Source organism: Amycolatopsis minnesotensis (assembly GCF_039529815.1).
Classification (GTDB): domain Bacteria; phylum Actinomycetota; class Actinomycetes; order Mycobacteriales; family Pseudonocardiaceae; genus Amycolatopsis; species Amycolatopsis minnesotensis.
The window spans coordinates 112,718-170,388 of sequence record NZ_BAAANN010000011.1; the positions used below are offsets into that span (position 1 = coordinate 112,718).

The following is a 57,671-nucleotide window of genomic DNA, read 5'->3' on the forward strand; positions in this document are numbered from 1 at the left end:
GCGGACGTGCTGCCGTCGGCGATCGGGCGCGACCTGCTCGCGTTGCGCGAAGCCGTGCTCGATCCGGCGAGCACCTCGCGGGCGCCGCAGTACCACCTGGCGCTGTGCCGCATGTGGCAGGACCTGACCACCGCACTGGGATACGCGACGCTGCTCGAAGACCCGGCGCACCGCCCGGTGCCCGTCCCGGGACCGGGCGATGTGTGAGACCGGGGCCGTCGCGTGCTCAGCGCCGCGCGACGAGCAGGCACTGCGACATCGGTGCCAGCGGGTGGTCGTCGTCCGGCACGACGTGCGTCCGCCCGAACCCGGCGCCCGCCAGCGCGTGCAGCCATTGCGCGCGGGACAGGAAGGTGGTGCCCGAGCGCAGCCGGTCGTCCTCGGCCGCGGTCATCATGAACGCCTGGGAGATCAGGATCTCCAGGTACTCGCGGGTCGGCTCGATCAGCAGCAGCCAGCCGCCGGGTGCGAGCAGTTCGCGGACGCGGCGGAGGGTCGCGTCGGTGTCGCGGGCATTGTTCAGCGCGCCCGCGGCGATCACCACGTCCACGCTGCCAGGGGTGAAGCCCTGCTCCCGGTTGCCACCGTCGGCGTCGAAGACCCCGTAACGGACGAAACCGTGGCGGGGGAAGCGTTCCTGCGCGGTGGTGAGGAAGAACGAGGACACGTCGGTGAAGTGGTAGTCGACGTCACGGGCGCCGGATTCGGCGAGCCGGTCGAAGACCACCTCGCTGGTCGCTCCGGTTCCCGCGCCGATCTCCAGCACCCGCAGCGGGCCGCGGTCGGCGAGTGCGCCGACGGCGGCCGCGACCATCGCGTTCAGCTGGCGGGCCACGGCGGTACGCCGGTACAACGCGTCCGCGAGGTCCTGACGGCCCTCGGGGAACAGCAGCAGCGCGGCCTGTTCCTCACCGGACATCAGACCGGGAAGGTGGTCGGCGTTCAGGCGGAAGTAGTCGATGACCGCCGCGTCGCCCAACCCCTCGGTCCACAGTGCACGGGCCGCCGCCCACGCCTTGTCCACCGAGTCGACGCCGACCGGCGCGGCGCCGCGCACGCGTTCGCCGTCGCGGGCCAGCACGGCGCGGCCGGTCAGTGCGGTGAGCCAGCGTTCGACCACCGCGTGGTGCCGCGGGGCGACACGAGCCGCCGCGAGCACTTCTGCCACGTCGTGGGCGATCGACGGATCGGTGAGCACGCCGTGTTCTTGCAGCGCGTGCAGCATCGAGGCGAGCACGGCCTCGTCCAGCCTGGCGACGAAGGCGGCGGTGTGCTCGCGGGCAAGGCCCGGCGTCCGCACCGCGTCGATGGCGGCCAGCACGGTTTCGTGCGCGTCGTGGTCTCGTACGGAAGCGACGACGCCGTCGGCTCCCTGCTGAAGGCGCACCAAGGGAACCTCGCCGAACTCGGCGGCACCGCCGAGGTGCAGCACCTGCCGCAGCTCGGACAGGTCGGTCATGGCCGCGGCGGGCTCGGCCGCCAGCGCCGCCACCCGCGCGGAATCCAGCACGGCGACCTCGGCGCCACCGCGTTCCAGCGCGGCGAGTGCGCGCGCGGGATGCCCGTCGGGGTCGTCGAACACGACCTTCGCGCCGCTGAGGACGGTGGCGACGGCCGCCTCCAGGCCCGGTCCGGTCAGCGGAAGTCCAATCAGGACAGTGGACGTTCCGTGGAGCACCGCGTGCCACGCCGCGACGCGCGCGACGGTGCGGGGATCGCCGGATTTCAGCCTGCTGGCCAGATCGTGAATTCCAGGTGCCGAGCGCAAAACTTCATACTGCTCGATCAACGCGGAGGGGAAACCGCGGTTCAGCAAGGTGGTGAATTCTTGTTCAGGGGAATGCACATGCGGATCCTAACCGGGATCGTGGTCATCTCGCAAACAGTGCGAACTGCCGACTCGCTAGAGAGGTTTTGTGGATGTTGAGGTGCAGTCATGTGTTGTGCCGGGTCGACGACATTCGATCCACTGTGGAAGAGTTCACCGGACTCGGTTTTTCGGTGGCGTGGGGCAGTGCCCCTGAGAAAGCGCGCAACGCGCTCGTCTGGTTCGAAGAGGGCCCCTTTCTTGAATTCTTCGAATTCCCGTCCGCGCTGCGCGCGCTGCGGTGGCCGGTCGCCGCTTCGTTCGGCAGGGGAATGGGGGACCGGCTCGCGAAGTGGGCTTCCGGCGACGACGGCTGGCGTGACGTCGCGCTCGAAACCGACGACACCGGCCTGGCCCGCGTCCGTGAGACACTGCGCGCCGCCGGGGTGCCGGTCTCCCGGATCTTCCGCAACGGCCGCGTCCGGCCGGACGGCAGGCGGGTCCGCTACCAGCTCGTCGCGCCACGACCGGCCACGCTGCCGTTCGTGGTCTCCGCATACGACCCGCCCCAGCGCCCGGCCTCGATCACCCATGCCAACGGCGCCACCGGTGTCACCGCCGTGCACTACGGCGTGCGGCCAGAGCACCGCGACGGTTACGACCGGCTGATCGGCGACGACCCGTGGCTGCGCCCGCGGACCGCCGTGGTGACCGGCGTGCTCGAAGTGGAGCTCGCCGGACTGACCGCCCCGCTCGATCCCGCGCTCGTCCGCGGCGTCGCGCTCGTCCCCGCCCGCTCGACGCAGCATCAGGAGAACCAGCAGTGACCACTTCGAAGACGGACACCGCGGCCGACCTCGTCGCCACCCTCACCGAGACCGGCGTGACGCTGTGGGCGGAAGGCGATCGCCTGCGCTACCGCGCGCCGAAGGGGGTGCTGACCCCGGAGCTGCTCGCACGGCTCAAGGCGGCGAAGGAAGCGGTGCTGGAGCTGCTGCGCGCCGAACGCGTCGAGCTGACCGCCGACGACGAAGGCCGGTTCGAGCCGTTCCCGCTCACCGATGTCCAGACCGCCTATCTCGTCGGCCGTCATGACGCGTTCGGCTTCGGCGGTGTGGCGTGCCATGTCTACGTCGAAGTGAGCTATGCCGAACTGGACGCCGAACGGCTGACCACCGCGTGGAACCGGCTGATCGCCCGGCACGACATGCTGCGCGCGGTGATTTCCGCGGACGGCGTCCAGCGCGTGCTCCCCGAGGTACCGCGCTACGACGTCCTCGTGACGGACCTGACCGGCGCCGATCGCGCGACCGTGACCGCGTCGCTGGAATCCGTGCGCGCCGAACTCGGCCACCACGTCTACGACCCGGCCCGCTGGCCGCTGTTCGACCTGCGCGCCACCCGCACCGACGAGCACGCGGTACTGCACGTCTCGCTGGACTTCCTGATCGCCGACTGGGCCAGCATCGCACTCGTGCTGGGCGAGCTGGAGGCGCTGCACACCGCGCCGGACCGGGAACTGCCCGAGCTGGGCATGCGCTTCCGCGACTACGTGCTCGCCGAGCGGCGCCTGCGCGAAACCGGCCGCTACCGGCGCGATCGGGACTACTGGGCCGCCCGCCTCGACTCACTGCCCGTCGCGCCCGACCTGCCCTTGGACCGCCGCGAGCAGCCACCTTCGTTCTCCCGCAGGCAACTGCGGCTCGACGAGGACCAGTGGGCCGCGTTCGTCCGGCGCACCAAGACCCGTGGCCTCACCCCGTCTTCGGCCGTGCTTTCGGCCTACGCCGCGGTGCTCGCCCGCTGGGCGCGGTCGCCGCGGTTCAGCCTCAACCTCACCGTGCTCAACCGGCTCGACCTGCACCCCGGCGTGCACGACGTGGTCGGCGACTTCACCTCGGTGAACCTGCTGGAGGTCGACTGGACCGCCGAAGGCACGTTCACCGACCGGGCGCGCGCCGTTGGCGACCGCCTCTTCGCCGATCTCGACCACCGGCTGCACTCCGGCGTCGAGGTGATCCGGGACCTGGCGCGCAGGCGTGGCAGGGACGACGCGCTGATGCCGATCGTGTTCACCAGCGCCATCGGTATCGGCCGCGGCGGCGGGGCCGCGGCCGGCCGGTTCGACGGCTTCGGCATCACCCAGACGCCGCAGGTCTTCCTCGACTGCCAGGCGATGGACGACGACGGCGGCTTGCGGGTCAACTGGGACGTCCGCGAAGGCGTCTTCCCGGATGGGCTGGTCGACGACATGTTCGCCGCGTTCGAGGCAGTGCTCACCGGGCTCGCCGATGATGACGCGGCCTGGGAGGCGGAGCGCGCCGTGGCACTGCCCGCGTGGCAGGCCGAGGAACGCCGCCGTGCCAACGACACCACCGCCCCGGTGCCGGATTTCCTCTTGCACCAGCCGGTTTTCGAACAGGCGTCGCGCACACCCGACCGGTTGGCGGTCGTCGACCGCCACGGGGCCACGACCTACGGCGAGCTCGCGGGTCGCGCGGTCGCGGTCGCGCGGGCGCTGCGCGAGAGCGGGCATGCCGGGGGCGAGGTCGTCGCGATCGTGATGGACAAGGGTGTCGAGCAGGTCGCGGGTGCGCTCGGAGTGCTGCTGGCAGGCGGGGCGTACCTGCCGGTCGACACCACACAACCGCCGCTGCGGCGGAACGCGATCCTGCGCGACTCGGGCGTCCGGCACGTGCTGACCCAGTCGTGGGCCGACGGGGTGGACGGGATCGCGGTGGACCGGCTCGCCCCGGCCGGGACCGTCGAGCCGATCAGCGGCGATCCCGATGCCCCCGCTTACGTCATGCACACCTCGGGTTCGACGGGTAAGCCGAAGGGCGTGGTGATCAGCCACCGCGCCGCCGCCAACACCATCGCGGACGTGACGGCCAAGTTCGGCGTGACCGGTGAGGACCGCGTGCTCGGCGTCGCCGCGCTCGGCTTCGACCTCTCGGCCTACGACATCTTCGGGGTGCTCGCGTGCGGTGGCGCACTCGTCCTGCCCGATCCCGCGCGGGGCGCCGACCCGTCGCACTGGGCGGATCTGGTCGCCCGGCACGGCGTGACGCTGTGGAACTCCGTGCCCGCCCTGATGCGGATGCTGGTGGCCTACCTGGACGGGGAGGGCGGCCGCGCACTGCCGTCGTTGCGGCTCGGGCTGCTCTCCGGCGACTGGATCCCGACCACGCTGCCAGCCGAGACCGCCGCGCGGCTACCGGGAATGGAGCTGGTCAGCCTCGGTGGCGCCACCGAGGCGTCGATCTGGTCCAACTTCCACCGCGTCGACGGTGTTCCCGAAGGGTGGCCCAGCATCCCCTACGGAAAGCCGTTGGCCAACCAGGGTTTCCGGGTGCTCGATGAGTCCTATCAGGACTGTCCGGTATGGACGCCGGGTGAACTGTTCATCACCGGTTCCGGACTGGCCGACGGTTACCTCGGCGACGAGGGGACGACCGCGCACCGGTTCCTCGCACACCCGGCTGACGGGCAGCGGATGTACCGGACCGGCGATCTCGCCCGGTACCGGCCAGGCGGTGACGTCGAGTTCCTCGGCCGCACCGACGCCCAGGTCAAGGTGCGCGGGCATCGCGTCGAACTGGGCGAGATCGAGGCCGCGCTGCTGGCGCACCCCGCCGTCGCGAGCGCGGGTGTGGTGCTGGCCGACGGGGCGCTGTTCGCCGCCGTGGCGCCCGCGCGCGTCGAACCGGCCGTGCTCGACCCGCGGTTTGCCCGGCTCGTGACCAAGGCGGCAGGGGACGACCCGGACCGCGGTGCCGTCGCGATCGCGCACCGCGTCGCCGTCGGCTCCGATCGTCCGGTGCGGGTCCTCGCGCTGACCCCCGTCCACGGATTGGCCGACATCCTCGCCGGATTGGAGGTCACGCTGGTGGAGGCCGAACTCGAGGTGGACATCGATTACCGGGCGCAGGGTTTCGCGCCCAACTCCGCGGACGTCCTCATCGCACCGGCGGCGCACGACGTGCTCGCCGAACTCGTCGCGCCCGGCGGCTGGCTCGTGATCACCGGAACGGGCGCGCTGGAAAGCGCCGAGCTGGCGCTGCCCGGTGTCAGCGCGACGCGGGTCAAGACCGACCGCGCGGTCGTCACCTCCGACGAGCTGGCCGCGTTCCTGCGCGAACGGCTGCCGGAGCACATGGTGCCGCCGGTGGTGCAGCTCGTGGACGCGGTGCCGCTCACCGCGAACGGCAAGGTGGACCGCCGCTCGCTGAGCGGGTGGAAGCCCGTGGCGGGAACGGGCGCCGAGGTCGCCGACGCGCCGGCCGATCCGCTGGAAGAGGCCCTCACCGCGATCTGGGCCCATGCCTTGCGGGTGCCGTCGCTCGGCCGTCACGACAACTTCTTCTCCTTGGGTGCGGACTCGCTGATCATGGCCCGCACGGCGGGCAGACTGCGGGAACACCTGCCAGAGGTCGCGCCGGTGCCGTTCGACACGCTGCTGCGGAAGATGCTCAACGAGCCGACGATCGCCGCGCTCGCCGAATTCCTGCGGGCCAAGGCGCGCCCGGAGCCGGTCGCCGCGAACGGCGGCAACGCCGCGCTGGTGCCGTTCAGCACCGGCGACGGCCCGGTGCGGGTGCTCTTCCACGCCGGCCTCGGCACCATGGAGTGCTTCCGGCCGCTGGCCGCGGAACTCGTCGCGCAGGATCTCGGACCGGTGCTGGGCGTCGCGATCGCCGATACGGACAGCTACCGCGCCATCGCACCGTCCGAAGTGGTCGGCAGGCTCGCGGACGACTACACCGAACGGCTCATCGCGGCCGGGCACACCCGGTTCCAGCTCATCGGCTACTGCCTCGGCGGCATGTTCGCCACCGAGGTCGCCCGCAGGCTCGGCGAGCGCGGGATGCAGGTCGAGGACTTGGTGCTGGTGAGCAGCCACCTCGTCTCGTTCGACATCGAGGACGATCTCATGTTCGAGGCGCTGTTCGTGCCCAACCTCGGCATCTCGCTCGACCAGATCGGCTTCGGCGCCATCGACCCGAACGATGTCGCTGAGGCGTTTCCCTTGCTGGTCGAAGAAAACGACGGCCGGGTGCCCGACGGTGCGCTGGCAGGGCTCGACGGTGCGGCGGGCGAGTTCTTCGCCAGGCTCGGCGCACTGAGCCAGGAAGCGCGCTTCGACCGCTACGCCGAGACCGCGTCGCGCATCGCGGGCCAGGCGGTCGTGCCCGAGCTGGCACTGGGCATGTTCCGGGTGTTCAAGCACAGCTTCCAGTCCGCGCGGTTCGTTCCGCCCGCGTACTTCGGCGACATGCGGTTCCTCGTGCCCACCGGCCCGTCGACGTTCGCGCCCGGTCTCACCGAGCAGATGCTCGCGTTCTGGCACGACGTCTGCGCCGGCGAGTTCACCGTGTCCGAAGTGGATGGTGACCACTTCTCCTGTATGACCGATCCGATCGTCCGCCAGGTGGCGGACGGTATCGCGGCGCCGCTGCGGGAAGGAAACCGATGAGCGACAACGGCGTTGGCCTGCGCCCGGTGAAAGAACTGGTGGCATTGTCACCGGGGGTGAAGGCCCGGCTCGGCCGGGCGCTCGCGCTCGGTGCGCTCGGCGGCGCTGGCGCCGTCGCCGGGTACGTGTGCGTGGCGATGGCGGTCGGCGAGCTGTTCACCGCCGACCGGTCGGCGGGTGTGCTCGCCTGGTGGGCCGGTGGCGCGTTCGGATGCCTCATCGTGTCCCTCGCGGCGCGCTGGCTCGCCGAGCAGGTCGCCCACCGGGCGAGCTACGACCTGGAAGTGGTGCTGCGGACCGAACTCGCCGACGCGCTCGCCGCGATGCCGCTCGGCGTGGTCTGGCGAACCGGCGCCGGGCGGATCAAGAAGATCGTGCAGGACGACGTGGCCGCGCTGCACAACGTCGTCGCCGACGCCGTGCCGTTCTTCGGCGCGGTGGCCGCGCAGCCGATCGCCGCGCTGCTCGCGCTCGGCGTCGTGCAGTGGAAGCTGCTGCTGGTCGCACTGCTCGTGCTGCCGGTGGCCACGGTGTCGTTCTCGCTGATGGCCCGCGACCACACCGCCCAGCGCGCCCGCTACAACCAGGCGGCCGAGGACGTCACCACCGCGGTCGTCGAGTTCGTGCAGGGCATGCCCGTGGTGCGCACGTTCGACGACGGCCGCACCTCGTTCCGCCGCTTCGGGGCCGCCGTCACCGCGTTCACCGATGCGGTCGGCGCGTGGACCGCGACCAGCCGCCGCGCGTCCGCGTTCAACCAGCTTGTCATCGTGCCACTGCCGACGCTGCTGGTGCTCGCCGCCACGAGCGTGCCGATGCTGGCCGCCGGCTGGATCGAGCCCGGCGAGCTGGTGCTGGGGCTGCTGATCGGCGCGATGCCGATCGAATCGATCTCCCCGCTGATGCACCTCACCAACTATGTCAACGACTCGAAGGCGGGCGCGGTCCGCGTGAGCGAACTGCTCGCCGAGCCGCCGTTGCCCGAACCCGAGTACCCGCGTGAGCCGCAGGGGGCCTCGGTGTCGCTGCGCGGCGTCACCTTCCGCTACACCGAAGGCCGTGGCGCGCCCGTGCTCGACGACGTGACGATCGACGTGCCGGAGGGCACGGTCTGCGCGCTCGTCGGCCCGTCCGGCTCCGGCAAGTCCACGGTCGCCAGGCTGATCCCGAGGTTCCACGACGTCGACTCCGGTGCCGTGCTGGTCGGCGGGGTCGACGTCCGCGAGATGGCGAGCGAGGTCCTGCTCCGGCACGTCGCGCTGGTGTTCCAGGACCCGTTCCTGGTCTCCGGCACGGTCGCGGAGAACATCCGGCTCGCCCGCGCGGACGCCACCGACGACGAGATCATCGCCGTCGCGAAGGCAGCCGCCGTGCACGATTTCGTCGTGGGGGAGCTGTCCGACGGCTACCAGACCCAGGTCGGCGAGCGCGGCGGCAAGCTCTCCGGCGGCCAGCGCCAGCGGATCACCATCGCCCGCGCGATGCTGTCCGACGCACCCGTAGTGGTGCTGGACGAGGCGACCGCGTTCGCCGATCCGGAAAGCGAGTCGGCGATCCACGAAGCGGTCGCCCGGCTCACCGCCGGCCGGACGGTCATCGTGATCGCGCACCGGCTGGCCACCATCACCGGCGTCGACCAGATCGTCGTGCTCGACGGCGGCCGGGTCGTCGAACGCGGCAGGCACGCCGACCTGGTCACCTCGGGCGGCCGGTACTCGAAGCTGTGGGCCCGCCACGAGCAAGCCGCGAGCTGGGGTCTCGCAGGCAACCGCGTGCAGGAGGTGATCGCATGAAGCGCATCCGAAGGCTGATGATGCTGGCCGCCGGGCCGTACGCGCCGCAATTCCGTGCCACCCTGCGGATTTCGGTGGTCGCTTCGCTGGTGCAGGCGCTCGCGTACGCGTCGTTCATCCCGTTGCTGGCCGCACTCGCCGCGGACCCGATCGACACCGGCGCCGCGTGGACGTGGGTCGGCGTGCTCGCCGCGCTGGTCGTGGCCGAGGCGCTGCTTCGGTTGAGGGAGAGCGCGTTCACCTACGACTACTGGCACCTGGTCACCGGCGACACCCGGACGCGGCTGGGGGAGCGGTTGCGATCGATGCCCCAGCAGGAACTGGCCCGCCGTGCCGCGGGCGACCTGACCACGGTCGTCGGCTCGAACGTCACCAGCGCCGCCACGGGCATCTCGTCGTTCTCCACGCTGTTCGTCCGGCTTGTCGCCGTGCCCGCGCTGCTCGGCGTGGTGATCATCGCGGTCGACTGGCGCCTTGGACTGGTGCTCGCCGTCTCCGTGCTGGTGTCCGTGCCGTTGCTGCGCAGGCTGCGAACCCTGTCGAACGAGGGATTCCGCCGCGTCGACGCGGCGAACGCGGGCATGGCGGACCGGATCGTCGAGTACGTGCAAGGCCTTCCGGTGTTCAAGGCGACCGGTCAGGCAGGCGCGGGCTCGGCACGGCTCGCCGAAGTGTTCGCCCACCAGCACGAGGCCAACGCGGAGTCGAACCGATCCGCCTCGATCCCCGTCGCCGCACTGCAGTTCCTCGTGCAGGCCGCGATGGTCGCGCTCGTCGCGCTGGGCGCCGCGCTCGTGCTGGACGCGCGCCTCACCGTGCCCCTGCTGCTCGCGGTGGTCGTGGCGGCGGCCCGGTTCGCCGAACCGCTCGGCGCCGCGGTCACCATGACCAAGCTGTTCGAGATGTCCGAGGCGGCACTGACCAGGATCAGCGAAGTGCTCGGCGCCGGTGCGCTGCCGGTGCGCCCCGGCGGCCGCGCGCCCGAGTCGTTCGGCATCACCTTCACCGGCGTCGGTTTCACTTACGACGGCCGCACCGAGCCGGTGCTGGAAGATGTCTCGTTCGAGGTTCCCGAACGCGGTCTCACCGCGCTGGTGGGGCCGTCCGGTTCGGGCAAGACGACCGTCACCCGGCTCATGACCCGGTTCGCCGACCCGCGAACCGGCGTAGTGCGCTTGGGCGGCGTCGACGTTTCGACGCTCACCCAGGAAGAGTTGATGCGCCACATAGCCGTCGTCTTCCAGGACGTCTACCTGTTCGACGACACCATCCTCGCCAACATCGCGATGGGCAGGCCGGAAGCCACCCACGAGGAGATCCTCGCCGCCGCGCGCGCCGCCAACGTGCACACCTTCGCCGAGCGGTTACCCGACGGATATGAAACGAGGGTGGGCGAGATCGGCTCGGCGTTGTCCGGAGGCGAGCGCCAGCGCATCTCGATCGCCCGCGCGATACTGAAGGATGCCCCGGTCGTGCTTCTCGACGAGCCGACCGCGGCACTCGACACGGAGTCCGAAGTCGTGGTGCAGCAGGCCATCGACAGCCTGGTGACCGGCAGGACGGTCGTGGTGATCGCGCACCGGCTGTCCACTGTGGTCGGTGCGGACCAGATCCTGGTGTTCGAGAACGGTCGCGTCGTGCAACGCGGCACGCACACCGACCTGCTCGGGCAAGACGGCCGATACGGCGACATGTGGCGGGCGCAGACCAGGGTCAAGGACTGGCGGCTCACTCGGGAACCGTCGCCGAGCTGACCGCCTCGCACCGAAAGCCGCTTCATCCCGGTGATCTCATCTCCACCGGAACTCCGGCCGGTGTGGGCATGGGGCGCAACGGGCGACGCGGGGTAGCCGCACGTTCCGGGAGCGCCTCGGCTACCGGGGACCTCCCTGCGGAGGTGGGGTCGAGAGCCATGGGCGGTCGCTCCTGGTCAATAGGAGGGCGGGTGGTACGGAAGCGTCGGCGACAACAGGGTGAGCAGGCCCAGGACGATGGGCAGGAGGGTCACGAGGTAGATGAACGTGTAGCCGACGATGTCTCGTGCCTTGAGGGAAAGCACGCCGAGGAGCGGAAGCATCCAGAACGGGTTGATCAGGTTCGGCAGCGCCTCGGCGGCGTTGTAGATCTGAACGGTCCAGCCGAGGTTGACGTTCGCGTCGTTCGCGGCCTGCATCACGTAGGGCGCTTCGATGATCCATTTGCCACCGCCGGAGGGGATGAGGAAGCCGAGAACGACGGAGTAGGCGCCGATGAGCAGCGGGAAGGTGGTGGTGTTGCCCGCGGAGGTGAACAGCGAGGCGAGGTGGTGGGAGATGGCGATGCCGGAGCCGTCGGTGGCCTTGGTCAGGATGGCCGCGATCCCGGCGTAGAAGGGAAACTGGATGAGGACGCCGCCGGTGGCCGGTACCGCTTTGGTGACCGCGGCAAGGAACCGGCGGGGCCGCCAGTGCAGAAGCATTCCGAGGCTGAGGAACAGCAGGTTGTAGGTGTTGAGGCCCGAGATGGCGACGATCGGGTCCTTGGCGGCGAATTCCTGGATCGCCCACCCGCCGACCAGTGCGACGACGAGGATGGTCAACAGCGGGCTGTACTCGAGCCATTCGCCGGGGCGCGAGCGCGGCACGTCGTTCTCGACCGGGTCGCGCGGATCGATGCCGAGGTCGGCGGCGGTGCGTGCGGCGGTGGCGCGGGGGGCGGTCAGGAACGCGACGGCGACGCACACCGCGATGACGACAGCGGCGACGACCAGGGACTGCCAGGTGAAAATGGTGTCGCGGAACGGGATCACTCCGGTGATCGGGAGCAGTGACTTCGGGATGCTGGCGGGGTTCGCCTGGAGCTGCGCGGACGAGGAGCTGAGGCCGAGCGCCCAGCTTCCGCCCAGACCCAGGTAGGCCGCTGCCGACGCGGCCCGGTAGTCCATTCGCAACCCGCTGCGCTCGGCCAGCCGACGGACCAGCAGTGCGCTGAAGATGAGGCTGAAGCCCCAGTTCAGCAGCGCGGACAACAGGCTCACGGTGGCGACCATGGCGATCGCGGCGCGCGGATCACGGGGCACTTGGGCGAGGCGGGTGATCGCCCGCTGGACCGGGCGGGCGGTGGCGACGACATAGCCGCCGATGGCGACCATGGCCATCTGCATGGTGAAGGGGATGAGGTCCCAGAAACCGTTACCGAACACCGAAGCGACCTTGGCGGGCGAGGAACCGATCGCCAGCGCGGCGACGGCGACCACCGCGACGGTGAGCAGGGCGAAGACGAGGGTGTTGGGAAACCACTTCTCCGACCAGGCCGCGCTGCGGGTGGCGAAGCGGGCGAGACGACCGCGCGGTGGCTCGGCGGCGAACTGCGAATCGGGCACAGACATGCGGACTTCCCTGCGGTCAACCGGAGTGGTGGAGGGTGTGCTGGTGGACGAGCGCTGCGGCGGTCAGGTCGGCCAGTGCTGTGCCGACTGCTTTGAACACGGTGATCTCGTGGTCACTTCGACGGCCGGGAGCTTCTCCACGGCAGAGCTGGGGCAAGGTGGCGGCCACGGCGTCACGGGTGATGACGCCGGCCGCGAGCGGCTGGGTGAGGTCGCCGGATTCGTCGAGCGCGATGTCGCTGTCGATGTACAGGACGCCGCGCGTCAGGCAGGTGTCGTCCGCTTCGCGCATGTCCGGGCGGAAGCTGCCGACGAGATCGAGGTGTGTTCCGGGGCGCAGCAGCTCACCTCGGATGATCGGGCTGGTGGCGAGCGTGGCGCAGGAGACCACATCCGCGTCGGGCACCGCGGCGTCGAGGTCGTCGGCCACGTGAGCGTCCATTCCGGACTCCCGCAGCCTGGTGACGAGAAGCTGCGCGGATTCCCGGCGCTGGTCGTGGACGAGCACAGTGGTGATACCGAGGACCGCGGCGTGTGCGGCGGCGGCGAGTGAGCCGATGTGCCCGGCGCCGACGACGAGGTGGGTTCGACTGCCGGGGCGGGCGAGATACGACGACGCCAGCGCCGCGGTGGCGACCGTGCGCCGCCGGGTCAGTTCGTTCCCGTCGATGACCGCGAGGTGTTCGCCGGTGTCCGCGCTGGCCAGGATGTAGGCCGAGGACAGGGCCGGGCGGCCGTGCCCGCTGTTCTCGGGGAAGACGTTGACGAGCTTGACACCCAGCAACCCGCCTGCCCGCCACGAAGGCATCAGGAGCAAGGTCGAGCCGGCGATCTCGTCGATCTGGTGGTGGTGGCGCGGCGGAGTGGTGGCGCCGCGGGCGAAGCCCTCGCGGAGCGCGGGGATCAAAGCGTCGAACGGCAGCGCGTTCGCGGTTTCGTCGGCGGAGACGATATGCACGTCGGTCCTTTCGGGATCAGGCGTCGAGCACGACATCGGACGTGGGCATGGACTGGCAGGTGAGGCAGTGGTCGTCGGGAAGGTCGTCAGCGGGAGCGACGAGGTGGGCGACCGTGCCGTCGAGCACCCGGACCGCACAGCTCTCGCACTGGCCGAGGCGGCATCCGCTGGGCAGTGACAGACCTGATCGCTCCGCCACCTGCAGAAGGGTGCCGTCGGCTTTGCGCCACGCCACGTCGCGGCCCGAGCGGGCGAACCGGACGGTCGCGGTGGCGTCGTCGGGGATGTGCACCGGTAGGGGGGCGGCGTGGAACTTCTCGGCGAAGATGTCGAATCGGGGCACGCCGCGCGCGACCAGCCCGGTGATGGTCTCTTCGATCATGTTCTCGGGGCCGCACAGGTAGAAACGCGCTCGACGGTCGATCAAGGCGGCGTCGACCCCGGCGGCTGACACCCGCCCGAGCACGTCGTACCGGTCGTCTGCGGCGGGACGGCTGTAGTGGTCGATCACGCGCAGGGAAGGCAGTCGCGCGGTGAGAGCGGCGATCCGGTCGTGGAACGGGTGGTGCGCACTGTCCCGGCTGCCGTAGTGGAGCACGACGTCGGGGGCGGCGGACGGGACGAGAGCGAGTGTTTCGAGATGGCTGAGAAAGGGGGTGATCCCGATGCCCGCGGCCAGTAGCACGATCGGTCGAGAGTGGACGGTGGGAACCGTGAAGCCGCCGGCGGGAGGGGTGACGAGTATCCGGGTGCCGTGGCGGAGGCGTTCGTGGACGGTGGGGGAGAACCGGCCATCGGGCACTCGGCGCACCGCGATCGCATAGCTGGTCTGGGACGGCGGTGAGGCGGGTCCGGTCAGGGAGTAGCTGCGGGTGACGTCGGGACGGTCGGGCCAGGCGACGGTGATGTGCTGCCCGGCGCGGAAGGCAGGCAGCGGCCGGCCATCGGCCGGCCGCAGCCGCACCGCCAGTACCTCTTCGGTTTCGAGGTCGCAGTGGTCGACCAGGAATTCCCGCTGGGCACTCCAGGGTTCCACATCCTCCGGCTGGACGTCACAGGGCACCGAGCGCAACCCGACGGAGCCGCTGACCGGATCGCTGCTGTCGTCGCCGACCAGGAGGTTGTAGTTGGTGCCGCCCGAGCCGAGTGGATCCGAACCGGGCAGGCCGAGGTCGGCAGCCGGTTGCCACCAGCCGTACTCGGCGACGACGACGTCCTGGTGGAGGGCGGGGTCGATCCGCGCCCGCATCCGGACGGAGGCGCGAGGTGTGCTGATGCGTACCCAGTGGCCGTCGTCGATCCCGCGGGCTCGGGCGAGCTCGGTGCTCAGCTCCACGATCGGCTCTGGGAAGCGTTTGCGCAGCGAGGAGATGCCGTGGTGCTGGCTGTGGCAGAAGTAGCCGTTCTTCGCACAGGTGAGCACCAGCGGGTGGGCCACGTCCGGTGCGGGCGGGGTGACGGCGGGGACCGGGGATTGGCCGTGCTGAGCGAGAACTTCCGAGTACAGCTCGACCCGGCGAGTCGGGGTGGGGAACCCCGTGACAGTCCCGTCATCGAGTTCTCCGGCGTATTTGCGGTGGCGGACACGCAAGGGCAGATCGAGGCCCCCGGGACTTTCGCGCAGGTCGGCGACGGTGATGCCGAGCGGGGCGATCTGGTGGTTCCAGCCGTCCTCGATGCGTCCTTGGAAGAAGTCTTCCCCGTGCCCCAGCCGGGTGGCCAGATCGAACACGATCTCGGTGTCCGAACGGGACTCGCCCACCGGGGGGACCATCCGCGGTCGAAGCTGGACTCGCTCCTGAGCGGCGCGGGTGATCTCGAACCCGGCCTTGACGGCTTCGCGCTCCCAGGGCGTGCCGACCGGCAGGAGCAGGTCGGCGAAACGGGAGGTGGGGTTCTCGAACAGGTCGAGATGGACGGCGAAATCCAGGCTGCGCAAGGCTTCCGCCGTCCGGTGGGGATCTGGCTGGGACAGCAGGAGGTTCCCGCCGAAGGACACCAGCGCGCGCACGGAGTAGGGCTCGCCCGCCAGCACGGCACGGCAGAAGTCGCGCGCGTTGATCCAGCCCTGTGCCGGTGGCCCCAACGGAAAGCGGTCCAGTCCGACGGCTTTCGCACGCTGCGCCGCGTCCAGCTGTTCGGGAGAGGTGATCGGGTTGAGCGGGAGTTTGGGCAGGATCACGTTGCCGCCGGGGGCGTCATAGCTCCCCGTCAGCGCGTAGAGCGTGGCGATCGCGCGCTCGGTCTGGGTCGCGTTGGTGTGCTGCCCGATCCCGGACCAGGCCGCGTAGGACACCGACCGCGCCCCGGCCAGTTCCGCGGCGAACGCCTCGATGGCGCCGGGGGCGATCGTGGTGACCGCCGAAGTTCGGTCGAGAGGCCAGGCCGCGCAGGCGTCGGCGTAACGGTCGAAAGCGGGCACGCAGTCGACCACCCCGTTCCGAGTGGACACCCGGCGACGGCCTCGCAGAGCGAAACGGGTCACGCCGCGCGGCGGGCCTTCGGTCCCGAACGGTTCCGCCCGGCCGGAAACCTCGTCCCACACCACGTAGCCCGACAACTCCGGGTGCAGGTCCGCCGCCTGAAGAAACCGGCCGGTGTCGAGCCGGACCAGCAGCGGTGCGTTGGTCCACGACCGGACGAACTCTTCGTCGTGGCCGCGGCGGGCGAGTAGCCGTGCGGCCACGCCCAGCGCGAGCGCGCCGTCGGTCCCGGGCCGGACCCGGAGCCAGTGATCGGCCTGCGACGCGCTGGTCGACCGGCGGGGATCGACGACGGCGAGCCGTGCGCCCCGAGTCCGTGCCTGCGCGAGCGCCGCGGACTGTGCCAGCCAGGACTTCGCCGGGTTGTGGCCCCACAGCACAGCGAGGTCGGTGTTCGCGTAGTCCGGCACGGGCAGGCCGCTCCCGAACGTGAAGGCGTGCGCGAAATCCTTGTGCCAGTTGCAGATCTCGGTCGAGTAGAGCGTGTTCGGGCTGCCGAACAACCGGATGAACCGTTCGACCCAGTCGATGGAGTCCGACATCGGCGTGCCGCTCGGGGAGGTCACCGAGAACGCGACGGCCTCGGCGCCGTCGACCGCGCGGATCGTGCCGAGCCGCTCGGCGACCTCGGCCATGGCCTCGTCCCATCCGATCTCCCGCCAGCGCGGGTCGGGATCGGACTTGGGGGTGGTCCGCCGCAGGGGCCGGCGCAGCCGCTCGGGAGAGTGCACGAGCTCGGGTGCGGCCCTGCCCTTCGGGCACATCGCGGCACCGGTCGGATGATCAGGATCGGGCCGGACGCCGCGCAACGCGCCGGATTCGACCGTGTAGACCGCGCCACAGCGCGATCGGCACAACGTGCAGTAGCCCCGCACCTCAGTCATAAGGTACTCCTTAGTAACCGGCTACCGGTTACCGCTCACCGGTGACAAGTAAGATGCGTGAAGAAGGCGAGGAAGTCAAGGCCGAGTGTCGAAGGGGTGGGACTTGACCGAGGACGGAGCAGTCCGGCTGCAGCACACCAACCTGCGGGACCAAGTGCTCGAGGTGGTGCGGCAGGCGATGGTGTCCGGCGAGATACGGCCGGGGGACATCTATTCCGCGGCAGCGCTCGCGGCTCGGCTGGGGGTGTCCAGCAGCCCGGTGCGTGAAGCGATGTTGACGCTGGTCAACCAGGGGCTGATGGAGCCGGTGCGCAACCGCGGCTACCGGGTCGTGGCGATGAGCGAGCAGGATCTGGATGAGATCCACGAGCTCCGCCGGCTGCTAGAGGTTCCGGCCACGTTGTCCGCGGGGGCGAAGATCGAGCCCGGCGACCTGGACCGGCTCGGTGGTCTCGCCAGGAACATCGAGGTCGCGGCCGAGGCCGGGGACGTCGCCCGCTTCCTCGAGGCGGACCGGCGGTTCCACCTGGACCTGCTGGCACACGGCGGAAACCGGCGGCTGGTCGAAAGCATCGCCACCCTGCGCGATCAGACGCGCCTGTACGGCTTGGAAAAGCTGGCCGAAGGCGGTCGTCTCACCGAGGCGGCGGGAGAGCATCGGGAGATTCTGGCGGCGATCTCGGTGCGCGATTGGCCCCAGCTCGAAAACCTGATGCACACGCACCTGCGGCACACCCGCGCGGACTGGGCGGGCGGCTGACGCGCGCGAGGCGAAGTCACGTGAGCGGCGGCGGCCGTATTCGCCCAGTACGTCGAGGAGGACGTCATGGCCGAGCCCCGGCGCGCGTTCGGTCCGCCGCCGGCGCGTTCGCCCTACACTGTCCAGAAAGGACTTCGTGTTCCCGCGTCGGACGGTGCGCACCTGCTCACCGATGTCTATGCCCCTGCCGGGGATGTGCGGGGTACCGTCCTGATCCGCACCCCCTACGGCCGCGGCCTGTCGAATCCGCGCTCGCCCAGCCGGCCGGAAGCGAGGGGATCGGGGGCGACCACGGCCACTGAGCACGGCAGGCGGGTCAACGTCCTTTTCGGACTTCCGGTGCCCGGCCGCGGGTGCGAGTGGCTATTTCATGGCGGCGAGCTGGATCAGGTTTCCGCAGGTGTCGTCGAAGACGGCGGTGACCACCGGGCCCATGTCGATCGCGTCCTGGGTGAATTCGACGCCAAGCCCCTTGAGCCGCTCGACCTCGCTGTACACGTCGTCGACGGCGAACTGGGTGAACGGGATGCCGTCACTGGCCAACGCTTCCTTGAACGGGCGCGCCGCGGGGTGGCCGTCCGGCTCCAGCAGCAGCTCGACGCCGTCCGGGTTGGCGGGAGAGACCACGGTGAGCCAGCGGGCCTCGCCCGCGGGTTCGTCGGTCTTCTTGAGGAACCCCAGCTTCTCGGTGTAGAAGGCCAGTGCTTTGGCCTGGTCGTCGACGAACACGCTGGCGATGTTGATGCGGATCACGGATTCGGGTCCTCTCGGTCGATGGGCCACCGCTCGACGATGGAGCGCAGCGGGCTCGTGTCGATGTGGTGGAACTTGTACCGGCCCTGCCGCCGGGTGCGTATCAGGCCCGCCTGCTCGAGTACCGCGAGGTGCTGCGAGATGGCCTGGCGCGAGGAGGTCAGGCTGTGCTTCATGGTCAATCGGCCGCAGATCTCGAACAGCGTCTGACCGTCCTTTTCGGTCAGCTCGTCCAGGATCGTCCGTCGCGTCGCATCGCCGATGGCCTTGAACAGGTCGGGGTTCCCCTCCACGGGCATACGATAGGAAAGTCGCCACTTGCCTGTCAAGGCGGGAGGGCCGCGCCGGGATGGGACTCGCCCGGGATCAGCGGCGTTTTTCCGCTGTCATCAGGAATCCGTGTGGTTGTGCGTTGACCCGGTCGGAGTGCGGCAGGGCCTGGCCCGGTACCGGCCGCAGGTTCCAGCGAGACTGGACGGTGGCCAGCATCAGGACGGTTTCGGTGAGCGCGAGGTGTTCGCCGGGGCACCGGTGGGCGCCGATCCCGAAGGGAAGGTAGGAGCCGGCGCGGGCGTGCTCCCGGGTCGAGCCGAGGCGGCCGGGGTCGAAGCGCCCGGCGCCAGGGTGCAGGGTGGGGTCCCGGTGCAGGGCGTTCGGGCTGAACACCAGCTCCGCGCCGGCCGGAATGGCGACCTCGCCGAGGGTGACCGCGGTGCTGGCGCGCTGGGTCAGGAAGGTGACCGAGTGCAGCCGCAGCGTCTCCTCGATCATCCGGCGGGTGCAGGGGAGCGCGCGGAGGTCGGGATCTTCCTGTGCCGTGGCCGCGCCCAGTTCCCGGTCGAGCTGCTCGCTCGCCGCGGGATGCCGTGCGAGTTCGATGATCGCCCAGGCCAGCGTGCCGGCGACGGTGCCGATACCGGCCAGGAGGATGACCAGGATGTCGGCCCGGATGACGTCCTCGCGGGGCCGGTCATGGTCACTGCCGGTGATCAGGGCCGCCAGCGCGCCCCGCGGCTCCGGTGCGCGGCGCTGGTCGTCGATGAGCTTGTCCAGCAGTGTGGTGAGGTCGGCCATGGTCGCGGCGAAACGGCGGTTGGCCGGTACGGGCAGCGCGGTCAGCCAGGCGGGCAGCGCGGTTTCCAGTGCGAACCGGCGGGGCAGGATGGTGAGCGCGTGCCGCAGTGCGGCGAGTTCGTCGCCGGTGACCGGCGTGCCGAAGAGGAAGTCCAGCGTGCAGCCGATGGCGAGTTCTTCCATCTCCCGTCCGATGTCCAGCACCGAACCGTCCTGCCAGCGGTCGGTGTGCGCACGGGCGTGCCGGGTGATGGCGGGCGCGAATTCGCGGATGCCCTTCTGCCCGAACGTGGGGGTCAGCTTCTTCCGGACCGATCGGTGTGCCGCCCCCTCGCAGTGGAACCGGGACGCGGCGAGCGAGCGATCCACCACGTCGAAGAGCCGGCCCCGGTGGAAGACATCCGAGTCGAGGTTGATCTGGCGGATCAGCGCGGGATCGTTCACCAGATAGAACTCGAACGGGCCGACCCGCACCCGCAGCACCGGCTTCTTCGGGCGCATCGCTTCGAGGAATCGCTTGGGGTTGAGGAGAACCTGGAACGCGTTGCCGATCAGCGGAAGACGTCCCGGCGCGTCCGGTGCGGTCGTGGCGAACCTGGCGGGAAGGTCGGGCATGGTGGAACTGGGCTCCCAGCGTCGGCGATAGTGGCGTGGTCCCGGTTTGCGGGCGGCCTGTGCGATCGGATACGAGCCGGCCCCGCCGGTCGGCGATCACCGTCCTGGCGCGGTGCTCACCACCCGAGCCTCGATGAGACGGTAAGGCGTACCGGTGGGCGTCGCCGAATGGAAGACGAGTCCTGCCCGTTCGAGCAGGGCGACGAACTCCCGCTCGGAGCGCTCCCGGCCGCCGCTGAGCACGAACATCTGGAGGCTGCTCAGCGCCGTGTACCCCTCCTGTGCCCAGTCGTCGGTGAGCATTTCGACCAGGACTATCCGGGAGGCCGGTGCCGCGGCCTTCCGGATGGTGGTCAGCGCGGCCACGCAGTCGGGGTCGTCGAGCATGTGCAGCGTCGATCTGAGCAGGTAGACGTCCACTCCGGCGGGCGCCTCGCGGAGGACGTCCCCGGTCCTGATCTCGGTGCGTGCCGCCATCTCGCCGATGACCAGCGCCGCCAGCGGTGAGCGCACCGCGGCAGGCAGGTCGAACAGGATGCCGGCGAGCCCGGGGTTGCGGGCCAGCACCGCGACCAGCAACTCGCCCTGGCCGCCACCGATATCGGCGAGGGTGGTGGCCCCGGTCAGGTCGACCGTGGCGGCGATCATGTCGGTCAGCGCGCTGCCACGACCGCGGGTCACCGCGTTGTGGAAGGTGTCGGCCGCCGCTGGTGTTTCGGCGAGGTAGTCGAAGAACGGGCGCTGGTGTGCCAGCTCGAACGGGATGCCGTGGCCGCGCAGACCGTCGGCAAGGCGGCCCCAGGCCACGGCGATCCAGTCCGCGGTGATCCACCGTGCGCTGGGATCGCCACCGGTGCGGCGCAACGCCCTGGAGGCCGCGGTGTGCTCCACCAGGTCGTCGCCGACCCGGTGCACGATGCCCGCCTGGTGCAGTACAGCGACGAGTTGGGCGAGCCGGGCCGGGCCGGTCCCGGTTCGCTCGGCGAGCTCGGTGACGCGCATCGGGGTTTCCTCGAGCAGGTCCGGGATCTTCAGCGCCAGCGCGGCCTGCAGGGCGGCCCAGCCCGCCGCGGCGGTGACCAGAGCGAGCAGTTGGGTGTTCAGCTGCCCGGAGGCGGGCGAGGCGGGGAGGGGTGTTGCCCTGGTCATCGGCCCGCTCCGGGTACCTTGGCGAACTCCCAGGTCAGTCCGGTGCCCGCGGGCACCAGCTCACCGACGTCGCGTTCGGAGAACCCCCGCAGCGCTTCCGGCAGCCAGAGCTGCTCCCGTTCGGGCAGGGTGTAGGGGATCCAGGCGCTCATCGCCAGTTCCTCGTCCAGCCCGGTGCCGCTGGGCTGCGCCGTTCCCACTGTCTCGCTCGCGCTCGCGGCGTCCGCCAGCGCGGCGGCGGCGTCCGGGGCGGGGCCGTCGCCCGCCGAATGGTCGCTGACCAGCCCGACGTCACCGGAACCCCGGCCGCCGACCAGGGTGACGAACGCCTGCAGTTCCGACGCGGGGAACCCGGTGAGCTTCTTCGCCTGCCAGAAGTACGACTTCTCGTCCACGTGGGCGTTGTAGAAGAACACCAGGAACTCGTAGATCATCGCGTATTCCCGTTGATAGCGGGACTCGAACTCGCGGAAGGCGGCCTCTTCGGTCACCGATCCGGCCAGTGCGCTGTTGATCGACCGTGCGGCGAGCAGCCCGGAGTACGTGGCCAGGTGTACCCCGGAGGACATCACGGGGTCGACGAAGCAGGCCGCGTCGCCGACCAGCACCATGCCGGGCCACCAGAACCTGCTGCTGTAGTAGGAGTAGTCCTTGCGGACCCGGATCCGGCCGTAGGTGCCTTCGGTGATCAGCTCGGTGCCTGCCAGGTAGTCGCGCACCAGCGGGCACTCCGCGATCAGGCCGCGCAGCGCGCCTTCCCGGTCACCTCGCACCCGGTCCGCCCGGTCCGCCCGCACCACCGCGCCGACACTGGTGAGCTCGTCGGTCAGGGGGATGTACCAGAACCAGCCGCTGTCGAAGGCGATCGACAGGATGTTGCCCTGGTTGGGCGCGGGCGCCCGCTTCCCGCCCTTGAAATACCCGAAGAGGGCGATGTTGCGGAAGAAGTCGGAGTATTCGCGGCCGCCGCTCACCTGCTTGTGGATGCGGCTCTTGTTGCCGGACGCGTCCACGACGAAGGCTGCCGAAATCTCGTGTTCCCGGCCGCCGGCGTCGGTGTATCGGACGCCCCGCACCCGGTGCCCCTCGTCCTCCTGGCCTCCGACGGTCGAGGTCACCTGCGCGTTCTGCCGGACGTCGACTCCGCACCGCTGGGCGTTCTCCAGCAGGATCTGATCGAACTTCATCCGCTCGACCTGGAAGGAGTACGAGTTCGATTCGGGCACCTCGGGGTTGTCGCCGAACCTGAACGTCCACAGGTCCGGATTGGCGCCCCAGCGCAGGGTGGCCCCGAGCTTGACCTGAAAGCCCGCCCGCTGGACCTCCTCGGTGACCCCGAGCAGGCCGCAGATTCCGTGCACGGTGGGCGGCAGCAGGGATTCGCCGATCTGGTAGCGGGGGAAGACCTCCTTCTCCAGCAACAGGACCCGGTGTCCCTGCTTGGCCACCAGGGTGGCAACGGTGGACCCCGCCGGCCCGCCGCCGACCACCACGACGTCGAACTCTTCGGTCTCCGTACCCTGCATGCCCTCTCCCGCTGTCCGATTCCCGCTGTCCGATGGTTGTCCGAGATCGAAACAAGACCGACCGACGTTGTCCCACCGGCGGCCAACCGGCTTTCAACACCGCACAGTCTCGCCGAGCGGGCGGATCGGCGGGATCGGGTTTCTTCTACCGCCCGCCCATTCGGTGGTAACCGGTTCCGGCGCGAAGCGGAAATGTGCACGGAGTGGTCGTTCAGTGGCTCAGAAATGGAGAACGTTCGGTGCCGCGGGACGCACCGGCTTTTAGAGTCGTGCCGATGGCGGATGTGCTGTCCGCCTCGGCGGGAGGGTCGAACGGTGCTGGCAGATCGGGGCGGGCAACTGGCTTTTCTGACCGCCCGTGCGGTGGCTTCCGGGGCGGGGAACGGCCAGGTCGTGCTGGTGCGGGGCGCGGTTTCGCATGGCAAGACCGCTTTGTTGCGGAAATTCGCCGAGCAGCTCGCCGATTCGGGGACCCAATTCCTGAGCGCGAGTTGCGCCCGTGCCGAGAGCATGTTGCCGATGGGCGTCCTGAGCCAATTGTTCCACAGCGCGGCACTGCCCGCCGATCTCCGCGCGCGGGTCGGCGAACTGCTCGACCAGGGCGCGGCCATGGCGAGTCCGCACGGGATCGGTTCCGGCGCCATCGAGCCCGCGGCCACACAGGTCTTCACCGGCTTGCTCCGCGTGCTCTGGGAGCTGAGCGGCAGGCATCCGCTGCTGCTCGGCATCGACGACGTGGAGCACGCGGATGCCGCGTCCCTGCACTGCCTGCTTTTCCTGGCGCGCCGGCTGCGCAGCGCGCGCGTGCTGATCGTGCTCACCGAGACGCCGCGGATGCCGGCCAGGACCTCCCCGCCGCACGCCGAGTTCGGGCAGCTACCGAACGCGCACCTGCTGCGGCTCGCCCCGCTGGGCAGGCCGTCGGTCGAGGCACTCGTGGGGTCCGGTGCACCGGACCCTTACGCCGTCACCGGCGGTAATCCGGGCCTGGTGCGGGCGCTGCTGGATGATCTGGCAGGACAGGAGGAAGCCCCCGGCCGCGGCTATCGCCGTGCGGTCACCGGCTGCCTCGACCGCTGCGAGAGCGTGCTGTCCGAAGTGGCTTGTGGCCTGGCCGTGCTCGGCCCGCAGGCAGCCGCGACGACCATCGGCGGTCTGCTCGGCATGGACCCTGACGTGGTTGCCGACGCACTGGAGCTGCTGGAGGACGCCGGGCTGACCGAGGGGCAGGCGCTGCGGCACCCGGCCGTCGGACAGGCCGTCCTGGACGAGCTGCCGCCGCGTCGGCGGGAGGCCCTGCACCGGCGCGCCGCCCGGCTGCTGCAGGACCGCGGAGAACCCGCCATGCCGGTCGCCCGGCACCTGGTCGGCGCGAGTGGTTCGCCCGAAGACTGGAGTGTCGATGTCCTGGTGGAAGCCGCCGCGCACGCGCTGGTCACCGATCAGGTGGCGTTCGCGGTGGACTGCCTGAACCTGGCTTTGCGCCAGGTGCCGGACGGGCGGCGGCGGGTGAGCGTGCGGGCCAAGCTGGCGCGGGCGGAGTGGCAGCTCAACCCGTCCGCTGCCCTGCGCCACCTCGAACCGGTGCTCGACGGCATGCGGTCCGGCCTGCTCGATCCACGTGACGCGATCGCCACCGTTCGGCAACTGCTCTGGCACGGACGGGTCGATGACGCGGTCGAGGCGCTGAACTGGGTGCGGGGTGCCGACGCCGGCGGTGAGGTCGCCACGGAACTCCGGGACGCGGAGCTGTGGATGACCTCGCTCTACCCGTCGTTGGGCACTCGGCAGCATGTCTCACCGGAACCGCCGGTCGACCGGCCGGGCCCGCGGCCGTTCCGCGCCGACCCCTGGCTGCGTTCGGCCGCCGTACTGGCCGGAACCCTCTCGCGTGAAGAGCGGCAGAGCGGACCCGCCGGAGCGGAGCAGTTCCTCGGCCGGACCCAGCTCAGCCACACCACGCCGTGGTCGGAAGAGCCCGCCGTGCTCGCCCTGCTGGCCTTGGTGCACACCGATCGTGTCCCCTCGGCCGAGCGCTCGTGCGCCCGGCTGGCGGAGGAGTCGGCGGCACGGGGCGCGCCGACCTGGCAGGCGGCCTTCGCCGCCGTCGGCGCGCTGATCGCACTCCGGCAAGGAGATCTCGACACGGCCGCGGAGCGGGCACGCCTGGCCATGAAACTGATGTCGCCGAAGGCGTGGGGTGTCGGCGTCGGGTTCCCGCTCGGTTCCCTGATCCTGGCCGCCACCCTCGCCGGGCGCTACGACGAGGCGGGCAGCATGGTGACTCAGCCGGTACCGGACGCCCTGTTCCAAAGCAGGCACGGGCTGCACTACCTGCACGCGCGCGGTCAGTACTACCTCGCCACCGGCCGGTACCACGCGGCGCTCGCCGATTTCCTCGCCTGCGGCGAGCTCCAGCGAAGCTGGGGGCTGGACTTGCCGGGCTTGGTGCCGTGGCGGACCAGCGCCGCGGAGACCTGGCTTCGCCTGCAGAACCGTGACCGGGCCAAACGGCTCGTCTTCGACCAGCTCGCCAGGACCGGAGCCGGTGGTGGCAGGCCGAGGGCGCTGGCCCTGCGGGTGCTGGCGACGGCAGGGCAGGTCGACCGCAGGCCGCAGTTGCTGACCGAGGCGGTGGACATCCTGGAGGGCTGCGGGGACCGGTTCGAGCTCGCCCGCGCGCTGACCGACCTCGGCCGGGTCTACCACGCCCTCGGCGAACGACGGCGGGCCAGGATGACGGTCCGGCGGGCGTGGCACCTGGCCAAGGCCTGCGGGGCGGGCCCGCTCTGCCGGGAACTGCTCCCCGAACTCGGTGCCACCGATCTCACGGTGCCGTCCTCGGCGAACTCCGAGGGCATCGGTTCGCTCACCGGGGCCGAGCGCCGGGTCGCTTCGCTGGCGGTGGCCGGCTACACCAACCGTGAGATCGCCGCCAAGCTCTTCATCACGTCCAGCACCGTCGAGCAGCACCTCACCAGGGTTTTTCGCAAGCTGCACGTCAAGTACCGGCGGGACCTGCCAACGGACCTGCACGCCGACCTCGCCACCTCGGCCTGAGAGGCGAATCCCGATGACCGATGACGAGAAGCTCGTCGACTACCTCAAGTGGGTCACCGCCGACCTGCACGAGACGCGCCGCAGGCTGACCGAGCTGGAGTCGGACCGGCGCGAGCCGATCGCGATCGTCGGCATGGGCTGCCGGTTCCCCGGCGGCGTCCACGGCCCGGATGAGCTGTGGGAGCTGGTCGCGGACGAGGTCGACGCGATCACCGGCTTTCCCACCGACCGGGGCTGGGACCTGGCCGGGCTCTACGACCCCGATCCGGCGCGGGTCGGCAAGTGCTACGTGCGCGAGGGCGGATTCCTGCACGACGTCGCCGACTTCGACGCCGGGTTCTTCGGGATCAGTCCGCGCGAGGCGGTCACCATCGATCCGCAGCAACGGCTGCTGCTGGAGATCTCCTGGGAGGTCTTCGAGCGGGCGGGCATCGACCCGGCCTCGTTGCGCGGCAGCGACACCGGGGTCTTCGCCGGTGTCGTGTACCAGAACTACGGCACCAGGAACCGCGTCGCGGACGAGTTCGAAGGCTATTTGGCGGTGGGCAGTTCGGGCAGTGTCGCTTCGGGGCGGGTGGCCTACAACTTCGGGCTCGAAGGCCCGGCGGTCACCATCGACACGGCCTGTTCGTCCTCGCTGGTGGCCATGCACCTCGCCGTGCAGTCGCTGCGGCAGGGCGAGTGTTCGCTGGCGCTGGCCGGCGGGGTGACGGTGATGCCGCTGTCCGGGGTCTTCGTGGAGTTCTCGCGGCAGCGGGGGCTGGCGCCGGACGGCCGGTGCAAGTCGTTCGCGGCGGCGGCGGACGGTACGTCGTGGTCGGAAGGCGCCGGGCTCGTGCTACTGGAACGGCTCTCCGACGCGAAGCGCAACGGACACCCGGTGCTGGCCGTGGTGTGCGGCTCCGCGGTGAATCAGGACGGCGCGTCGAACGGGCTGACCGCGCCGAACGGTCCTTCGCAGCAGCGCGTCATCCGGCAGGCGCTCGCCGACGCCCGTCTGTCTACTGTGGACGTTGATGTGGTGGAGGCGCACGGGACCGGTACCCGGCTGGGGGATCCGATCGAGGCGCAGGCGCTGTTGGCGACCTACGGGCAGGGCCGTCCGGCCGATCGTCCCTTGTGGCTCGGTTCGCTGAAGTCGAACATCGGGCACACCCAGGGCGCGGCCGGGGTGGCCGGGGTGATCAAGATGGTGCAGGCGATGCGGCACGGTGCGCTGCCGAAGACCTTGCACGTGGACGAGCCGATCTCCGATGTGGACTGGACGACGGGCGCCGTGGAACTGCTCACCGGGCGAGTCCACTGGCCGCGGGGGGAGCGGCCGCGACGGGCGGCGGTGTCCGCGTTCGGCATGAGCGGTACCAACGCCCACCTCGTGCTCGGTGAAGCGCCGGTGGCGCCCGGCGCCCCGGCCGGGCCTCGGCCCGAACTAAGGGCGTTGCCGGTACTGGTCTCCGCGCACAGCGAGGCAGCACTCCGGGGCCAGGCCGCGCGGTTGGCGGACTTCGCCGCGGCCGCACCGGATTCCGGGCTCGCCGACCTCGGCTGGTCCCTGCTTTCCGGCAGGGCGACGCTCGACCACCGCGCGGTGGTGGTCGCGTCCGGCCGTACCCGGTTGCTGTCCGGGTTGCGGTCGGTGGCTTCTGGTGGGCCGGTGTCGGGTGTGGTGTCTGGTGTGTCTGATGTGGATGGTCGGGTGGTGTTCGTGTTTCCTGGGCAGGGTGCGCAGTGGGTGGGGATGGGTGCGCGGTTGCTGGATGAGGCCGGGGTGTTCGCGGAGTGGATGGAGCGGTGTGCTTCGGCGTTGGGGTCTGTTGCGGGTTTTTCGGTGTTGGATGTGGTGCGGGGTGGTGCGGGTGGGTTGCTGGATCGGGTGGATGTGGTGCAGCCGGTGTCGTTCGCGGTGATGGTGTCGTTGGCGGGGTTGTGGCGGTCTTTCGGGGTGGTGCCGGATGCGGTGGTGGGGCATTCGCAGGGTGAGATCGCGGCGGCGTGTGTCGCGGGGGCGTTGTCGTTGCAGGACGCGGCTCGGGTGGTCGCGTTGCGCAGCAAGGCGATCGCGCGCCGGCTGGTGGGTACCGGGGGCATGATGTCGGTGTCGGTTACCGCCGAGGCGGTACCGCCGCTGCTGGACGGCAGCGGGTTGTCGGTGGCCGCCGTGAACGGTCCGGACGCGGTGGTGGTGTCCGGGCCCTCCGCCGCACTCGCCGCGTTGGCGGCACGATGTGCGGACGACGGCATCAGGACCAGGACGATCCCGGTGGACTACGCCTCGCACTCGGCGGCGGTCGAGAACATTCGAGATGAGCTGCTGAAGGACCTCTCCGCGGTCCGTCCGGTCGACGGGGAGACACCGCTCTACTCCACCGTGACCGGGCGCCTGCAGGACACCCGCGAGCTGGACGCCGAGTACTGGTACCGGAACCTGCGCGAGCCGGTCCGCTTCGAGCAGACCACCGGGCTGCTGCTGGCCGAGGGGTACCGGGCCTTCGTGGAGGTGAGCCCGCACCCGGTGCTGACCACCAGTGTGCAGGAGTCCGCCGGACCGGACGCGGTGGTCACCGGCACCCTGCGGCGCGACGACGGCGGGCTGGACCGGTTCCTGCTCTCCGCCGCGGAGTTGCACACCCGCGGGGTTCCGGTGGACTGGAGCCCGGCGTACCGCGACAGCGGCGCGGTACGCGTCGCGTTGCCCACTTACGCGTTCCAGCGCGAGCGTTACTGGCTGGAGGAAGCGGACTCGCCCGGTGCCGCTTCGGGTGGTGAGATCGACCGTGAATTCTGGCGGGCCGCCGGGCGGGCCGATCTCGATGAGCTGTCCGGCACCCTTGAGCTGACCGGCGAGGACCAGCGTTCCGCACTGGCCGCCGTGTTGCCCGCGCTTTCGGCATGGCACGAACGACGCCAGCGTCAGTCTACAGTGGACTCTTGGTGCTACCGGGTGCGCTGGAAATCCGTCCCCGACGTCCGAGAGCCCAGGCTGTCCGGCACGTGGCTGTTCGTCGCACCGGCCGGTCACGAGGGCCTGGACGCGATCCGGGCCGCGATGACCGGTGCCGGTGCGGTGGTCCAGGACCTGGTCGTGCCCGCCGGGGAGACGACCAGGGCCGCGCTCGCCGAGCGGATTCGAGCGGCGGGGGAATGCGGCGGCGTCGTTTCGCTGCTGGCCTTCGACCGAACACCGCATCCGGGGCACCCGGCCCTCACCGGTGGCCAGGCCGGGCTGCTGGCACTGGTGCAGGCACTGGGGGACTGCGCGGTGAACGCGCCGCTGTGGTGCCTCACCCGCGGCGCGGTCTCGGTGTCCAGGCATGAGGACGTGGTCGATCCGGTCCAGGCTTCGTTGTGGGGGCTCGGGCGGGTCGCCGCGCTGGAACATCCCGGCCGGTGGGGCGGCTTGGCCGATCTGCCCGAGTTCTCCGCTCCGGACACCCTGCGACGCCTGGTTTCGGTACTGGCGGGGCAGTCCGGGGAGGACCAGGTGGCGATCCGGACCGCCGGGGTATTCGCCCGCAGGCTCGTGCATGCGCCGCCGTCGGCGGGTGTGAGCCGCTCGTGGATCCCGCGTGGCACGGTGCTGGTGACCGGCGGCACCGGCGGGGTGGCCGCGCACCTGGCCAGGTGGCTGGCGGCCAACGGCGCCGGGCACCTGGTGCTGACCAGCAGGCGCGGGCCCGCCGCCGACGGGATCACCGAGCTGGTGGCGGAACTGACCGGACTCGGGGCCGAGGTGACGGTGGCCGCCTGCGACCTGGCCGACCGCGACGCGGTGGCCGGACTGCTCGACGGGATTCCGCCGGAGCGCCCCCTGACCGCCGTGGTGCACGCGGCGGGAGTGACGGCGCTGGCCGCGATCGAGGACACCACCGCGGCCGAGTTCGCGACCGTACTGGGTGGCAAGGCGGACGGCGCCGCGCATCTCGACGAACTGCTCGGGGACCGGCCGTTGGACGCCTTCGTGCTGTTCTCCTCGAACGCGGCCGCCTGGGGCAGCGGTGGCCAGGGCGCGTACGCCGCGGCGAACGCGTTCCTGGACGGCCTTGCCGAGCGGCGCCACGCGCTGGGCCGCGCGGCCACCTCGATCGCCTGGGGCGCTTGGGATGGCGGTGGCATGTCCACGTTCTCCCCGGAGATCCAGGCGCAGCTCGCGCAGTCCGGGCTGGCGCTGATGCCACCCGAACTGGCGGTCTCCGCGCTGGCACGGGCCGCGGGGAGCGCCGAGCCGTCGGTGATCGTCACGGACATGCGCTGGGAGACCTTCGGGCCGCGCTTCACCGCGCTCCGCCCGAGCCCGTTGTTCGACGATCTGCCCGAGCTGCGCCGGGTGCCGGAGGACACCGGCGGGGAAGGGCACACCGGGGCGCGGGATGCGGATCTCGTGCAGCGCCTGGCCGCGCTTCCGGAGGCCGAACGGGCGCGGCTGCTGGTCGAGCTCGTCCGGGCCGAGGCCGCCGTGGTGCTGGGGCATTCGGACGCGGGCACCGTGGCGGCCGATCAGGCCTTCAAGGAAATCGGATTCGACTCGCTGACCGCGGTCGAGCTGCGCAACCGGATCACCGGGGCAACCGGGGTACGGCTCGCCCCGACGGTCGTTTTCGACCACCCCACCCCGCGGGCGGTGGCCGAGCACCTGCTGGCCGAACTGGGCGCGCTGGACGCCACACCCGCTCTGCTCGCCGGGCTGGACAGCCTGGCGGCGGCGTTGCCGGTGGCCGCCGGGGACGAGGACCTGCGCACCAGGGTGTCCGCCCGCCTGCGGGAGCTGACCGGCCGGTGGGAGTCCCTGACCGCCACTGCTGCCGCCGACGACGAACTGGATCTGGAGCACGCGAGCGACGACGAGATCTTCCGGCTCGTGGACAGCCAGTTCGGTGCCGCCGAGCACTGATCGAGCAGCACCGACCGACCAGTCCGCACGTCCGCGAGGAGCCGAGCCGCCATGCCGAACGACGAGAAGCTGCGTGAGTACCTCAAACGTGTGCTCGCGGAGGGCCAGCGCACCCGGAAACGCCTGCGCGATCTCGAAGACGCCCGGCGGGAGCCGATCGCGATCGTGGCCATGGGCTGCCGCCTCCCGGGCGGGGTGAGCTCGCCCGACGAACTGTGGGAGCTGGTTTCCGGTGAGGTGGACGCCATCTCGGCGTTCCCCGCGGACCGCGGGTGGGATCTGGACAACCTGTTCGACGCGGACCCGGACCGCGCGGGCAGGTCCTACGTGCGCGAGGGCGGTTTTCTGCACGATATGGCGGATTTCGACGCGGGGTTCTTCGGGATCAGCCCGCGGGAGGCGCTGGCGATGGATCCCCAGCAGCGGGTGCTCCTGGAAGTGGCCTGGGAGACGTTCGAACGGGCAGGCATCGACCCGACCTCGCTCAAGGGCACCGGCACCGGGGTCTTCACCGGCATGGTCTACTACGATTTCGCGACCCGGCTGCACCCGGTGCCCGACGAGATCGAGGGCTACCTCGGCACGGGTATCGCGGCCAGTGTGGTGTCCGGCAGGGTGGCCTACACGCTCGGGCTGGAGGGCCCCGCGGTCACGATCGACACGGGCTGCTCCTCGTCATTGGTGACGATGCACCTGGCGGCGCAGTCCCTGCGGCAGGGTGAATGCTCGCTGGCGCTGGCCGGTGGAGTGACCGTGATGTCGCTGCCGGGCGCCTTTCCCGAGTTCTCGCGGCAGCGGGGGCTGGCGCCGGACGGCCGGTGCAAGTCGTTCGCGGCGGCGGCGGACGGGACGGCCTGGTCCGAGGGAGCGGGTCTGGTACTGCTGGAACGGCTTTCCGACGCGAAGCGCAACGGGCACCGGGTGCTGGCCGTGATCCGGGGCTCCGCGGTGAATCAGGACGGCGCGTCGAACGGGCTGACCGCGCCGAACGGTCCTTCGCAGCAGCGGGTCATCCGCCAGGCGCTGTCGAGTGCGGGTCTGTCTCCTCTGGACGTTGACGCGGTGGAGGCGCACGGGACCGGTACCCGGCTGGGCGATCCGATCGAGGCGCAGGCGTTGCTGGCCGCTTACGGGCAGGGCCGTCCGGCGGATCGCCCGCTGTGGCTCGGTTCGCTGAAGTCGAACGTGGGCCACACCCAGGGCGCGGCCGGGGTGGCCGGGGTGATCAAGATGGTGCAGGCGATGCGGCACGGTGTGTTGCCGAAGACCCTGCACGTGGACGCGCCGACGTCCCAGGTCGACTGGACGGCCGGTTCGGTGGAGCTGCTGACCGAGCGGCGCGACTGGCCGGTCGCGGATCGCCCGAGGCGCGCTGGGGTGTCCGCCTTCGGAGTGAGCGGCACCAACGCGCACGTCATTCTCGAACACGTGCCGGAACCCGCGTCGCCGCCACGGGTGGTGGCCACCGGACCGGTGCCGCTGCTCGTCTCGGGGCACTGCGACGCCGCGCTACGGGCGCAGGCGGCGGGTCTTGCCGAATTCGTGGCGCACTCACCCGAGGCGGGGGTGGACGAGGTCGGCCACGCGCTGCTGACCGGCAGGGCGATGCTGGGCCACCGGGCCGTCGTGCTGTCGGATGCCCTGTCCGGGTTGCGGTCGGTGGCTTCTGGCGGGCCGGTGGCGGGTGTGGTGTCTGGTGTGTCTGATGTGGATGGTCGGGTGGTGTTCGTGTTTCCTGGGCAGGGTGCGCAGTGGGTGGGGATGGGTGCGCGGTTGCTGGATGAGGCCGGGGTGTTCGCGGAGTGGATGGAGCGGTGTGCTTCGGCGTTGGGGTCTGTTGCGGGTTTTTCGGTGTTGGATGTGGTGCGGGGTGGTGCGGGTGGGTTGCTGGATCGGGTGGATGTGGTGCAGCCGGTGTCGTTCGCGGTGATGGTGTCGTTGGCGGGGTTGTGGCGGTCTTTCGGGGTGGTGCCGGATGCGGTGGTGGGGCATTCGCAGGGTGAGATCGCGGCGGCGTGTGTCGCGGGGGCGTTGTCGTTGCAGGACGCGGCTCGGGTGGTCGCGTTGCGCGGCAAGGCGATCGCGCGCCGCCTGAGGGGCGGCGGCGGGATGATGTCCGTTCCGCTGCCGGTGACGGACGTGGAGCCGTTGGCGGCCGGGGCCGGGTTGTCGGTCGCGGCGGTGAACGGGCCGTCCTCGGTCGTGGTGTCCGGTGATGCCGGCGCGCTGGACGATCTCTTCGGGAAGCTGGTCGCCGATGGCGTCCGTGCCAGGAGGATCGCGGTGGACTACGCCTCGCACTCGGTGCGGGTGGAAGCCTTGCGGGGTGAGCTGCTGACCGAACTGGCCGAGCTCCGGCCGGGTCCGGTGGAGGTGCCTTTCCTGTCCACGGTGACGGGGGAATGGCTGACGGGCAGGGAGATCGGCGCGGAGTACTGGTACCGCAACCTGCGGCACCGGGTGCGCTTCGAACCGGCGATTCGCACCCTGCTGGCCGAGGGGTACCGCGGGTTCGTGGAGGTGAGTTCCCATCCGGTGCTGACCACGGCGGTCCAGGACGCGGTCGAGGCCACCGGCGACCGGGCAGTGGTCGCCGGCAGCCTCCGGCGCGACGACGGCGGGCTCGACCGGTTCCTGTCGTCCGCGGCCGAACTGCACGTGCGTGGGGTACCGGTGGACTGGCGGCCCGCGTTCGCCCCCGGTCCCCGGCCGCCGGTCGAGTTACCCACCTATCCGTTCCAGCGGCGGCGGTTCTGGCCGGATGTCCGCGAGCGCGGGGCGGAGTCGCCGGCCGGGCTGACCGCGACCGGGCACCCGCTGCTGGGGGCGGCGTTGGGGCTGGCCGATGCCGGGGAAGTGGTGTTCACCGGCAGCGTCTCACCGCGCACGCACTCCTGGCTGGCCGATCACGCGGTGTCGGGCGCGGTGGTCTTTCCCGGTACCGGCTGGGTGGAGCTGGCGATCCGGGCCGGTGACGAGGTCGGCTGCCCGGTACTGGACGAGCTGGTCATCGAAACCCCGCTGCCGGTGCCCGGCCCGGCCGCGATCCAGCTCCAGGCGCGGGTCGGCGGTGCCGATGGCACCGGGCGCCGACCGGTGAGCCTCTACGCACGGCCTGGCGAAGACCTGGCTTGGACCAGGCACGCCACCGGCTTCCTGAGCGTCACCGCGGGCCGGGTGACCGCGGACTTCTGCCGCGAATGGCCGCCACCGGGCGCGCGGCCGGTCGATCTCGGAGACTTCTACCAGCGGCAGGAGGACGCCGGATACGAGTACGGTCCTGCCTTCCGCGGCCTGCGCCGGAGCTGGACCCGCGACGGCGAGATCTTCGCCGAGGTGAGCCTGCCCGGCGCACCCGAGCAGGCCGCCGGGTACGGCATCCACCCCGCGCTGTTCGACGCGGCACTGCACGCCGGTGCGCTCGCGGACGACGGCAGCCGGCCCGACGGCGCGGTGCTGCTGCCCTTCACCTGGAACGGTGTCGTGCTGCACGCCTCCGGTGCGGTGGCGCTGCGGGTGCGCGCGGCGTTCGACCGGCCGGGAGCCCTGTCGCTGACCATGGCCGACGAATCCGGGCAGCTGGTGGCTTCGCTGGCCGGACTGGTGTTCCGGCCGCTGCCGGTCGGCCGGCTCCGCACGGGGGAGGATCAGGCACCGCGTTCGCTGTTCGAAGTCGCCTGGACGGAGACGAACTCGCCGCCGCCGGACGACCGCACCGAGATGTCCACAGTGGACACAGCGGCAGGGGTTCGAGCGCTGGCCGGAACGGATCCCGTGCCCGGCGCACTGCTGGTGGAGGTTCCGCGCGAAGGGGACGCGTTCGGTTCGGTGTCCCGGGTACTCGGGTTGGTGCAGGCTTTTCTCGACGAGCCGGAACTGGCCTCTTCCCGGCTGGTCGTGCTGACGCGGGCCGCGATGGGGCCGGACGCGGCCGATGCGGCGGGCGCCGCGGTGTGGGGGCTGGTGCGATCGGCGCAGTCCGAGGAACCGGGCCGTTTCCTGCTGGCCGATGTCGACGATGCCGAAGAGTCACGGGCGGCGCTGCCCGCGGTCGCGGCAGGGGACGAGCCGCAGGTGGTCATCCGCGGCGGGGTGGTGTCGGTGCCCCGCCTGCACCGGGTGACCGGGGCACCGGAGACGGCGGGGGCCGAACTCGACCCCGAAGGCACCGTGCTGATCACCGGCGGTACCGGGGTGCTTGGCGGCGTCGTCGCACGGCACCTCGTCTTCGCGCACGGCGTGCGCAGGCTGATATTGCTGAGCCGGAGCGGCCCGGCCGCCGACGGCGCGGGCGAACTGGTGGCCGAGCTGACCGCGGCGGGTGCCTCGGTCGAGGTGGTGGCCTGTGCGGTGGAGGACCGGACCGCGCTCGCCGAAGTGCTGGCCGGTGTTCCGGCAGCGCACCCGCTGACCGGCGTGGTCCACCTCGCGGGCGTGCTCGACGACGGCGTGGTCCCGGCGCTCACCCCGGAACGCCTGCGAACCGTGTTCGGCCCGAAGGCGGACGGCGCGGCGCACCTGCACGAGCTGACCGGCGAGCTGGCGATGTTCGTGCTGTTCTCGTCCGCGGCAGGGGTGCTGGGCAGCCCAGGGCAGGGCAACTACGCGGCGGCGAACGCCTTCCTCGACGGTCTCGCCCGCGTGCGCCGCGCGCGCGGGCAGGTCGCGACCGCGCTGGCTTGGGGACTCTGGGCCCCGGCCAGCGGGCTCACCGGGCGGCTGACCGAGATCGACCGGAGCCGGATGACCGGGTCGGGAGTGCGGCCACTGTCCACAGAGGACGGCATGGCGCTGTTCGACACCGCGCTCCGGCTCGGCGGCCCGGCTCTCGTGCTCGCCCACCTCGACACCTCGGCCCCGCTGGCCGGGGGTGCGGTGCATCCGCTCCTGCGCGGCCTGGTGCCCTCCGCCCGCCCGGTCGCCAAGGCGGGGGACGGGTCCTTCCGGCAGCGGCTGGCGGAGCTGCCCGAGGACGAGCGGAACCAGGCACTGCTGGAGTTCGTGCGCACCGAAGCCTCCGTCGTACTGGGCTATCCGGCCGGTCAGGCGATCCCGCCCGACCTCGCCTTCAAGGAGGTCGGCTTCGACTCGCTCACCGCGGTCGAACTGCGGAACCGCCTCACCGCGGGCGCCGGTGTCCGGCTCCCGGCCACCCTGGTCTTCGACCACCCGACCCCGGCGGCACTCGCCGCGCACCTGGGCGCCGAACTGTCCGGGGACCGGCCCGCGCCGGTGGCGGCCGCCGCGCGCGCGGTCTCCGGCGAGCCGATCGCGATCGTGGCGATGGGCTGCCGGCTGCCGGGCGACGTGCGCGGTCCGGACGACCTGTGGCGGCTGGTACTGGACGGCACGGACGCGATCTCGGCGTTCCCCGGCGACCGGGGCTGGGACCTGGCGGAGCTGTTCGACGCCGATCCCGACGCGGCGGGGAAGTGCTATGCCCGCGAGGGCGGTTTCCTTTGCGACGCCACCACTTTCGACGCCGGCTTCTTCGGGATCAGCCCACGGGAGGCACTGGCGATGGACCCGCAGCAGCGGCTGCTGCTGGAGACGTCGTGGGAGGTGTTCGAGCGAGCGGGTATCGACCCGATCTCGTTGCGCGGCAGCGACACCGGGGTGTTCAGCGGTGTGATGTACCAGGACTACCTGACCCGCGCCAGGGTCACGCCCGCGGAGGTCGAAGGCTATCTCGGCACCGGCAACTCCGGCAGCGTCGTGTCGGGCCGGGTGGCTTACACCTTCGGCCTGGAAGGGCCCGCGATCACCGTGGACACGGCCTGCTCGTCGTCACTGGTGGCGATACACCTCGCGGTGCGGGCCCTGCGGCAGGGCGAGTGCTCGATGGCACTGGCCGGCGGGGTGACCGTGATGTGCACGCCCGGCCTGTTCGTCGACTTCAGCCGTCAGCGCGGCCTCGCCCCGGACGGGCGGTGCAAGGCCTTCGCCGATGCCGCGGACGGCACGGGCTTCAGCGAGGGTGCCGGGCTTGTCCTGCTGGAACGGCTTTCGGACGCGCGGCGCCGCGGGCATCGGGTGCTGGCCGTGGTGCGGGGTTCCGCGGTGAACTCCGACGGTGCGTCGAACGGGCTGACCGCGCCGAACGGCCCGTCCCAGCAACGGGTGATCCGCCAGGCGCTGGCGGACGCGGGCCTTGAACCGTCCGAAGTGGACGCGGTCGAAGCGCACGGCACCGGCACCAGGCTCGGTGACCCGATCGAGGCGCAGGCCCTGCTCGCGACGTACGGCCGGGACCGGACCGCGGACAGCCCGTTGTGGCTTGGCTCGGTGAAGTCGAACATCGGGCACACCCAAGGCGCCGCCGGGGTGATCGGCGTGCTCAAGATGGTGCAGGCGATGCGGCACGGCGTGCTGCCGAAGACCCTGCACGTCGACGCGCCGACGTCCGAAGTGGACTGGACGGGCGGTGCGGTCGAACTGCTCACCGAGCAGCGGGACTGGCCGGCGTCCCGGCGGCCGCGCCGGGCGGCGGTGTCCTCGTTCGGGGTGAGCGGAACGAACGCGCACCTCGTGCTGGAAGAGCCACCGGGAGAACCGGAGCCGCCGGAGCCGGAAACCGTGGCGGGACTCGTTCCACTGGTGCTGTCCGCGCACGGGGCGGCGGGACTGCGGGCGCACGCCGCGCGGCTCGCCGGCTTCGTTGCGCGGCAACCGGAAATCGAGCCCGCCGAGCTCGGCCGCGCGCTGGTGACCACCCGCGCGTCGCTCAGGCACCGGGTCGTGCTGCTGGCGGAAGGCCGGGACGAACTGCTGGCCGGGCTGGCCGCGGCAGGACGTGGCGAACCGGCCGGCCCGATATCGGCCGAGGGCCCGGTCGAGGGCGCGCTGGCGTTCCTGTGCACCGGGCAGGGCAGCCAGCGGGCGGGCATGGGCCGTCAGCTCTACGAACGGTTCCCGGCCTTCCGGGACTCCTTCGACCAGGCTTGCGAGCGGCTCGACCTGGCACTGGCCGGGCACGTGCGCCACACGGTCCGCGAGGTGGTTTTCGCCGAGCCCGGTACGGCCGGGTCCGCGCTGCTGGCCGAGACGGTGTACGCGCAGGCAGGTCTGTTCGCGCTGGAGACCGCGCTGTTCGAGCTGTTCGGCGAGCACGGCGTGCGGCCCGGTTTCGTCGCCGGGCACTCGATCGGCGAGCTCGTCGCGGCTCACGTGGCGGGGGTCCTTTCGCTGGCGGACGCGAGCGCGCTGGTGGCGGCCCGCGGCAGGTTGATGCAGGGGCTGCCCTCCGGCGGGGTGATGGTGGCGGTGCAGGCCGCCGAGGACGAGGTACTCGCGGCACTCGCCGGGCGGGAGGACGAGCTGTCGGTGGCCGCGGTGAACGGCCCGGCTTCGGTGGTGCTCTCCGGTGCGGAGCACGCGGTGCGCGAGATCGCCGGGGAGTTCGGCGCACGAGGGCGCAAGACCAAGCGGCTGACCGCGGACCGGGCCTTCCACTCGCCGTTGATCGACGGCATGGCCGACGAGTTCCGGGCCGTCGCCGAAACCCTGACCTACCGGCCACCGCGGATCCCGGTGGTCTCGACGGTGACCGGCGAACCGATCCCGGCCGAGCGGCTGTGCACGCCGGGTTACTGGACCGAGCAGGTCCGCCGCACGGTGCGGTTCGAGGACGCGGTGCACGCCCTGCGCGAGCAGGGGGTGACGACCTTCGCGGAGCTGGGACCGGACGGGGTGCTCACCGCGATGGTCGGCGAGCTGCCCGGCCCGCCCTGCTGCGTGCCAGCCCTGCGGGCCGGGCGCGACGAGGTCCCGGCGATGCTGACGGCACTGGCCGAACTGCACGTCCGCGGGGTGGCGGTGGACTGGCGGCCGCTGTTCCCCGGCACCGGGCGGCGGGTGGACCTGCCGACCTATCCGTTCCAGCGGGAACGCTACTGGCTCGAGACAGTGGACCCGCTGGGCGATGTGACCTCGGCCGGGCTCACCGCGACCGGGCACCCGTTGCTCGGCGCCGCGGTGCGGCTGCCGGACACGGACGGGATCGTGCTGAGCGGCCGCTGGTCGCCTTCGGTGCAGTCCGCCTCGGCCGGTCACGGATTGGTGGGCGACAAGGTGTTCCCGGCAGCCGCGGTACTGGAACTGATCATCCGCGCCGGCGACGAAGCGGGCTGTGCGGCCGTCGCGGAACTGGACATGACGGCCCCGCTCGTACTCCCGGGGGATCGTGCTCTGCAGGTCAGGGTCACGGTGTCCGGGCCAGACCCCGACGGCTGCCGCGAAGTCGTGGTGCATTCCGGTGCCGGGGCCGAGGGCTGGACCCGCCACGCCAAGGGCCGGTTGACGGCCGTGGTCCCGGAACCGCGGTACCGGCAAGAGGAATGGCCACCACCGGGCGCGGCCGGGACGGAGGCCGAAGGCTGGTACGCCGAACTCGCGGCGGCTGGTCTGGACCACTCGCCCGGACAACGGGGAGTCCGGCACCTGTGGCGACGTGGCGAGGAGCTCTTCGGCGAAATCGCGTTGCCCGATGACCGGGTGGCCGAGGCCGCCGGTTACGGCCTGCACCCCTTGCTGCTCGGCGCCCTGTCCGCGTTCGCGCCTGCCGTGCTGGCGACGCGAATCGACCGGCCGCTGGTGCTCACCCGCTGCACGGGCGTGACGCTGCACGCCTCGGGCGCGGTCGCGCTGCGCGTCCGGGGCACCCGCATCGGACCGGGCGCGGTGTCCCTCCAAGTCGCGGACCCGATGGGCAAGCCGGTGCTGTCCATCGGGTCCGCGGAACTCGAACCCGGTTCTCGCGGACGGCCCGCCGGGACGGTGCCCGGTCTGTTCGAACTGGACTGGCGGGAGGTCCCGGTGCCTCGGGCGCCCGCGTCGCAGGAGTGGACGGTGCTGGGCGGGCGCCTACCGGAGCTGCCCGGCGTGCTGGTGCACCCCGGCGGTGATGCGGCCGGCGCCACCTCCTCGATCGTGCTGGCCGATACCGGGGACGCGGCGCCGTTGCCCGGGATTCTCGCGCTGGTACAGGATTTCCTCGCCGATCCGCGCCTGGAGTCCGCGCGGCTGCTCGTTCTGACGCACGGCGCGGCGGGGCCGGGCGCCGATGACCCCGCCGGTGCCGCGGTGTGGGGGCTGGTCCGGTCCGCCCAGTCGGAGGAGCCGGGGCGGATCCTGCTGGCCGATGTGGACGGTGCGGCGGAGTCGCTGGCCGCGCTGGCGGCCGTGGCGGCCTGGACCGAGCCGCAGGTCGCGATCCGAGGCGGACGGGTCACCGTGCCGCGGCTGCGCCAGGCGGTGCCCGCTCGCGTCGAAGCCACGACCGGCGTTCTCGACCCGGAGGGCACGGTGCTGGTCACCGGCGGCACGGGCGCGCTCGGCCGCGTGGTGGCGCGGCACCTGGCCACCGCGCACCGGGTGCGGCACCTCCTGCTGGTGAGCAGGCGCGGCCAGGCGGCGGCGACCGGCCTCGTCGCAGAACTGGCCGGGCTGGGTGCGTCGGCCGAGGTGGTTGCCGCCGACGTGGGCGACCGGGAGGACCTCGCCCGGGTGCTCGCGCGCATCCCCGGTGACCATCCGCTGACCGGGGTGGTGCACACCGCCGGGGTACTGGATGACGGGGTGTTCCCCGCGTTGACCCCCGCCCGCCTGGACACGGTTTTCGCGCCGAAGGCGGGCGGGGCGGTCAACCTGGACGAGCTGACCCGCGAGCTGAACCCCGCCCTGTTCGTGCTGTACTCCTCCGCCGCCGGAATCCTCGGCTCGCCGGGGCAGGGCAATTACGCGGCGGCCAACGCCTTTCTGGACGGGTTGGCGCGCCGCAGGCGGAATGCCGGGCTGCCCGCGGTGTCGCTCGCGTGGGGCCCGTGGACCGACGGCATGACGGCGGGCGGTGACGGGCGGCAGCGGCCCGGCCTGCGGGCGATCACACCGGACGAGGGCATGGCGCTGTTCGATGCCGCGCTGCGCACCGGCAATCCGGTTCTGGTGCCCGTGCCGCTCGACGGCACCGCGCACGTGACCGAGGGCGCCGGGGTTCCACCGGTGCTGCGCGACGTGGTCCGGCAGGCCCGTCCGGCCGCGAGCACGGGTACCGCGGCGCGGCCGCTGCCCGAACGGCTGGCGGCGCTTCCCGCCACGGCACGGGAGGACCTGGTGCTGGACCTCGTGCGGGCCGCCACGGCCGCGGTGCTGGGACATCCCGGCTCGGACCGGGTCGATCCGGACGAGGCGTTCTGGGACATCGGGTTCAGCTCGCTGACCGCGGTCGAGTTCCGCAACCGGCTGACCGAGGTCACCGGCGTGCGCCTGACCGCCGCGGTGGTCTACGACCAGCCGACCCCGCGCGTGCTCGCCGCGCACCTGCTGGCCGAGCTGTGCCCGGTGGTGGCGCCGGAACCCGGTTTCGTGCTGGCGGAACTCGACCGGCTGGCCGCGTCGATGTCCACAGTGGACATGGATGAGGACGCGAGGGTGCGCATCGCCGCCCGGTTGAAGACCATGACCGCCGATTTCGCCTGAGCCTCGGGGAAAGGGGCATCGGATGTTCGACACCGCCGTGTACCTGCGACGTCTCGGCTGCGCGGGCCCGCCGGCGCCCGGCCTGGACACCCTCGTCCGGCTGCACCGCAACCACCTGCTGCGGATCCCCTACGACAACAGCAGATTCCCCGAGCACGGGGGAGCGCTGCCGGACAACCTGGCGGACCTCGACCAGGACGCGACGTTCGACAAGATCGTGGTCAGGGGGATCGGCGGGATCTGCTTCGAGCTCAGCCTGCTGTTCCAGCGCCTGCTGGACGAGCTGGGTTTCGAGACGATGGCCGTGTCGGCCGGAGTGTGCCAGGACCGGGGCCAGTTCAGCCCGGAACTGTCGCACAAGTTCGTGGTGGTTCGCCTCGACGGCCGCCACTGGCTGGCCGACGTCGGCTTCTCCGGGCCGTCCTATCTCGAACCGCTGTGCCTGTCACCGGAGGAACAGCCCCAGTACGGCTGTGTGTTCAAAGTGGACAGTCAGGACGGGCGGCACACCGTGCTGCGCCGGAGCCGGACGACCGGCTGGCGGCCGGTCTACCGATTCGCGCTGGTGGCGAGGAAACCGGCCGAGTGGGACGGTTTCACCGAGGCGTTCGAGCAGTACCTCGACGAATCCGTGCTGGCCAGCACCACCATGCTCTGCCGTGCCGTCGGCAACGGTCATCACATGCTGGTCGGCAAACGCTACCTGGTCGTCGAGGACGGCCACGAGAAGCTCAGCGCGCTGACCGACCCGGCCGAGTACGAACGGGTCGCGCGCCACATCCGGCGACCGCCGGACGGGGAGTAGCCGCGCTCAGGGCAGCCGCGCTTGGAAGAGGATTCTCCCGTGCGCACCGCGCTCGCCTCGGAACAGGGCCGGCGCGGGCCGCCCGTAGCCCGCGGCCTGGTCGACCACGTCGTAGCCGGTCACGCTCCAGCCGGACCGGGCCAGCCAGCGGTCCGCGGGTTCGGTGGGCCCGCCCTTGACCATCTCCGCCAGGGAAACCCCGGTCCCGTCCAGGAACCGCTGCAGGCGAGGGGCGGACACCGACCCGTCGTGGGTGTGGTCGAGGGCGAACCAGCTCGACGGCGCGGAGAGCTCCGCGATCGAGGCCAGCAGCCCGTCGCAGCCCGCGGCGTCCAGGAACCCCAGCGTGCCTTCGGCGAGCCACGCCGTCGGTACCCGCCGGTCGAAGCCGGCGTCGAGCAGGGCGCCCGGCCAGTCGTCGCGAAGATCGGCCGGTACCACGGTGCGAAGGCAACCGGGCTCGGCCCGCTGCTCGGTGAGCACCCGCTCCTTGAACGACAGGATGCCGGGCAGATCCACTTCGAACACCGTGGTGCCCGGCGGCCACGCCAGCCGGAACGCGCGGCTGTCCAGGCCGGCCGCCAGCAGGACCACCTGACGGCAGCCCGTCGCGCAGACCCGGTGGAAGTACTCGTCGAAGAACCTGGTCTTGATCGCGATGACGTCTCCGATCATCGCCAGTAGCCCCCCGTCCGGTGCGCCTTCCGGCGAGCCGAGCAGCGGGATGTCCGGGCCTGCCGCGTCCAGGAAGGCCCTGGCCAGCGGGTCGGCGCAGATCCGGTCCGGCCGCTCGGTCTCGGCCGCCCGCGCGGCGGCGTTGCCCATCGCGGTCCAGCTCTCGTCGGGCATCGTCACCGGCTTGGCTCGCTCGAGCGTCATGCGGTCCCGCTTTCTCCGGAGCTCGGTTCGAGATGGGTGCCCAGCCAGGACGACAGCCGCTCGGGGGCGGGCCGCCCGCGCCAGGCGAGATGGGCGTCGGGGCGGATCAGCAGCACGTCCGCCGTCCGCCCTCGGGCCGGGGTCAGCGCGACCACGCCCGTCGTGCCCAGCCAGGCGGCCGCCGCGTCGAAGCTCGCCTCGTTCCCGGGCCCGGCGAGCACCCCCCACCGGCCGTCGAGCGCCTGGTGCAGCCGGACGGGGGCACCGCCGTCGAGGCGGCAGTGGATGTCCGGCACCCGGTCGCCCTGCCGTGGCCCGGCGGCGAACCGGCCGCGCCCGGCCAGCGGCCCGTCCCGGTAGTGCACACCGAGCTGGGAAGCGTTGCGCCAGATGAACTCCTGGGCTTTGCGGCTGTTCAGCAGCGGCATCACCAGCCGGTCGCGCAGCACGGCGGTCGCCCGGCTCTCGGCGAGCACGAGCCGGGTGGTCAGCCCGGTCCCGGCGAGCACGCCCTGTGCCACCGGGCGGCGTTCCGCCTGGTAGCTGTCCAGCAGCCGGTCGCCGGCGCGGCCGTTGGCGACGAGCGCGAGCTTCCAGGCCAGGTTCTCCGCGTCGCCGAGCCCGGTGTTCATCCCCTGCCCGCCGAAGGGGTGGTGGATGGCCACCGCGTCGCCTGCCAGCACCACCCGTCCCGACCGGTAGCTGTCCGCCAGCCTGCGGTGGATGCGGAAGGTGGACAACCAGTCCACCCGCTCGATGGCCTGCGCGGAGTAGGGCGTGCACGCGGCGAGCTGCCGTTTGATCAGCGTGAGCACGTCGTCTTCGGTCAACCGCCCCTCGGTGCCCGTCGGCGCCGGTCCCATCAGGCGCCATCGGCCGGTACCGGGCAACGGGCACACGCTGACCATTTCGCCGCCGCGGGACCAGCTCGACATGATCTGCCGGTCCAGCGCCCAGTTCGTGCGGACGTCGGCGATCAGGAAGTGCTCGGCGACCGGGACCCCGGGAAAGCCGATGCCGGAAAGCTTCCTGACCCGGCTGTGCGCGCCGTCGCAGCCCGCCAGCCAGTCCGCGCGCACCGGTTCGGTCCCGTCCTCGCCGCACAGGGTCGCGGTGACCCCGGTGCCGTCCTGGACGCAGTCCACCAGTTCCCGGCCCCAGTCCAGTACGCCGCCGAGCTCGGCCAGCCTGGCACGGAGCGCGCTCTCGACTTCCACCTGGGAAACGAGCAGGGGAGAACGGCCGACCGAGTCGCCGAGCCGGTCGATCGGCATGGTCGAGACCAGCCGTCCCGCCACGTGCATGCGGACCTCGCGCAGCGGGATCACCTGCTGCGGCAGGTCGCCCAGCGCGCCGAGCCGCAGCAGGACCTCGACACCGCGGGGCTGCACGCCGAGCGCGCGCGAGGTGGTGATCGGCCCGCCGGCCTGATCGACCACCCGCACCGAGACCCCCCGGTTCCGCAGCCCGCACGCCAGCGCGAGCCCGGTCGGCCCGGCGCCGACGACCAGTACCGTCGGATGCGCGGCCTCCCTTCGGTTCATGCCTGCCGGCCCGCCGTGGTCGCGGCTGCCCGGTACCCCGGCTCGTCCGGTTCGGGGTAGACGGGACAGCCGAACACCGGCTCGAAGGGGGCGAAGGTGTCCCAGTCCCGGTTCGCCCGCAGGGCCTCCGCGATCGGGTTGCGGGCGCTCCAGAAGTCGCCGCCGAGCAACCGCACCAGGTACATCTCCAGGTCCTCGCGCGGGGTGACCGCGCTCGCGTCGGCCACCGCGCTGACCAGTTCGCTTTCGTAGAAGGAGAAGATCAGCCGGACGTAGGTGTCGTAGCCGGTCTTGAAGAAGTTCGCGTACTCGGTCATGAGCCTGGCCTCGGCGGCGGGTTCGGCCAGCACTCGCCCGATCGTGGCGGCCGCCCTGGCGCCGGTGACCATGGCGACCAGGACGCCGCCCGAGAACATCGGATCGCCGAAGCAGCCGGCGTCGCCGACCATCAGCCAGCCGGGCCCGGTCACCTGATCGGTGTGGTAGCAGTAGTCGGTCTCCACCCGGAACGGCGTGCACGGCCGGGTGCCGGTCAGCCGCCGGGTGATCCGGGGAATCCGGGTCGAATGCTCCTCGAAGGCCTGTGCGGCGTCCCTGCCCCGCAGCACCGAGCGCGGCATCACGGTGCCGACGCTGATCTTGTCCTCGGACAGCGGGATCGCCCACACCCAGCCGTCCGGATGGCTGCCCACCTGGATATCGCCTTCGTGGCCGGGGTTGTGCCGCTCGTCGAGCCCGTCGTAGTGGCGGAACACCGCGACCATGCGCAGTTTCTCGATCATCTTGCGCAGCCCGAACCGGTTCGCGATCTTCCCCGCCCGCCCGCTGGCGTCCACCACGAACCTGGCGTGCGCCTGGTGTTCGCGGCCGTCGTGGGTGTAGCGCACCCCGGTGATCCGGTCGCCGGTCAGCAGCAGTTCGGTCACCGGAGCCTCGGTCCGCACCTTCGCGCCCGCCGCCCTGGCCTGGTCCAGCACCACCTGGTCGAAGTGGGCGCGCTCCACCTGGAAGGTTTCGCGATGCCTGCCGTCGCCCTGCTTGGCGAAGTCGGCCCGGAAGACGCCGGAGCCGAAGAACTTCGTCCCGGTGGGGTCGATGAACTCGCCACCGCGTTTGATCACGTACCCCTGCGCCTTGATCGCTTCCAGCAGCCCGAGCCGGTCCAGCAGGCCCGCCATGTACGGCAGCATCGACTCGCCGATGTGGAACCGGGGAAACGCCTGCCGTTCGAGCACCAGTACGGAATGGCCCTCCTTCGCCAGCGCGGCCGCGCAGATCGCGCCGGCCGGCCCGCCGCCGATGACGATCACGTCGAGTGCCTTGTCCGCCATGGTCACCTCTCCGCTGACGGTTGACGCACCGGGCCCGGAATCGGGAACGCCGGTGGCTCGGCCGGGGAAGCCGTGCGGTACCGCTTCGCGACCCGTCCCCGGCCGCGGTTCGTCGGACCTTAGGCAGCGCGCGGCCGGGGGGACAACGCGTTCGTTCCAGTTCCGTGCCACGGCGGGGTAACCGGTTCCGCCATCGCCGGGCCCCGCGGTGCGGGACCGGGACGCGGGTTGCCGCCGTGTGGGCGGCGGGTGGAGCGGTGGCACTGCGCGGTCGTGGTGCCGCTGCCTAGTTTCGATCCGTGGCTGGCGGACGAGGGGACGAGGTTCGGTGACAGACGATCGGTGGGGTGCCGGGCTCACGGTGCTGGGCGCGGGGGTGATGGGCAGCGGGATCGCGGCACTGGCCCTCGGCCACGGGGTGCCGGTGCTCCTGGTCGACCCGGACGAGGAACGCCTGGCGCGGGCCCGTGCCGACATCCGGCACCAGCTCCGGCTGGCCGCGCTGCTGGGCGCGGGGCAGGCGGCCGAGGGTGCGCTCCGGGTCGCCGCTTCCCCGGGCGCGGCGACGGACAGCGCCTTCGTGATCGAGGCGATCACCGAGAACGCCGAACTCAAGGCGAAGGCGCTGGCCGGGCTTTCCGCGATCGTGCGGCCGGGCACGCCGTTCGTGTCGAACACCTCGTCCATCCCGATCGACGAGCTGGCGGACTCGATGTCGCGGCCCCAGGACCTGGCCGGCACCCATTTCATGAACCCGCCCAGCCTGATCGGCACGGTCGAGGTGATCCGCGGTCCGCGCACCGCGGACGAGACGATGGCCGCGGTGACCGGGGTACTGCACGGCCTCGGCCGGAAAGCGGTGGTGGTCCGGGACGCGCCCGGCTTCGTGACCAGCCGCATCCTGCACCCGATGATCAACGACGCGGCCAGGGTCGTGCAGGCGGGCACGGCGACCGCGGACGCGGTCGACGCACTGCTGCGGGACTGCCTCGGCCACCGGACCGGGCCGTTGCGCACCGCCGACCTGATCGGCATCGACAACCTCGTCGACTCGCTCCGGGTCCTGCACGAGCGGACCGGGGACGAGGGCTGCCGCCCGTGCGAGCTGTTGCTCGCCAAGGTCCGTGCCGGTCATCTCGGCCGGAAGAGCGGCCGCGGCTTCTACCAGTACGAGGAGGCGGCGCGATGACCGCGGAGACCGGCAGGGCGGCCGAGAGCACCGACGATGTCGAGCAGGCGGTGCAGCGCTTCCTGGCGGCGCGGACCAGGACCACCTGGGAGCCGGACCGGGACCTCTTCACCGGCGGCGGGCTGTCTTCGCTGTTCGCGATGGAACTGGTGGTGCATCTCGAGCAGACCTTCGGTGTGGTGATCGCCGGGACCGATCTCAGGCTGGACAACTTCCGCACGGTGCACGCGATGACCGCGCTCGTGCGGCGGCTGCGAGCGGGTGGCGGTGGTGACTGAACGCCCGGAAGGCCCGATCGCGCTGGTCGGTGAGCTGGTCGCGGACCGGGCGGGTGGCTGGGACCTGGCCGGCGTGCTGCCGGTGGAGCTGCTCCGCGAGCTCGGTGCCGGCGGGGTGCTCTGCGCGGAGGTCGAGGCCGCCTACGGCGGACTCGGCCTGACCAGCAGGCTCAACGGCGAACTCACCGCCTGCACCGGCACCCTGTGCGGCTCGGTCCGCAGCGTGATGACCTCACAGGGGATGGCCGCGTGGGCGGTGCGCCGCCTCGGTGACCGGGCCCAGCGGGAGGACTACCTGCCCCGCCTGACAGGCGGCGCGCTGGCCGCGGTGGCGTTCAGCGAACCCGATGCCGGCAGCGACCTGTCCGCGATGACCACCCGCATCCACCGGGACGGGGACGCGGTGGTCGTCGACGGCGGCAAGGTGTGGGTCACCGGCGCCCGGTACGCGGACCTGATCGTGGTGTTCGGCCGGTGCGGCGACGGCGGCGCCGCGGTCGTGGTCCCCGCCGGCACCCCGGGGCTGACGGTGCGCCCCGTCCCCGATCCCCTCGGCTGCCGCGCGGCGGGCCACGCCGAGATCGGGCTCGACTCGGTCCGGTTGCCCGCCGGAACCCTGCTCGGCGGTGCCGGGCAATCGCTTCCGCTGCTGGTGACCTCCGCCCTGTCCTACGGCCGGATTTCGGTGGCATGGGGCTGTGTCGGCATCCTGCGCGGTTGCCTGTCCGCCGCGGCAGGACACGCCGGTTCCCGGCGCCAGTTCGGCAAACCGCTCGCCGAACACCAGCTCGTCGCCCGGTTGCTGGCGGAGCTGGTGGTCGCCGAGCAGACCGCCACCCGGGTGTGCGAGCACGCCAGCGACTGCTGGGACGCCGGGTCCGCAGAACTGGTCATCGCCACCGTGCTGGCCAAGCACGTCAGTGCCGGAAACGCCGCGCGCGGCGCGGCCTCGGCCGTGCAGGTGCTGGCCTCCGCCGCCGCGCGGGACGGGCACCCGGTCGCCCGCGCCTACCGCGACGCGAAGCTGATGGAGATCATCGAAGGCAGCAGCGAGCTCTGCCAGCTCATGCTCGCCAGGCACGTGCTGGAGACGGTATGAGCGGGCCGGTGAAGTGCCTCGTCTGGGACCTGGACAACACGCTGTGGCAGGGCACTCTGCTGGAAGGGGACGAGATCCGGCTCTCCGCCGCGGTGCGCGAGACCATCGTGGAACTCGACGCGAGGGGCATCCTGCAGTCGGTCGCCAGCCGGAACGAGCCGGAGCGGGCACTGGCCCGGCTCGCCGAACTCGGCGTCGGCGAGTACCTGGTGCTGCCCGAGATCGGCTGGGGGCCGAAGTCCGATGCGGTGCGCCGGATCGCCGACGGGCTCAACTTCGCGCATCGGGCGATGGCCTTCATCGACGACCAGCCCGCCGAGCGCGCCGAGGTTTCCTTCCAGCTGCCGGAGGTCCGGTGCTATCCCGCCGCGCAGGCCACGACGCTGAGCGCGCTACCCGAGTTCAGTCCCGCCGTGACGACGGATTCCCGCCGCCGCAGGCAGTTCTACCAGGCAGGGTTCCGGCGCGCGGCCGAGCGGGCCGAGTTCCCCGGACCCGACGAGGAGTTCCTGCGCTCGCTCGAACTGGTGATGAGCATCGGCCGGGCCGATGCCGAAGACCTTTCCCGTGCCGAAGAGCTGACCTTGCGCACCAGCCAGCTGAACGCCACCGGCGTGCACTACTCCCGGACGGCTCTGCGCGGTCTGCTGGACGATCCCGGGCACGAGGTGCTGGTGGTCGGCATGGCCGACCGGTTCGGGCCGCACGGGGCGGTCGGCGTGGTGCTGCTGGAAACCCGTCCGGAGGTCTGGCACCTCAAGCTGCTGGCGACCTCGTGCCGGGTCGTCTCGTTCGGCGCGGGCAGTGCGCTGCTGGACTGGCTGGCCGACCAGGCCGCACGAGCCGGGGTGCACCTGGTGGCGGATTTCCGGCCCACCGACCGCAACCGGATGATGGAGGTCGCCTACCGCTTCGCCGGTTTCGACGAACGGCCGTGCCACTGCCGTGCCCGCGTCGACGAAGGGCCCGGCGACCGCATCCAGCGGCTGCACCTGGTGCCGTCGCGGCGACCCGCGCCCGCGGCCATCTCGATCGACGCGCCCGCGTTGGCACGCCTGGGGACGAGGGAGGGCAGCGCGCATGGGTGAGCAGCTCGCCGTGACCGAACGACTGCTCGCCTACCTCCGGCGGGTTTCCTTGCGGGAGGACGACGTTCTGGCCGAACTGCGGGCGGAGACCGCGCTGCTGCCCGGCGGCACGGCCATGCAGCTGATGCCGGAGCAGGGGCAGTTGCTCGGCCTGCTGGCCGGGCTCACCGGGGCCCGGCTGGTGCTGGAGATCGGAACTTTCACCGGATACAGCACGGTGTGCCTGGCGCGCGCGCTGTCCGGCACCGGGCGGCTGGTCACCTGTGACCTCAGCCCGAAGTGGCCGGCGTTCGGCCTGCCCTACTGGGAACGGGCCGGGGTGGCGGACCGGATCGAGGTCATGATCGGGGACGCCCGTGACAGCCTCGCCGAATTTCGCGCGCGGCACGGGCCGGGCAGCGTCGACTTCACCTTCATCGACGCGGACAAGGCCGGCTATCGCCGGTACTACGACGAGGTGATCACGCTGACCCGGCCGGGCGGCCTGATCGCGCTCGACAACACGCTGTTCCTCGGCAGGGTCGCCGATCCGGCGGCGCAGGACCCCGACACCGTGGCGATCCGGGAGCTGAACGAGGTCCTGCACGCGGACGACCGGGTGGACGCCGTGCTGCTCACCGTCGCGGACGGGCTCACCCTGGCGCGCCGGAAACCGTTGCCTGCCGGGCAACCGCGAAACGGCGGCGGGTGAGCACCGGGGTGTCCGGGACCGTGCTGGCGGCCGGGCAGGTACTGCTCGCACTGGCGGCCGCACTCGGCCTCGGTTGCCTGGGGCGGGTGCTGGCCAGGCTCCTGCGGCAACCGCCGGTGATCGGGGAGATCGTCTTCGGCCTGTTCGCCGGACCGGCCGTGGTCCTGGTGGCACACCGCCGGACGGGCACCGCCCCGGTACTGCCGGGGGCGGTGACCGAGGCGCTGACCGTGGTCGGCCATGCCGGGCTGGCGCTGTTCCTGGTCGGCGTGGCGCACGAACTGCGCCCGCGGACCGGCCGGCTGTCCCGCCGCGCGGTCGTCTGGGTGACCGCGGGCACCCTGGTGCCCCCGGTGGCGAGTGGCCTGCTGTTCGCGTGGTGGGTCCGGTCCTCCGGCGATCCCGGTCTGCGCACCGTCGCGGCCTGGCCGGCCCAGCTGCTGATGATCTGCGTGGCGCTGACCGTCACCGCGGTGCCGGTGCTGGCCAGGATCCTGGTCGACCGCGGTCTCACCGCCACGCCCGCGGGCAGGCTCGCCATGACGGCCGCGATCGTCGCCGACGCGGCGGCGTGGATCCTGCTGGCGATCACGCTCGGGTTCGCGACCGGAAGCGCGGGCGGGGTGGTCACCGCGGTCTGGGTGGTGGCGGCCGGACTGGCGGTGTCGGTGCTGGCCCGGCCGGTGCTTCGCCTCGACCGGGTGGCGCGGGCGGCCGCGCGCCACCCGTGGCCGGCGGCTGTGGTCATCGGGACGGTGGCACTGGGGATGGCCGCGGGCACCGAGCACGCCGGACTGACCGGTGTGCTCGGCGCGGTACTGGCCGGACTGGCCATTCCCGGCGGGAGCCGGGCTGGCGGATGGGCGGTCGCGGTCGGCAAGGTGGTCGCGGCCGGGCGCCTGCTCGTGCCGGTGTACTTCGTGACGGCGGGACTCCGGGTCTTCGCCGGGCCGCTGCCCGCCCTGTCGTGGTGGGCCGTGGTGCTCGCCACGGCGCTGGCGATCACCGGAAAAGTGGGGGGCGGCTATCTCGGTGCCAGGCTTGGTGGCCTGCCTCGCCGCGAGGGCGTCCGGATCGGTGTGCTGGTGAACACCCGCGGGCTGACCGAGATCGTCTTGCTGCAGACCGGGTTCACGGCCGGTCTGCTGAGCCCGGCGCTCTTCGTGGCGCTGGTCGTGATGGCCTTGGTGACGACGGTGCTCACCGGGCCGTTGCTGTCCTTCGCGGGAGGTAGTGCGGGCGAAGGCTCGTCCCGGTCGCGGCTGGCCGGGGAACCGGCACGCCCGAAACCGTGACGGCGGGCGGTCCCCCGGTGCCCCGGACCGGGCAGGCCCGGCAGGAAGGTGAATGGCGGAAGACCGAATTCGGCTGATCTCGTAGTGAATTTTCATCATGAACGAGTGGATTACCGTGGCGCACCCGGCCGGTAGTGCCGGCCTGCCGGTCGTGGTGCCCGGGATGTCCGTATGCGGCCAAGGGTGATCAATTTATTCGGCGCTAAATCATCCAGGTGGCACCGGCAAGCTGTTGTGCACCCAAACGAAGTAAACTTGGCAAGGCTGCTGTTCTGTTGCTGTCGCTCGGGTAGTGTGAGGAACGGTCCGACGCTGCGGTCGGATCCTTCGGGCACGTTTGCGCGACCGGCTAATCCGGCCACAGTTGAAATGCGACAGAGGGGCGTGGTGCCGTGCTGATCGAATCGACATCGGCGGCTGATAGCGGTCACACCGGCCGGTGCGATGGTGGCCAGGTCCGGGCCGGGTGAAATCGGCGAACCGCCGGTATTCGCCCGTCTGGTCCGGGAAAGTCGACACCTCGCATGGAGAAGGATTCATGCATTTTCAGCTCTTGGGGCCGCTGGAGCTCGTCGACCACGGTCGGCCACTGTCCTTGAGCGGTATTAAGCAGCGGGCCACGCTGGGCTTTTTGCTGCTGCACGTCAATAGTGTTGTGGCGACCAGTCAGCTATTGAAGGCGCTGTGGCCCGACGGCATGCCGCCGACCGGCCGGAAAATGCTGCAGAATGCCGTATCCGGGCTTCGCGGCATTCTTTCGGCGGGTGGTGACGGGCCCGATTCCCCGGTACTGCTGACGCACGCCCCCGGATATCTGCTCCGGGTCGATCCGGAGCAGGTCGACCTGAGCCGTTTCCACCACCTGGTCAACAGTGGCCGCGCCGATCTCGCCGCCGGTTCCTGGCAGCAGGCGGCCAGGACCCTGCGCGAGGCGCTCGCCCTGTGGCGCGGCCCGGTGCTCGCCGATCTGGTGGAGCACGGGGTCGACTGGCCCGAGCTGGCCGCGGTGCGCAACACCCGGCTCACCGCGCTCGAAGACTGCGTCGAAGCCGAGTTCGCCGCCGGCCGCCACGGCGAGGTGATCAACGAGCTGGAGACCTGGGTGGAGGTCGAGCCGCTGCGCGAGCGGCTGTGCGGTCAGTTGATGCGCGCGCTCTACCACTGCGGCAGGCAGGTCGACGCGCTGGGCGTGTACCGGCGGACGCGGACGAGGCTCATCGACGAGCTCGGCCTGGACCCCGGCCGCGAGCTGCAGGATCTGGAACGCGCGATCCTCAACCAGGAACCGCTGCTGCCCCTTCCGCAGTCACGGGACAAGGTCGTCCAGCCCCGCCCGCCCCGCGTCGCCGGCTACGGCGCGGCGTACGGGGTGTCGGACCAGCCTGCGCCGAGGCTCCTTGTGCCGCCGGTGCCCCCACCCGGCGGCACCGGGCCGGAGCCGCTCGTGCCCGCGGTGGTGCCGGTCGGTGGCGGCTCGGCGAACACGGCCGTTCCCGCGGCGGAGCTGAAGCGGGTCAGCGCGGTGCTGGTGCTCACCCGGTTCGACCGGGACGTGGGCGAGGCGCCGCCGGAGGACGTCGAACGGGTGCTGCGCGGCGTCGCGACCGTGGTACGGGAGGAGGTCGAACACGCGGGCGGCTTGATCGGCGGCCGGGTGGCTTCGCTGTGGATGGCCGTGTTCGGTTCGGTGCGCAGTTGTGAGGACGACGCGGCCAGGGCCGTCCGGACGGCACTGGCCACCCGGGAACGCCTCGGCGCCGAGGGCGCCTTGTCCGACGGCATGCGGGCGCTCACCGTCACGGTCGCGGTGGCGACCGGGGAGGCGCTGGTCCGGCCCGCGGGCGAATACGCGCACCGGGTCCCCGAGGTGACCGGTGGCGTGCTGGACCGGTGCCTGCGCTTGCTCGCCCATGTCTCGCCGGGTGAGGTACGGGTGTGCGGCGAGACCAGGAAGATCAGCGAGCCGCTGGTCGCCTACGACGGCGAGCACGATCCGGTACGGGGTTCGCGGGTGCTGGCGGGCAGGCCACCGCAGGCCGAACCCGGGTCGACCGGGCCGTTCGTCAACCGCGATCGGGAACTGGGCGTGCTGCTGGGGGTACTGGACCAGGTCGCCAGGCGGTCCGGGCCGCATCTGGTGACGGTGCTGGGGGAGGCGGGAGTCGGCAAGAGCAGGCTCATCGCCGAGTTCGAACGGGCGGTCGCGAAGGGTGTCGAGTCCCCGCGCCTGCTCGTCGGGCGGACCCCGCGCTTCGGGCAGCGCAGTGCACTGGCGGCGCTGGTGGAAGGCTTCCGGCCGTACGTCGGGGTGACCGAGGACGACCCGGACGAGGTGGTGGCCGAGAAACTGGCCACCGCGGTACGGGGGCTGGCCGGGGCCGGCAGCCGGGCGAGCTGGCTGCTGTCGCACCTGCGGTTCCTGTTCGGCCTGGACGGCGTCCCGCACGGCCAGCGGGTAGCGACCGAGTCCTTCCTTGCCTGGGGCCAGTTCCTGGAAGAAGTGAGCGGACCGAGCCCGCTGGTCGTGGTCATCGAGGACCTGCAGTGGGCGGCGGACTGCCTGCTCGACTTCGTCGACTACGTCACCGCGGAGGCCTCGTTCCCGTTGCTGGTGGTGATCACCGCCCGGCCGGAACTGCTCGACCGCCGCCATTCCTGGGGCGGTGGCAAGGCGAGGGCGAACACCATCACCCTGGACCCGCTCTCCGACGACGATGCCACCCGGCTGCTCACCCTGCTCTGCGTCCGGCAGGGCATCCCGGTGCACGACCAGCACGAGTCCGCGGACGACGTCACCGCCGCGTTCCGCGCGGTGATCGCCTACATCGGCGGGAACCCGCTGTTCACCGTGGCCTACGCCAAGATGTTGCGGGAGAACGGCCCGGTGGTGCTGCGGCGGTTCCGGGAAAACGGGGACTGGTCGCTGGCCCGTCCCGACGGCTCGTTCCTGCCGCTGCCGCCGCTGGTCCAGCGGATCACCGCGGCCATGATCGACAGCCTGCCGCCCTCGTCGAAGGCGGTTCTGCTCGATGCGGCCGTACTCGGCGAGAACGTCTGCGAGACGGCCGTGGTCGCGGTGGGGGACGGCGCGGTGACCGATGTGCCGCGCGCCCTGCAGTACCTGGAACGACGCGAACTGCTCCGGCGGGCGCGCGGCTCGGAGCCCGGCGTGGTCGGGTACACGTTCCGGTACCCGCTGATCCGCGATGTCGCCTATCGGAGCATTCCCCGGTCCGCGCGGGCCGAGAAGCACCAGCGCGTGGCCGAATGGCTGGAAGGGCTGCCTGGCCAGCATTCCCAAGCGCTGGCCTATCACTACCGGTGTGCCGCGGAGCCGGAAGCCACCGGCACCGCCCCGGCCGCGGAGCCGGCCCCGCACTGCTCGCCCAGCGTGCCTCGGCAGCGTTCGGGCCTGGAAGTGATCCGGTTCGGCCCTGCCGAGAACGCGTGGCGCTGACCTCCACGGCCGTGGCGCGGTACGGGAACACCGGTGGGTGCCGGATGGAACGCGACCATGTCCGGCTCCACCGCCAGGTGGCTAGCGTGGTGGACCGGCGGGTTCCGGCCCCCTGCCCCGGGCGCGTGTGCACGGGCAGAGCCGTGCCGCACGCCGGTCCGACCGCATGGGAGCCCGGGATATGACTGCTGCGCCCGCCACCGCGACCCGCCTGCCGTCGCTGACCGGGTACCGGGTACCGCTGTCGGTGGCCGTCTTCCTGGCCCATTCGCTGAGCTCGGCGAAGTTCTTCGAGAGCGACTTCGTCAACGGGCTCGGCCTGATCGCGCCGTACGGGATCGTCTCGCTGTCGTCCTTCTTCGTGTTGAGCGGATTCGTGCTCACCTGGGCGGAACCGTGGCGCGACAAGGCGAAACCGTTCTGGCGCCGCCGTCTGGTCAAGATCTTCCCCAACCACGTGCTCACCTGGGCGCTGACCCTGACGCTGCTCGGCGTGGTGGGTTCGATGCCGATGCTGGGCGCGATGCCCGAACCCGGCCCGGCACTGGCGAACCTGGCGCTGATCCAGTCGTGGATCCCGAATCCGGGCTACCTGCTCAGCGTGGACGGGATCAACTGGTCGGTCTCCTGCGAGTTGCTGTTCTACCTCATCCTGCCGTTCCTGGCCCGGCCGCTGCTGCGGATCCCCGCGGAGCGGCTGTGGTTCTGGTTCATCGGGCTGGGGGTGGCGATCGCGGCGCTGCCCGCGGTGATCACCTACGGCGTCGGCGGGCAGCCGTGGGCGCTCTGGCCACCGCTGTCGTTCGTGCAGACCTGGCTGGTCTACTTCTTCCCGGTGGCCAGGCTGCCGGAGTTCCTGCTCGGGGTGGTGCTGGCGCGGATCGTGCAGACCGGTCGCTGGCCGCGGATCCGCGCGCGGTGGGTGGCGCTGGCCACGGTGCTGCTCTGGCTGCTGACCTTCGTGCTGCCGCCCGCCTATTCGCGCAGCGGCCTCCTGTCCGTGCCGATCTCGCTGTTCGTGCCGATACTGGCGATGCGCGACATCGAGGGGCGGTCCGGTGTGTTCGGCAGGCGCTCCATGGTCGTACTGGGCAACGCCACCTACGCGACCTATCTGGTGCACTGGCCGTTGCTCGGGCTGACCAGGCACCTGGTGGGCGCGGACCGGACGTTCGGCCTGGGGAGCGGGCTGCTGATCGTGTGCACCGCGTTCGTCGTCACCCAGGTGCTGGGTTTCCTGCTGTACCAGTACTTCGAGCTACCCCTGATGCGCCGGTACGCCACCCCCCGGCGGGGGCGGAGTACCAGACGCGGACACCCGGCGCCGCCGTGAGCGGGCTCAGGACTCGAGGCCGCCCATCGGGGCCAGCGGCCTGACCTCGATCACGTTCAGCTTCGCGTCCGGGATCTCGGCCGCGATCTCCAGCGCGCGGTCCATGCCGTCGCAGTCGACAAGGCAGTAGCCTGCCAGGTATTCGTCCGCGTCGGTCAGCGGCCCGGGGGTGATCTCGGACCGTCCTTCCCGGACGCGCACGGCGCGGGCGTCGGCGCGGTCGGTCAGCGGTGCGCCTGCCACGTGCTCGCCGGTGGCCATGATCTTCTCGGTGAAGGTGAGGTATTCGGCGAGGAACTCCTCCTTGTCCTTCTGGCTCAGGGTTTTCCAGCGATTCCTGCTCGTGTGGATGAGCAGCATGTACTTCACCGCGGCTCCTCTGCTCTCGCGCCACTGTCTCTCCCATACTGCTGTGCTCTCCCATACTGCTGTGCGGCGGCGCTTCCCGGTATTCAACGAGCAAGCCGGGAAGCTGTCAATCCGCGCCCCGGTGTGTGTTACCGGGCCGTGGGCGGGTGGTGGAATCCGCTTATTGCCGATGGCCGCCCCGTTCGCGATACCCTGCTAAAACGGCGATCCGTGTTCCCCGGTCGAATGCGTTTCCGCATTCCTCACTTCCGATTGGTGTGGTGAAGCCATGCTCGTGCTCGGGCTGAACGGGAACTTTTCCACCAGGGACGAGGACCTGGTCCCCGGTATGCTGGAGTTCTTCTTCCACGACGCGTCGGCCAGCCTGGTCCGCGACGGCGTGCTGCTCGCCGCGGTGGAGGAGGAGCGGCTCAACCGCATCAAGAAGACCACCAAGTTCCCGGTCAACGCGATCCAGGCCTGTTTCGACGCGGCCGGGGTCACCCCGGCCGAAGTGGACGCGGTGGGCTTCTACTTCCCCGAAAACCACATGGACATGGTGCTGAACCAGCTCTACACGGAGAATCCCGGCACGGCACTGCGGTATTCACGGCAGCTCATCCGGGAGCGGCTGCACACCGAGTTCGGCTGGGACCTGCCGGACGAACGGCTCGTCTACACCCCGCACCACCTCGCGCACGCGATGTCCAGTTACACCCATTCCGGTATGCGGGACGCCGTGGTCGCCATTCTCGACGGGCGCGGTGAGGCGCATTCGGGAACGATCTTCCTGGCCGCTGACGGCAAGCTGGAGACCTTGGCCACCTACCCGGTGCAGAATTCACTGGGCACCTGGTACCTGTCCGCGACCCAGCTCCTCGGGTACAAGTTCGGTGACGAGTACAAGGTGATGGGCTTGGCGCCCTACGGCGACCCTGCTCGCTACCGCACCCTGTTCGAATCGCTCTATTCACTGGGCGACGAGGGTGGTTACGAGTTGGTGCCGAGCATCGTCGGCCCGAACGTATTCGGCCCGGTCTTCTTCGAACACGGGCTGCGGCCGAGGCGGAAGGGCGAGCCGTTCGACCGCCGGCACAGGGACTTCGCCGCGGCGCTCCAGGAAACGGTCGAGACGATCGCACTGCACGTGCTGCGGTACTGGACGGGGTTCACCGGGGTGCGGAACCTCTGCTTCGGCGGCGGCGTGGCGCACAACTGCAGCCTCAACGGGGAAATCCTGCGCTCTGGTCTGTTCGAGCGGGTTT

Annotated in this window: 30 protein-coding genes and 2 pseudogenes (2 of these 32 running past the window's edge); 19 read left to right on the top strand and 13 right to left on the bottom strand. The window is 71.4% G+C overall.

The annotated features are described in order from the left end of the window. Positions 1–207, top strand: partial view of a Gfo/Idh/MocA family oxidoreductase gene (locus tag ABD256_RS15855; protein WP_344418372.1) — the 3' portion only. It extends 852 nt beyond the left edge of the window; only the last 207 of its 1,059 coding nucleotides appear in the window; the start codon falls outside the window, past its left edge; its stop codon occupies positions 205–207. 19 nt (positions 208–226) lie between these two features. On the opposite strand, the gene ABD256_RS15860 is transcribed toward ABD256_RS15855, so the two are convergent. Then, complete coding sequence (locus tag ABD256_RS15860; protein WP_344418374.1) at positions 227–1,768, bottom strand: class I SAM-dependent methyltransferase; 1,542 nt, start codon at positions 1,766–1,768, stop codon at positions 227–229. 152 nt (positions 1,769–1,920) lie between these two features. Between ABD256_RS15860 and ABD256_RS15865 the strand changes: the two genes are divergently transcribed. Genes ABD256_RS15865 through ABD256_RS15880 form a run of 4 tightly spaced genes read left to right on the top strand, consistent with a single transcriptional unit; the run spans position 1,921 to position 10,830 of the window. Next, entirely contained in the window at positions 1,921–2,634 is a 714-nt protein-coding gene (locus tag ABD256_RS15865) for a VOC family protein (protein ID WP_344418376.1), read from the top strand. Beyond that, positions 2,631–7,283, top strand: a complete 4,653-nt coding sequence (locus tag ABD256_RS15870) for a non-ribosomal peptide synthetase (protein ID WP_344418378.1) — start codon at positions 2,631–2,633, stop codon at positions 7,281–7,283. The genes ABD256_RS15865 and ABD256_RS15870 overlap by 4 nt, the downstream gene beginning before the upstream one ends. Further along, positions 7,280–9,076, top strand: coding sequence for an ABC transporter ATP-binding protein (locus ABD256_RS15875; RefSeq protein ID WP_344418380.1), 1,797 nt, complete (start codon positions 7,280–7,282; stop codon positions 9,074–9,076). Before ABD256_RS15870 ends, ABD256_RS15875 begins: the two co-directional genes overlap by 4 nt. Continuing rightward, positions 9,073–10,830: an ABC transporter ATP-binding protein gene (locus tag ABD256_RS15880; protein ID WP_344418382.1), complete on the top strand. Its 1,758-nt coding sequence runs from the start codon at positions 9,073–9,075 to the stop codon at positions 10,828–10,830. Before ABD256_RS15875 ends, ABD256_RS15880 begins: the two co-directional genes overlap by 4 nt. Positions 10,831–11,006: 176 nt before the next feature. Here ABD256_RS15880 and ABD256_RS15885 read toward each other — a convergent pair whose 3' ends face one another. The 3 genes from ABD256_RS15885 to ABD256_RS15895 are packed head-to-tail and all read right to left on the bottom strand — an operon-like array spanning position 11,007 to position 16,768. Continuing rightward, positions 11,007–12,443, bottom strand: coding sequence for a short-chain fatty acid transporter (locus ABD256_RS15885; protein WP_344418384.1), 1,437 nt, complete (start codon positions 12,441–12,443; stop codon positions 11,007–11,009). Between the two features lie 16 nt (positions 12,444–12,459). Next, positions 12,460–13,401 (bottom strand): bifunctional Delta(1)-pyrroline-2-carboxylate/Delta(1)-piperideine-2-carboxylate reductase, encoded by a 942-nt coding sequence (gene lhpI, locus ABD256_RS15890; protein ID WP_344418386.1) that lies wholly within the window; start codon positions 13,399–13,401, stop codon positions 12,460–12,462. A 16-nt stretch (positions 13,402–13,417) separates the two neighbouring features. Then, positions 13,418–16,768 (bottom strand): molybdopterin-dependent oxidoreductase, encoded by a 3,351-nt coding sequence (locus ABD256_RS15895; protein WP_344418388.1) that lies wholly within the window; start codon positions 16,766–16,768, stop codon positions 13,418–13,420. A 154-nt stretch (positions 16,769–16,922) separates the two neighbouring features. On the opposite strand from ABD256_RS15895, the gene ABD256_RS15900 reads away from it, so the two are divergent. Then, positions 16,923–17,528, top strand: coding sequence for a GntR family transcriptional regulator (locus ABD256_RS15900; RefSeq protein WP_344418390.1), 606 nt, complete (start codon positions 16,923–16,925; stop codon positions 17,526–17,528). Positions 17,529–17,891: 363 nt separating this feature from the next. On the opposite strand, the gene ABD256_RS15905 is transcribed toward ABD256_RS15900, so the two are convergent. The 5 genes from ABD256_RS15905 to ABD256_RS15925 all read right to left on the bottom strand — a co-directional run bounded on the left by ABD256_RS15905 (position 17,892) and on the right by ABD256_RS15925 (position 22,645). Beyond that, on the bottom strand, positions 17,892–18,281 hold the full coding sequence (locus ABD256_RS15905) for a VOC family protein (protein WP_344418392.1): 390 nt from the start codon (positions 18,279–18,281) through the stop codon (positions 17,892–17,894). Then, on the bottom strand, positions 18,278–18,574 hold the full coding sequence (locus ABD256_RS15910) for an ArsR/SmtB family transcription factor (protein ID WP_344418394.1): 297 nt from the start codon (positions 18,572–18,574) through the stop codon (positions 18,278–18,280). Before ABD256_RS15910 ends, ABD256_RS15905 begins: the two co-directional genes overlap by 4 nt. 73 nt (positions 18,575–18,647) lie before the next feature. After that, a complete protein-coding gene (locus tag ABD256_RS15915; protein WP_344418396.1) occupies positions 18,648–19,970 on the bottom strand; it encodes a cytochrome P450 in 1,323 nt (440 codons plus the stop codon). Positions 19,971–20,066: 96 nt separating this feature from the next. Further along, on the bottom strand, positions 20,067–21,119 hold the full coding sequence (locus ABD256_RS15920) for a methyltransferase (protein ID WP_344418398.1): 1,053 nt from the start codon (positions 21,117–21,119) through the stop codon (positions 20,067–20,069). Continuing rightward, on the bottom strand, positions 21,116–22,645 hold the full coding sequence (locus ABD256_RS15925; RefSeq protein ID WP_344418400.1) for a tryptophan 7-halogenase: 1,530 nt from the start codon (positions 22,643–22,645) through the stop codon (positions 21,116–21,118). The genes ABD256_RS15920 and ABD256_RS15925 overlap by 4 nt, the downstream gene beginning before the upstream one ends. 315 nt (positions 22,646–22,960) lie before the next feature. Here ABD256_RS15925 and ABD256_RS15930 point away from each other — a divergent pair, with 315 nt between their 5' ends. The 4 genes and pseudogenes from ABD256_RS15930 to ABD256_RS15945 all read left to right on the top strand — a co-directional run bounded on the left by ABD256_RS15930 (position 22,961) and on the right by ABD256_RS15945 (position 41,874). Next, positions 22,961–25,705, top strand: a complete 2,745-nt coding sequence (locus tag ABD256_RS15930; protein ID WP_344418402.1) for a helix-turn-helix transcriptional regulator — start codon at positions 22,961–22,963, stop codon at positions 25,703–25,705. 13 nt (positions 25,706–25,718) lie between these two features. Then, a pseudogene (locus tag ABD256_RS15935) lies at positions 25,719–30,593 on the top strand (type I polyketide synthase); the annotation flags it as partial. A 51-nt stretch (positions 30,594–30,644) separates the two neighbouring features. Beyond that, positions 30,645–41,069, top strand: a pseudogene (locus ABD256_RS15940) (SDR family NAD(P)-dependent oxidoreductase); the annotation flags it as partial. 22 nt (positions 41,070–41,091) lie between these two features. Continuing rightward, positions 41,092–41,874, top strand: a complete 783-nt coding sequence (locus ABD256_RS15945) for an arylamine N-acetyltransferase family protein (protein WP_344418408.1) — start codon at positions 41,092–41,094, stop codon at positions 41,872–41,874. 6 nt (positions 41,875–41,880) lie between these two features. Here ABD256_RS15945 and ABD256_RS15950 read toward each other — a convergent pair whose 3' ends face one another. Genes ABD256_RS15950 through ABD256_RS15960 form a run of 3 tightly spaced genes read right to left on the bottom strand, consistent with a single transcriptional unit; the run spans position 41,881 to position 45,628 of the window. Then, complete coding sequence (locus ABD256_RS15950; protein WP_344418410.1) at positions 41,881–42,753, bottom strand: class I SAM-dependent methyltransferase; 873 nt, start codon at positions 42,751–42,753, stop codon at positions 41,881–41,883. Then, positions 42,750–44,297 carry an FAD-dependent monooxygenase gene (locus tag ABD256_RS15955; protein WP_344418412.1) on the bottom strand — a complete coding sequence of 516 codons (1,548 nt, stop codon included), beginning with the start codon at positions 44,295–44,297 and terminating at the stop codon, positions 42,750–42,752. Before ABD256_RS15955 ends, ABD256_RS15950 begins: the two co-directional genes overlap by 4 nt. Continuing rightward, the gene (locus ABD256_RS15960; RefSeq protein WP_344418414.1) at positions 44,294–45,628 is read right to left on the bottom strand and encodes an NAD(P)/FAD-dependent oxidoreductase; all 1,335 of its coding nucleotides are present in this window, start codon (positions 45,626–45,628) and stop codon (positions 44,294–44,296) included. The genes ABD256_RS15955 and ABD256_RS15960 overlap by 4 nt, the downstream gene beginning before the upstream one ends. Positions 45,629–46,007: 379 nt before the next feature. Between ABD256_RS15960 and ABD256_RS15965 the strand changes: the two genes are divergently transcribed. The 8 genes from ABD256_RS15965 (at position 46,008) to ABD256_RS16000 (ending at position 56,058) form a co-directional block, all read left to right on the top strand. Beyond that, a complete protein-coding gene (locus tag ABD256_RS15965) occupies positions 46,008–46,817 on the top strand; it encodes a 3-hydroxyacyl-CoA dehydrogenase family protein (RefSeq protein ID WP_425546459.1) in 810 nt (269 codons plus the stop codon). Continuing rightward, on the top strand, positions 46,814–47,095 hold the full coding sequence (locus tag ABD256_RS15970) for an acyl carrier protein (protein ID WP_344418417.1): 282 nt from the start codon (positions 46,814–46,816) through the stop codon (positions 47,093–47,095). The genes ABD256_RS15965 and ABD256_RS15970 overlap by 4 nt, the downstream gene beginning before the upstream one ends. Next, positions 47,088–48,194: an acyl-CoA dehydrogenase family protein gene (locus ABD256_RS15975; protein WP_425546458.1), complete on the top strand. Its 1,107-nt coding sequence runs from the start codon at positions 47,088–47,090 to the stop codon at positions 48,192–48,194. The genes ABD256_RS15970 and ABD256_RS15975 overlap by 8 nt, the downstream gene beginning before the upstream one ends. Beyond that, positions 48,191–49,282, top strand: coding sequence for an HAD-IIIC family phosphatase (locus ABD256_RS15980; protein WP_344418419.1), 1,092 nt, complete (start codon positions 48,191–48,193; stop codon positions 49,280–49,282). Before ABD256_RS15975 ends, ABD256_RS15980 begins: the two co-directional genes overlap by 4 nt. Next, positions 49,275–49,973, top strand: a complete 699-nt coding sequence (locus ABD256_RS15985) for an O-methyltransferase (RefSeq protein WP_344418421.1) — start codon at positions 49,275–49,277, stop codon at positions 49,971–49,973. Before ABD256_RS15980 ends, ABD256_RS15985 begins: the two co-directional genes overlap by 8 nt. After that, positions 49,970–51,268: a cation:proton antiporter gene (locus ABD256_RS15990; RefSeq protein WP_344418422.1), complete on the top strand. Its 1,299-nt coding sequence runs from the start codon at positions 49,970–49,972 to the stop codon at positions 51,266–51,268. Before ABD256_RS15985 ends, ABD256_RS15990 begins: the two co-directional genes overlap by 4 nt. Positions 51,269–51,806: 538 nt before the next feature. Then, entirely contained in the window at positions 51,807–54,725 is a 2,919-nt protein-coding gene (locus ABD256_RS15995) for an ATP-binding protein (RefSeq protein WP_344418424.1), read from the top strand. A gap of 181 nt (positions 54,726–54,906) precedes the next feature. After that, positions 54,907–56,058 carry an acyltransferase family protein gene (locus tag ABD256_RS16000; RefSeq protein ID WP_344418425.1) on the top strand — a complete coding sequence of 384 codons (1,152 nt, stop codon included), beginning with the start codon at positions 54,907–54,909 and terminating at the stop codon, positions 56,056–56,058. 6 nt (positions 56,059–56,064) lie between these two features. Here ABD256_RS16000 and ABD256_RS16005 read toward each other — a convergent pair whose 3' ends face one another. After that, a complete protein-coding gene (locus ABD256_RS16005; protein WP_344418550.1) occupies positions 56,065–56,418 on the bottom strand; it encodes a YciI family protein in 354 nt (117 codons plus the stop codon). 277 nt (positions 56,419–56,695) lie between these two features. Here ABD256_RS16005 and ABD256_RS16010 point away from each other — a divergent pair, with 277 nt between their 5' ends. Beyond that, a protein-coding gene (locus ABD256_RS16010) for a carbamoyltransferase family protein (protein ID WP_344418427.1) crosses the window boundary here: on the top strand, positions 56,696–57,671 show its 5' portion. The gene runs 1,040 nt beyond the window's last position; the window shows 976 of its 2,016 coding nt (coding positions 1–976); it begins with the start codon at positions 56,696–56,698; its stop codon lies beyond the right edge, outside the window.

What these genes read in the sequence shown, in the direction of transcription:
- ABD256_RS15880 (WP_344418382.1), top strand. Translation starts at nt 9,073, where the DNA reads ATGAAGCGCATCCGAAGGCTGATGATGCTGGCCGCCGGGCCGTACGCG.
- ABD256_RS15960 (WP_344418414.1), bottom strand. Translation starts at nt 45,628, where the DNA reads ATGGCGGACAAGGCACTCGACGTGATCGTCATCGGCGGCGGGCCGGCC.
- ABD256_RS15955 (WP_344418412.1), bottom strand. Translation starts at nt 44,297, where the DNA reads ATGAACCGAAGGGAGGCCGCGCATCCGACGGTACTGGTCGTCGGCGCC.
- ABD256_RS15965 (WP_425546459.1), top strand. Translation starts at nt 46,008, where the DNA reads ATGGGCAGCGGGATCGCGGCACTGGCCCTCGGCCACGGGGTGCCGGTG.
- ABD256_RS15875 (WP_344418380.1), top strand. Translation starts at nt 7,280, where the DNA reads ATGAGCGACAACGGCGTTGGCCTGCGCCCGGTGAAAGAACTGGTGGCA.
- ABD256_RS15920 (WP_344418398.1), bottom strand. Translation starts at nt 21,119, where the DNA reads ATGACCAGGGCAACACCCCTCCCCGCCTCGCCCGCCTCCGGGCAGCTG.
- ABD256_RS15980 (WP_344418419.1), top strand. Translation starts at nt 48,191, where the DNA reads ATGAGCGGGCCGGTGAAGTGCCTCGTCTGGGACCTGGACAACACGCTG.
- ABD256_RS15925 (WP_344418400.1), bottom strand. Translation starts at nt 22,645, where the DNA reads ATGCAGGGTACGGAGACCGAAGAGTTCGACGTCGTGGTGGTCGGCGGC.
- ABD256_RS15995 (WP_344418424.1), top strand. Translation starts at nt 51,807, where the DNA reads ATGCATTTTCAGCTCTTGGGGCCGCTGGAGCTCGTCGACCACGGTCGG.
- ABD256_RS16000 (WP_344418425.1), top strand. Translation starts at nt 54,907, where the DNA reads ATGACTGCTGCGCCCGCCACCGCGACCCGCCTGCCGTCGCTGACCGGG.
- ABD256_RS15915 (WP_344418396.1), bottom strand. Translation starts at nt 19,970, where the DNA reads ATGCCCGACCTTCCCGCCAGGTTCGCCACGACCGCACCGGACGCGCCG.
- ABD256_RS15865 (WP_344418376.1), top strand. Translation starts at nt 1,921, where the DNA reads ATGTTGAGGTGCAGTCATGTGTTGTGCCGGGTCGACGACATTCGATCC.
- ABD256_RS15885 (WP_344418384.1), bottom strand. Translation starts at nt 12,443, where the DNA reads ATGTCTGTGCCCGATTCGCAGTTCGCCGCCGAGCCACCGCGCGGTCGT.
- ABD256_RS15985 (WP_344418421.1), top strand. Translation starts at nt 49,275, where the DNA reads ATGGGTGAGCAGCTCGCCGTGACCGAACGACTGCTCGCCTACCTCCGG.
- ABD256_RS15970 (WP_344418417.1), top strand. Translation starts at nt 46,814, where the DNA reads ATGACCGCGGAGACCGGCAGGGCGGCCGAGAGCACCGACGATGTCGAG.
- ABD256_RS15945 (WP_344418408.1), top strand. Translation starts at nt 41,092, where the DNA reads ATGTTCGACACCGCCGTGTACCTGCGACGTCTCGGCTGCGCGGGCCCG.
- ABD256_RS16005 (WP_344418550.1), bottom strand. Translation starts at nt 56,418, where the DNA reads ATGCTGCTCATCCACACGAGCAGGAATCGCTGGAAAACCCTGAGCCAG.
- ABD256_RS15895 (WP_344418388.1), bottom strand. Translation starts at nt 16,768, where the DNA reads ATGACTGAGGTGCGGGGCTACTGCACGTTGTGCCGATCGCGCTGTGGC.
- ABD256_RS15950 (WP_344418410.1), bottom strand. Translation starts at nt 42,753, where the DNA reads ATGACGCTCGAGCGAGCCAAGCCGGTGACGATGCCCGACGAGAGCTGG.